General features: G+C 31.0%; 55 protein-coding genes and 1 tRNA gene (1 of these 56 running past the window's edge). 27 read left to right on the top strand and 29 right to left on the bottom strand.

Going from position 1 to position 57,671, the window contains the following annotated elements; translation table 11 throughout:
* Together ABWP78_RS02540 and tsaD are read right to left on the bottom strand one after the other, a co-directional pair.
* On the bottom strand, positions 1–413 hold the 5' portion of the coding sequence (locus ABWP78_RS02540) for a 16S rRNA (uracil(1498)-N(3))-methyltransferase (protein ID WP_353168687.1). Its footprint begins 292 nt before the window's first position; the window shows 413 of its 705 coding nt (coding positions 1–413); it begins with the start codon at positions 411–413; its stop codon lies beyond the left edge, outside the window.
* Between the two features lie 4 nt (positions 414–417).
* On the bottom strand, positions 418–1,452 hold the full coding sequence (gene tsaD / locus ABWP78_RS02535) for a tRNA (adenosine(37)-N6)-threonylcarbamoyltransferase complex transferase subunit TsaD (RefSeq protein WP_353168684.1): 1,035 nt from the start codon (positions 1,450–1,452) through the stop codon (positions 418–420).
* A 74-nt stretch (positions 1,453–1,526) separates the two neighbouring features.
* On the opposite strand from tsaD, the gene ABWP78_RS02530 reads away from it, so the two are divergent.
* From ABWP78_RS02530 to nhaA, 5 genes are all read left to right on the top strand, one after another.
* A complete protein-coding gene (locus ABWP78_RS02530) occupies positions 1,527–6,068 on the top strand; it encodes a translocation/assembly module TamB domain-containing protein (protein WP_502905451.1) in 4,542 nt (1,513 codons plus the stop codon).
* 135 nt (positions 6,069–6,203) lie between these two features.
* Complete coding sequence (pfkA, locus tag ABWP78_RS02525; RefSeq protein ID WP_353168681.1) at positions 6,204–7,190, top strand: 6-phosphofructokinase; 987 nt, start codon at positions 6,204–6,206, stop codon at positions 7,188–7,190.
* Between the two features lie 90 nt (positions 7,191–7,280).
* Complete coding sequence (gap, locus tag ABWP78_RS02520; protein ID WP_353168679.1) at positions 7,281–8,291, top strand: type I glyceraldehyde-3-phosphate dehydrogenase; 1,011 nt, start codon at positions 7,281–7,283, stop codon at positions 8,289–8,291.
* A gap of 79 nt (positions 8,292–8,370) precedes the next feature.
* The gene (locus ABWP78_RS02515) at positions 8,371–9,222 is read left to right on the top strand and encodes an N-acetylglucosamine kinase (protein ID WP_353168676.1); all 852 of its coding nucleotides are present in this window, start codon (positions 8,371–8,373) and stop codon (positions 9,220–9,222) included.
* Positions 9,223–9,364: 142 nt separating this feature from the next.
* Positions 9,365–10,513: a Na+/H+ antiporter NhaA gene (gene nhaA, locus ABWP78_RS02510; RefSeq protein ID WP_353168674.1), complete on the top strand. Its 1,149-nt coding sequence runs from the start codon at positions 9,365–9,367 to the stop codon at positions 10,511–10,513.
* Between the two features lie 6 nt (positions 10,514–10,519).
* Here the strand turns inward: nhaA and ABWP78_RS02505 are convergent, their stop codons facing one another.
* From ABWP78_RS02505 to ABWP78_RS02490, 4 genes are read right to left on the bottom strand one after another with little or no spacing between them, the layout of a single operon-like run.
* Positions 10,520–11,098 carry a hypothetical protein gene (locus ABWP78_RS02505; RefSeq protein WP_353168671.1) on the bottom strand — a complete coding sequence of 193 codons (579 nt, stop codon included), beginning with the start codon at positions 11,096–11,098 and terminating at the stop codon, positions 10,520–10,522.
* Positions 11,099–11,100: 2 nt separating this feature from the next.
* Entirely contained in the window at positions 11,101–12,276 is a 1,176-nt protein-coding gene (locus tag ABWP78_RS02500; RefSeq protein WP_353168668.1) for a THUMP-like domain-containing protein, read from the bottom strand.
* Positions 12,276–13,364: an AI-2E family transporter gene (locus tag ABWP78_RS02495; protein WP_353168666.1), complete on the bottom strand. Its 1,089-nt coding sequence runs from the start codon at positions 13,362–13,364 to the stop codon at positions 12,276–12,278. Before ABWP78_RS02495 ends, ABWP78_RS02500 begins: the two co-directional genes overlap by 1 nt.
* 19 nt (positions 13,365–13,383) lie before the next feature.
* Positions 13,384–14,580: an alanine dehydrogenase gene (locus tag ABWP78_RS02490; protein ID WP_353168663.1), complete on the bottom strand. Its 1,197-nt coding sequence runs from the start codon at positions 14,578–14,580 to the stop codon at positions 13,384–13,386.
* A 104-nt stretch (positions 14,581–14,684) separates the two neighbouring features.
* Here ABWP78_RS02490 and ABWP78_RS02485 point away from each other — a divergent pair, with 104 nt between their 5' ends.
* Positions 14,685–14,879, top strand: coding sequence for a hypothetical protein (locus ABWP78_RS02485; RefSeq protein WP_353168661.1), 195 nt, complete (start codon positions 14,685–14,687; stop codon positions 14,877–14,879).
* Here the strand turns inward: ABWP78_RS02485 and ABWP78_RS02480 are convergent.
* From ABWP78_RS02480 to porX, 3 genes are all read right to left on the bottom strand, one after another.
* The gene (locus ABWP78_RS02480; protein WP_353168659.1) at positions 14,867–15,571 is read right to left on the bottom strand and encodes a hypothetical protein; all 705 of its coding nucleotides are present in this window, start codon (positions 15,569–15,571) and stop codon (positions 14,867–14,869) included. The genes ABWP78_RS02485 and ABWP78_RS02480 overlap by 13 nt on opposite strands.
* Before the next feature lie 159 nt (positions 15,572–15,730).
* Positions 15,731–16,147, bottom strand: a complete 417-nt coding sequence (gene tsaE / locus ABWP78_RS02475; protein WP_353168656.1) for a tRNA (adenosine(37)-N6)-threonylcarbamoyltransferase complex ATPase subunit type 1 TsaE — start codon at positions 16,145–16,147, stop codon at positions 15,731–15,733.
* Positions 16,148–16,217: 70 nt separating this feature from the next.
* Positions 16,218–17,771, bottom strand: coding sequence for a T9SS response regulator signal transducer PorX (gene porX, locus ABWP78_RS02470; protein ID WP_353168654.1), 1,554 nt, complete (start codon positions 17,769–17,771; stop codon positions 16,218–16,220).
* A gap of 240 nt (positions 17,772–18,011) precedes the next feature.
* On the opposite strand from porX, the gene ABWP78_RS02465 reads away from it, so the two are divergent.
* The 8 genes from ABWP78_RS02465 to ABWP78_RS02430 all read left to right on the top strand — a co-directional run bounded on the left by ABWP78_RS02465 (position 18,012) and on the right by ABWP78_RS02430 (position 25,653).
* Positions 18,012–19,241 carry an HD domain-containing protein gene (locus ABWP78_RS02465; protein ID WP_353168652.1) on the top strand — a complete coding sequence of 410 codons (1,230 nt, stop codon included), beginning with the start codon at positions 18,012–18,014 and terminating at the stop codon, positions 19,239–19,241.
* Positions 19,242–19,266: 25 nt separating this feature from the next.
* Complete coding sequence (gene lpxD / locus ABWP78_RS02460) at positions 19,267–20,286, top strand: UDP-3-O-(3-hydroxymyristoyl)glucosamine N-acyltransferase (RefSeq protein WP_353168648.1); 1,020 nt, start codon at positions 19,267–19,269, stop codon at positions 20,284–20,286.
* A 4-nt stretch (positions 20,287–20,290) separates the two neighbouring features.
* Positions 20,291–21,685, top strand: coding sequence for a bifunctional UDP-3-O-[3-hydroxymyristoyl] N-acetylglucosamine deacetylase/3-hydroxyacyl-ACP dehydratase (locus ABWP78_RS02455; protein ID WP_353168646.1), 1,395 nt, complete (start codon positions 20,291–20,293; stop codon positions 21,683–21,685).
* Between the two features lie 69 nt (positions 21,686–21,754).
* Entirely contained in the window at positions 21,755–22,540 is a 786-nt protein-coding gene (gene lpxA, locus ABWP78_RS02450) for an acyl-ACP--UDP-N-acetylglucosamine O-acyltransferase (protein ID WP_353168644.1), read from the top strand.
* 32 nt (positions 22,541–22,572) lie between these two features.
* Positions 22,573–23,139 (top strand): elongation factor P, encoded by a 567-nt coding sequence (gene efp / locus ABWP78_RS02445; protein WP_353168642.1) that lies wholly within the window; start codon positions 22,573–22,575, stop codon positions 23,137–23,139.
* 9 nt (positions 23,140–23,148) lie between these two features.
* Positions 23,149–24,084, top strand: a complete 936-nt coding sequence (locus ABWP78_RS02440) for a UDP-3-O-(3-hydroxymyristoyl)glucosamine N-acyltransferase (RefSeq protein ID WP_353168640.1) — start codon at positions 23,149–23,151, stop codon at positions 24,082–24,084.
* Positions 24,085–24,223: 139 nt separating this feature from the next.
* Positions 24,224–25,096: a succinate--CoA ligase subunit alpha gene (gene sucD, locus ABWP78_RS02435; protein WP_353168638.1), complete on the top strand. Its 873-nt coding sequence runs from the start codon at positions 24,224–24,226 to the stop codon at positions 25,094–25,096.
* Between the two features lie 128 nt (positions 25,097–25,224).
* Complete coding sequence (locus ABWP78_RS02430) at positions 25,225–25,653, top strand: hypothetical protein (protein ID WP_353076495.1); 429 nt, start codon at positions 25,225–25,227, stop codon at positions 25,651–25,653.
* 61 nt (positions 25,654–25,714) lie between these two features.
* Here the strand turns inward: ABWP78_RS02430 and ABWP78_RS02425 are convergent, their stop codons facing one another.
* The 4 genes from ABWP78_RS02425 to ABWP78_RS02410 form a co-directional block, all read right to left on the bottom strand.
* Positions 25,715–26,905, bottom strand: coding sequence for a cytochrome-c peroxidase (locus ABWP78_RS02425; protein WP_353168635.1), 1,191 nt, complete (start codon positions 26,903–26,905; stop codon positions 25,715–25,717).
* Between the two features lie 86 nt (positions 26,906–26,991).
* Positions 26,992–28,323 carry a YHYH protein gene (locus ABWP78_RS02420; RefSeq protein WP_353168632.1) on the bottom strand — a complete coding sequence of 444 codons (1,332 nt, stop codon included), beginning with the start codon at positions 28,321–28,323 and terminating at the stop codon, positions 26,992–26,994.
* A gap of 28 nt (positions 28,324–28,351) precedes the next feature.
* Positions 28,352–29,383: a cytochrome-c peroxidase gene (locus ABWP78_RS02415; protein ID WP_353168630.1), complete on the bottom strand. Its 1,032-nt coding sequence runs from the start codon at positions 29,381–29,383 to the stop codon at positions 28,352–28,354.
* Entirely contained in the window at positions 29,380–30,072 is a 693-nt protein-coding gene (locus ABWP78_RS02410; protein WP_353168628.1) for an MbnP family protein, read from the bottom strand. The genes ABWP78_RS02415 and ABWP78_RS02410 overlap by 4 nt, the downstream gene beginning before the upstream one ends.
* A gap of 167 nt (positions 30,073–30,239) precedes the next feature.
* On the opposite strand from ABWP78_RS02410, the gene fabG reads away from it, so the two are divergent.
* The 3 genes from fabG to ABWP78_RS02395 all read left to right on the top strand — a co-directional run bounded on the left by fabG (position 30,240) and on the right by ABWP78_RS02395 (position 34,218).
* The gene (gene fabG / locus ABWP78_RS02405; RefSeq protein WP_353168626.1) at positions 30,240–30,986 is read left to right on the top strand and encodes a 3-oxoacyl-[acyl-carrier-protein] reductase; all 747 of its coding nucleotides are present in this window, start codon (positions 30,240–30,242) and stop codon (positions 30,984–30,986) included.
* 86 nt (positions 30,987–31,072) lie between these two features.
* On the top strand, positions 31,073–33,100 hold the full coding sequence (locus ABWP78_RS02400) for a hypothetical protein (protein WP_353168623.1): 2,028 nt from the start codon (positions 31,073–31,075) through the stop codon (positions 33,098–33,100).
* A 17-nt stretch (positions 33,101–33,117) separates the two neighbouring features.
* Positions 33,118–34,218, top strand: coding sequence for a VIT1/CCC1 transporter family protein (locus tag ABWP78_RS02395; RefSeq protein ID WP_353168620.1), 1,101 nt, complete (start codon positions 33,118–33,120; stop codon positions 34,216–34,218).
* A gap of 18 nt (positions 34,219–34,236) precedes the next feature.
* Here ABWP78_RS02395 and ABWP78_RS02390 read toward each other — a convergent pair whose 3' ends face one another.
* Positions 34,237–36,333: an LTA synthase family protein gene (locus ABWP78_RS02390; RefSeq protein WP_353168617.1), complete on the bottom strand. Its 2,097-nt coding sequence runs from the start codon at positions 36,331–36,333 to the stop codon at positions 34,237–34,239.
* 78 nt (positions 36,334–36,411) lie between these two features.
* On the opposite strand from ABWP78_RS02390, the gene ABWP78_RS02385 reads away from it, so the two are divergent.
* The 4 genes from ABWP78_RS02385 to ABWP78_RS02370 all read left to right on the top strand — a co-directional run bounded on the left by ABWP78_RS02385 (position 36,412) and on the right by ABWP78_RS02370 (position 38,702).
* Positions 36,412–36,891 (top strand): DUF2231 domain-containing protein, encoded by a 480-nt coding sequence (locus ABWP78_RS02385; RefSeq protein WP_353168615.1) that lies wholly within the window; start codon positions 36,412–36,414, stop codon positions 36,889–36,891.
* A 365-nt stretch (positions 36,892–37,256) separates the two neighbouring features.
* Positions 37,257–37,466, top strand: a complete 210-nt coding sequence (locus ABWP78_RS02380; RefSeq protein WP_353168612.1) for a helix-turn-helix domain-containing protein — start codon at positions 37,257–37,259, stop codon at positions 37,464–37,466.
* A 2-nt stretch (positions 37,467–37,468) separates the two neighbouring features.
* Entirely contained in the window at positions 37,469–37,783 is a 315-nt protein-coding gene (locus tag ABWP78_RS02375) for a HipA N-terminal domain-containing protein (RefSeq protein ID WP_353168609.1), read from the top strand.
* The gene (locus ABWP78_RS02370; protein ID WP_353168607.1) at positions 37,776–38,702 is read left to right on the top strand and encodes a HipA domain-containing protein; all 927 of its coding nucleotides are present in this window, start codon (positions 37,776–37,778) and stop codon (positions 38,700–38,702) included. The genes ABWP78_RS02375 and ABWP78_RS02370 overlap by 8 nt, the downstream gene beginning before the upstream one ends.
* 205 nt (positions 38,703–38,907) lie before the next feature.
* On the opposite strand, the gene ABWP78_RS02365 is transcribed toward ABWP78_RS02370, so the two are convergent.
* The 12 genes from ABWP78_RS02365 to ABWP78_RS02310 all read right to left on the bottom strand — a co-directional run bounded on the left by ABWP78_RS02365 (position 38,908) and on the right by ABWP78_RS02310 (position 50,678).
* Positions 38,908–39,351: a hypothetical protein gene (locus ABWP78_RS02365; RefSeq protein WP_353168604.1), complete on the bottom strand. Its 444-nt coding sequence runs from the start codon at positions 39,349–39,351 to the stop codon at positions 38,908–38,910.
* 1 nt (position 39,352) lies between these two features.
* A complete protein-coding gene (locus ABWP78_RS02360) occupies positions 39,353–39,745 on the bottom strand; it encodes a helix-turn-helix domain-containing protein (RefSeq protein WP_353168601.1) in 393 nt (130 codons plus the stop codon).
* Between the two features lie 3 nt (positions 39,746–39,748).
* A complete protein-coding gene (locus ABWP78_RS02355) occupies positions 39,749–40,273 on the bottom strand; it encodes a hypothetical protein (RefSeq protein ID WP_353168598.1) in 525 nt (174 codons plus the stop codon).
* Between the two features lie 107 nt (positions 40,274–40,380).
* Positions 40,381–40,854 carry a hypothetical protein gene (locus ABWP78_RS02350; RefSeq protein WP_353168595.1) on the bottom strand — a complete coding sequence of 158 codons (474 nt, stop codon included), beginning with the start codon at positions 40,852–40,854 and terminating at the stop codon, positions 40,381–40,383.
* A 3-nt stretch (positions 40,855–40,857) separates the two neighbouring features.
* Positions 40,858–41,253, bottom strand: coding sequence for a DUF8810 domain-containing protein (locus ABWP78_RS02345; RefSeq protein ID WP_353168593.1), 396 nt, complete (start codon positions 41,251–41,253; stop codon positions 40,858–40,860).
* 93 nt (positions 41,254–41,346) lie between these two features.
* Complete coding sequence (locus ABWP78_RS02340; RefSeq protein ID WP_502905445.1) at positions 41,347–43,977, bottom strand: Eco57I restriction-modification methylase domain-containing protein; 2,631 nt, start codon at positions 43,975–43,977, stop codon at positions 41,347–41,349.
* 142 nt (positions 43,978–44,119) lie between these two features.
* Complete coding sequence (gene mnmE / locus ABWP78_RS02335; RefSeq protein WP_353168589.1) at positions 44,120–45,520, bottom strand: tRNA uridine-5-carboxymethylaminomethyl(34) synthesis GTPase MnmE; 1,401 nt, start codon at positions 45,518–45,520, stop codon at positions 44,120–44,122.
* Between the two features lie 250 nt (positions 45,521–45,770).
* On the bottom strand, positions 45,771–46,889 hold the full coding sequence (gene dnaN, locus ABWP78_RS02330) for a DNA polymerase III subunit beta (RefSeq protein ID WP_353169017.1): 1,119 nt from the start codon (positions 46,887–46,889) through the stop codon (positions 45,771–45,773).
* 72 nt (positions 46,890–46,961) lie between these two features.
* Positions 46,962–48,647, bottom strand: a complete 1,686-nt coding sequence (gldG, locus tag ABWP78_RS02325) for a gliding motility-associated ABC transporter substrate-binding protein GldG (RefSeq protein ID WP_353168586.1) — start codon at positions 48,645–48,647, stop codon at positions 46,962–46,964.
* Positions 48,647–49,372 (bottom strand): gliding motility-associated ABC transporter permease subunit GldF, encoded by a 726-nt coding sequence (gene gldF / locus ABWP78_RS02320; protein WP_353168584.1) that lies wholly within the window; start codon positions 49,370–49,372, stop codon positions 48,647–48,649. The genes gldG and gldF overlap by 1 nt, the downstream gene beginning before the upstream one ends.
* Positions 49,373–49,421: 49 nt before the next feature.
* Positions 49,422–49,718: a putative quinol monooxygenase gene (locus ABWP78_RS02315; RefSeq protein ID WP_353168582.1), complete on the bottom strand. Its 297-nt coding sequence runs from the start codon at positions 49,716–49,718 to the stop codon at positions 49,422–49,424.
* Between the two features lie 129 nt (positions 49,719–49,847).
* The gene (locus ABWP78_RS02310; protein ID WP_353168579.1) at positions 49,848–50,678 is read right to left on the bottom strand and encodes an SAM hydrolase/SAM-dependent halogenase family protein; all 831 of its coding nucleotides are present in this window, start codon (positions 50,676–50,678) and stop codon (positions 49,848–49,850) included.
* A 108-nt stretch (positions 50,679–50,786) separates the two neighbouring features.
* Between ABWP78_RS02310 and ABWP78_RS02305 the strand changes: the two genes are divergently transcribed.
* Together ABWP78_RS02305 and ABWP78_RS02300 are read left to right on the top strand one after the other, a co-directional pair.
* Positions 50,787–51,737 carry a PhoH family protein gene (locus ABWP78_RS02305; RefSeq protein WP_353168576.1) on the top strand — a complete coding sequence of 317 codons (951 nt, stop codon included), beginning with the start codon at positions 50,787–50,789 and terminating at the stop codon, positions 51,735–51,737.
* 92 nt (positions 51,738–51,829) lie between these two features.
* Complete coding sequence (locus tag ABWP78_RS02300) at positions 51,830–52,777, top strand: phosphoribosylaminoimidazolesuccinocarboxamide synthase (RefSeq protein WP_353168574.1); 948 nt, start codon at positions 51,830–51,832, stop codon at positions 52,775–52,777.
* A gap of 81 nt (positions 52,778–52,858) precedes the next feature.
* Here ABWP78_RS02300 and ABWP78_RS02295 read toward each other — a convergent pair whose 3' ends face one another.
* Together ABWP78_RS02295 and ABWP78_RS02290 are read right to left on the bottom strand one after the other, a co-directional pair.
* Entirely contained in the window at positions 52,859–53,572 is a 714-nt protein-coding gene (locus tag ABWP78_RS02295) for a tRNA threonylcarbamoyladenosine dehydratase (RefSeq protein WP_353168571.1), read from the bottom strand.
* Between the two features lie 3 nt (positions 53,573–53,575).
* Positions 53,576–54,256, bottom strand: a complete 681-nt coding sequence (locus ABWP78_RS02290) for a TatD family hydrolase (protein WP_353169015.1) — start codon at positions 54,254–54,256, stop codon at positions 53,576–53,578.
* A gap of 42 nt (positions 54,257–54,298) precedes the next feature.
* On the opposite strand from ABWP78_RS02290, the gene ABWP78_RS02285 reads away from it, so the two are divergent.
* Positions 54,299–55,528 carry an MDR family MFS transporter gene (locus ABWP78_RS02285; protein WP_353168569.1) on the top strand — a complete coding sequence of 410 codons (1,230 nt, stop codon included), beginning with the start codon at positions 54,299–54,301 and terminating at the stop codon, positions 55,526–55,528.
* A 72-nt stretch (positions 55,529–55,600) separates the two neighbouring features.
* Positions 55,601–56,488, top strand: coding sequence for a hypothetical protein (locus ABWP78_RS02280; RefSeq protein WP_353168567.1), 888 nt, complete (start codon positions 55,601–55,603; stop codon positions 56,486–56,488).
* 100 nt (positions 56,489–56,588) lie between these two features.
* Here the strand turns inward: ABWP78_RS02280 and smpB are convergent, their stop codons facing one another.
* Positions 56,589–57,047: an SsrA-binding protein SmpB gene (gene smpB, locus ABWP78_RS02275; protein WP_353168565.1), complete on the bottom strand. Its 459-nt coding sequence runs from the start codon at positions 57,045–57,047 to the stop codon at positions 56,589–56,591.
* 147 nt (positions 57,048–57,194) lie between these two features.
* Here smpB and ABWP78_RS02270 point away from each other — a divergent pair, with 147 nt between their 5' ends.
* Both ABWP78_RS02270 and ABWP78_RS02265 read left to right on the top strand, forming a co-directional pair.
* Entirely contained in the window at positions 57,195–57,347 is a 153-nt protein-coding gene (locus ABWP78_RS02270) for an SsrA-binding protein (RefSeq protein ID WP_353168563.1), read from the top strand.
* A gap of 47 nt (positions 57,348–57,394) precedes the next feature.
* Positions 57,395–57,468 (top strand) — tRNA-Arg (locus ABWP78_RS02265).
* Positions 57,469–57,671: the final 203 nt, after the last annotated feature.

Below are 57,671 nucleotides of genomic sequence, written 5' to 3'. Positions count from 1 at the left end.
TAATACTGATTGGATTGTTTCGTTGCAGCTTGAATAATTTTTTCAGCTCTATCTATTTTATAGATTTTTCGTTCTGAATGTTCACAAATGATTGGCGTAATTTCATGAATACCAATCTCGGTAGCTTTTTCTAAAAACCATTCCATTCTGTCGAGCATTTTAGTTGGAGCTACAGCAATGTGTGTGTGAAATTTAGTGGGTTTAAAAAAGTGTTCTTCGTTGATTTTTACTTCACATTTTTTTTCTAATCCTAAAATTATTTCAGAAATAAATAAATAGCCTAATCCATTAGTAATATGTATTTTATGACCTTCTTGTTTTCGTAATACTTTGATAATATGTTTGCTTTCTTCTTTGTCAAAAGTAAACGTTTTATCTCCAGATTTTATTTCGGAATTATAGAATAATTGCATAGTTTTAAAATTCAATTCTTGCTTTAGAAACGACGTCAGCTGTACTGAAATTTTCTTCTAAAAAGTTATAATAACCTACAATTCCAATCATTGCAGCGTTATCTGTTGTGTATTCAAATTTTGGAATATATGTTTTCCAACCGTATTTTGATTCCGCTTCTTTTAACGTATTTCTTATACCTGAATTTGCTGAAACCCCACCTCCAATAGTAATTTGTGTAATACCAGTTTCAGACACAGCTAATTTTAACTTATCCATTAAAATTTCAATAATCGTATGTTGTATAGATGCACAAATGTCGTTTAAATTTTCAATAATAAAATGTTCGTTTTCTGCTAATTTTTTCTGAATAAAATATAAAATTTGTGTTTTGAGACCACTAAAACTAAAATTTAAACCTGCCACTTTTGGTTTGGTAAAAGCAAAGGCTTTCGGATTGCCTAATTGCGCGTATTTATCTATCAAAGGTCCGCCAGGATAGGGTAGACCTAATGTTTTAGCGCTTTTATCAAATGCTTCTCCAACGGCATCATCAGTAGTTTCGCCTATAATCTCCATTTCAAAAAAACTGGAAACTTTTACTATTTGTGTATGACCTCCAGATATGGTTAAAGCAATAAAAGGAAAAGCAGGTTTTTCATAGCCTTCTTCATCAATAAAATGCGCTAAAATATGGGCTTTCATGTGGTTAATTGCCACTAATGGAATACTTAAACCTAAACTTAACGATTTAGCAAAACTACCACCCACTAATAGTGAACCCATTAATCCAGGACCCTGAGTAAATGCAATGCAGTTTAAGTTTTCTTTTGTAATTCCAGCTTTTTTAATAGCCATTTCTACAACAGGAACAATATTTTGCTGGTGCGCTCTTGAAGCTAATTCGGGAACTACACCACCATATTCTTCATGTATTTTTTGTCCTGCCACAATATTGGTTAGTACTTTATCATTACATAAAACCGCCGCAGAGGTATCATCGCAAGAACTTTCAATAGCTAAAGTGTAAATGTTTTTCAAATTTGTGATACTAGGCATGAATTTTGGTATAAAAGTATAGTAAATGTCTTACAAAATTGCTTATTTTTGTTGCTATAAGCAAATAATAACAGATTTGTTTTGCAAAATTAAATAAATTAAATATTAAATCTATAAAAAAAATAGCGGTTCGTTCCTTAATTGGAATTTTGCTTTTTGTGCTTTTAGTAGCCATACTATTGGCCTTACCTTTTGTACAAACAAGGCTGGGAAAAATCGCTACTGATCAACTTAAAGAAGATTTTGGTGTAACTATTACTATTGAAAAAGTAGCGATTAATCCGTTTGGAGGGGTGAAATTAAAAGGTGTTTTAGCAAAGGATCATCATAACGACACGTTGTTACATTTTAATCGCATAAACACTTCAATTTTAAGTTATAAAAAATTATACGAAAACGGACATCCCTATTTAGGTGATTTACAAGCGGATGGATTAAATCTAAAAATCATTCAGTACAAGGGAGAAAAAGACACTAATTTAGATAAATTTGTTGCAGCTTTTGAAGACAATCCTCCAAAACCTTCTACTGGAAAATTTAGATTAAAAATAAATTCTATTTCTTTACAAAATAGCCGATTTAGATACATCGATAAAAATCTTACAAAACCTAAAGTTTTAGATTTTTCTAATTTAAATGGGCAATTAGACGATTTTTATGTAAAAGGCGCAAATGTTTTTGCCTATGTGTATAAAATGTCATTTAAAGATCATAGGGGTTTGATAATGAAAAACTTAACTTCAGATTTTACCTACACCAAAAAGAATATTTTATTAAATGAATTAATTTTAGAAACGGAAAACTCTTCGTTTAAAGGAAAAACAGAATTACGTTACGATAGAAAAGATTTTAAAGATTTCAATAATAAAGTAATTTTTGATTTGGATATCAAAGAAGGTAAAATTTCAAGTAACGACTTAAATTTTTTCTATCCTGAATTTGGTAAAAATCAGAAATTTTATATCGATTCTCATATTTTAGGAACACTAAACGACTTAAAATTTAATAACTTAGAGTTTAATGATTTAAATGACAGTGAAGTAGTTGGAAATCTTCAGTTAAAAAATATTTTTGGAAAAGGCAATCAGAAATTTTACTTAAAAGGAAGTTTCGACAGATTATCAGCCAGTCAAGCAAGTGTTAGTAAGCTTTTACCTAATCTGTTAGGGAAAAATTTACCTAAACAATTACAAAAACTGGGTAAAGTTGATTTGAAAGGGAAAGTAGAGCTTACTGAAAAATGGATTATTGCCGATGTGGATTTGTTTTCGAAATTAGGTCATGCACTGGGCGATTTTAAAATGGATAATATTGACACAATTGACCGTGCGACTTATATTGGGAAATTTCAGTTGGATAATTTTGATTTAGGTATATTTTTAGATGAAAAAGACTTAGGTCGTACATCTGTTAATGTTGATGTTGATGGAACCGGATTTTCTAAAAAATATTTGAATACCAAACTAAAAGGAAATGTAGGACAGTTTAAATATAATGGTTACACATATAAAAATATTGATATAAATGGTACGATGAAGATGCCATATTTTAAAGGACATTTTCATAGTAAAGATCCTAATTTATTGCTTACCTTCGATGGTTTAGTAGATTTAAGTAACAGAAAAAAAATATATGATTTTGATATCGATATTGAATACGCTAATCTTAAAAAAATAAATCTGTATACTAAAGATGCTACCTCTATTTTGGCTGGGTCAATAGTAATGCAGGCACAAGGAAATTCGTTAGATGATTTAGCCGGTACAATAAATTTGGAAAACATTTCCTACATCAACCCAATAAATAAGTATTATTTCGATTCGGCTTCAGTTACTTCAACTTTTGATAATCAAAACATTAGAACGGTTTCCTTTCTTTCGGCTGATATTATTGAGGGTCAAGTTGTAGGTAAATATCAAACAAAGCAACTTATAAAAATAGTTGAAAATGCTGTGGGTAGTTTGTATGCAAATTATTCATCACATAAATTATCCAAAAACCAATTTATAGATTTTGATTTTAAATTTTATAATAAAGCTTTAGAAGTATTTTATCCTGAAATTTCTATTGGAGAAAATACACGATTAAAAGGGAAAATAAATGCGGATGAAGGTTTGTTTCAGTTTGACTTTAATTCTCTATTTGTCAATGCTTTTGAAAATAAATTTAATGGTATTAAAATCGATATTGACAACAAAAACCCACTTTATAATACCTATATTGAATTAGATAGTTTAAATACTAAAAACTATAAAATATCCGAATTTAGTTTGATAAATTTGACGTTAAATGACACTTTGTATGCCAGAACCGAATTTAAAGGTGGTGAAAAAGGAGAAGATAAATTTGACTTAAACTTATATCATACCATTGATGAAAATAAACAATCTGTAGTTGGATTTAAAAAATCAGACATTACCTTCAAAAATTTCCAATGGTTTATTAACGAAAAGGAAACAACTGAAAACACTATTGTTTTTGATAAACAGTTTAAAAACTTTAATTTCAATCAATTAACCTTATCTCATAATAATCAATTCATTGATTTTAATGGAGAAATGAAAGGGGATACCTACAAAGATTTTAATTTTACTTTTAACGATGTTGATATTTCCAAAATCACACCCGATATTAAGAATTTAAGTCTTGGTGGTAAGCTAAATGGAAATTTAAAATACAAGCAAGATAACCTAATTTATGAACCGTCAACAAACTTAACGATAGACGGGTTAGTACTTAATGATAGTGAATTAGGCGATTTAAAATTAAAAGTTTTTGGAGATGAAACTTTTAAGATTTTTAATGTCGATGCTTCTATAATTAATGAAGATGAAGTAACATTTTCAACAACAGGAACTGTAGATATTGTTAACAATCAGACCGTTTTAAATTTAGAGGCAGTTTTTGATAACTTTAATATTAAACCAATTGGTGGCTTTTTAACGGGTATTTTGGATAATGTACGAGGAATGGCTAAAGGTAAAATTAATATTGTTGGAACTTTTGATAATCCCGAAGTAGATGGCGTTTTGTATCTAAATGACGCAGGTATACAAGTACCTTATTTAAATGTAGATTATGATTTCGATAAAGATTCAAAAATTGATTTAACCCAAGAAAAATTTATATTTAGAGATATTGATATTATCGATGTAAATGAAAAAACCAAAGGAATTTTAAGCGGAATCATTTCTCACGAAAAATTTGCAAATTGGGAAATGGATTTAAAAATAGCATCTGATAAACTATTGGTATTAGACACCAAAGATTCGGATGATGCTTATTATTTTGGAAAAGCATATTTTGATGGTTTTGCAACAATTGAAGGCCCTGTTGAAGCCTTAGTAATTAATGCAGAAGGAAAAACTGCCAAAGGAACTTCAATTAAAATTCCTGTAAACAGTTCGGAAAGCGTTAGCGAAAATGGCTTGGTACATTTTATTACTAGAGAAGAAAAATTCGGTACAAAAAACAGCATAATCAAACCAACCAAAACGTATAGAAGTATCGATTTGAATTTTAATTTTGCCATTACACCAAATGCAGAAATAGAAGTTATTTTAAATCGTGAAACCGGGCATTCTATGAAAGGAACGGGTAACGGATCGATGTTTATGAATATCAATACTTTAGGTAAATTTCAAATGACCGGCGACTTTATTGTCAACAAAGGAGAATATTTATTTAGATATGGGAGTTTAATTGATAAAAAATTTAGTGTAAAAAACGGCGGAACTATTAGTTGGGAGGGTGATCCTATGGGTGCTAAGTTAAATTTAGAAGCTGTAACTACAAATATTACAGCAAATCCAAATGTTTTGTTAGAAAACACCACTTTTAATAAAAAAATTCCAACAGAAGTAAGTATTTTAATTACTGGCGAACTAAACGCGCCTCAATCCGATTTCAATATCAATTTCCCAAATGTAAGTTCAGTTTTAAAAAGTGATTTGGATTATAAATTACAAGACAAAGATTTCAGACAAAGACAAGCTTTTGCATTATTAGCCACTGGAGGTTTTTTCGCGGATAAGGAAACTAATTATTTTGGTTCTTTATTTGAAAAAGCGAGTAGTATATTTGGAGATGTATTGTCTGATGGTGAAAATAAATTACAATTGGGCGTAAATTATCAATTAGGAAACAGACAACAAGAAATTTCTGATAGAGCGCTTGTTACTTTAACTACCCAAATTAATGATAAAATTAGTATTAACGGAAATGTAGGTGTCCCGTTAGGTGGTATTAATCAATCGTATGTTGTAGGAAATGTAGAAGTTGAAATGCGTTTAAATACAGATGGTACGTTAACCGCACACGTATTTAATAGAGAAAATGATTTAAATTCCAATACGATTGGGCAAAATATAGGTTATACGCAAGGTTTAGGGTTGTCGTATCGTGTAGATTTTGACGATTTTAAAGAGTTGTTACACAAGTTATTCAAATCCCAAAAAGTGAAAGATAATTTAAATAAACCTGCAAGTGAATCTGATGATTCAGAAACCAATCTAGAGTTTATTAACTTTATCGATGAAACCCGAAGACGACAAATTAAAGAAGAGAAAAAACTCGATCCTAAGAATCGAGTTCCAGATAGTAACGATATGAATTAAATCAAGATTTTTTGTTAATTATTTAAAATTTATTAACGAAAACGTTTGAAAATAACATTATGATAAAAAATAAGTCATTTTTTAGTAAAATATGTAATTTCCTTTTTTAATTTTACAAATAATACAGTATTAAATATGTCAACAGCGATTAAAAAAATTGGAGTATTAACTTCAGGCGGAGATTCGCCAGGAATGAATGCAGCTATTAGAGCCGTTGTTCGTGCTTGTGCTTATTATAATATTGAGTGTGTTGGAATTTACCGTGGCTACCAAGGTATGATTGAAGGCGACTTTAAACCTATGGGACCCCGAGATGTAAAAAACATCATCAATAAAGGTGGCACTATTTTAAAAACAGCGCGTTCAAAAGATTTTATGACTATTGAAGGAAGAAAAAAGGCATACAATAATTTAAAAGCCAATGGCGTAGATTCACTAGTTGTAATTGGTGGCGATGGAACGTTTACAGGTGCTGAAAAGTTTAATGAAGAATTTGGTTTTTCTGTAATTGGAATTCCAGGTACAATTGACAATGATATTTTTGGAACCAGTCATACTTTAGGATATGATACCGCATTGAATACAGTTGTGGATTGTATTGATAAAATTCGTGATACAGCCAATTCACACAACCGTTTGTTTTTTGTTGAAGTAATGGGTAGAGATGCCGGACATATTGCGTTAAATGCTGGAATTGGAGCAGGAGCAGAGGAAATATTAATTCCAGAAGAAGCTTTTGGTTTAGACCGATTGGTAGATTCTTTGAAAAAAAGTAAAGAATCAGGAAAAACGTCAAGTATAGTAGTAGTTTCTGAAGGTGATAAAATTGGTAAAAACGTTTTTGAACTTAAAGATTTTGTGGAAGAAAATATGCCAGAATATGACGTACGTGTTTCGGTGCTTGGACATATGCAACGAGGAGGATCACCTTCTTGTTTTGATAGGGTTTTAGCTTCTAGATTAGGAGTAAAAGCTGTGGAAAGTTTATTGGAAGGTAAATCTAATTATATGGTTGGAATACAATACGACAAAATTTGTCTAACACCTTTAGAACAAGCCATTAAAGGACAAAGTGAAATAGATTTAGAACTTGTTAAAGTTTCGGACATTGTTTCATCATAAGTAAAATAGAAAAATATATTCCATAGGAATAAAACATTTATAATCATTAACTAACAACTGGTTCCTACGGAATCAAATATTTAAAAGAATATGTCAACAGTAAAAATAGGAATTAACGGATTTGGTAGAATTGGTAGAATTGTTTTCAGAGAAACATACAACAGAGACAATGTTGAAGTTGTAGCCATTAACGATTTATTAGACGTAGATCATTTGGCGTATTTATTAAAATACGATTCTGTACATGGTCGTTTTTCTGGAAAAGTAGAAGTTAAAGATGGAAAATTATACGTTAATGATAAATACATTCGTGTAACTGCAGAAAGAGATCCAGCTCAAATTAAATGGGATGAAGCTGGAGTAAACGCCGATGTGGTGGCAGAATGTACTGGTTTTTTTACAACTAAAGAAACAGCAAACGCACATATTGTAGGTGGTGCAAAAAAAGTAATTATTTCAGCACCTTCAGCAGACGCACCAATGTTTGTAATGGGAGTAAACCATGAAAAAGCAACTGCTGCAGATACTGTTGTTTCTAATGCATCATGTACTACCAACTGTTTGGCTCCTTTAGCAAAAGTAATTCACGATAATTTCGGAATTGTAGAAGGGTTAATGACAACAGTTCATGCTTCTACTTCAACTCAAATGGTAGCAGACGGTCCTTCCAAAAAAGATTGGCGAGGTGGTCGTGCCGCTTCGGTGAATATAATTCCATCTTCAACAGGAGCTGCAAAAGCAGTAGGACAGGTAATTCCAGATTTAAATGGAAAATTAACAGGAATGTCTATGCGTGTGCCAACTGTTGATGTTTCTGTAGTAGATTTAACAGTAAAATTAGCTAAGGAAACTACGTATGCAGAAATTATGAGTGTATTGAAACATGCTTCTGAAACGTCAATGAAAGGTATTTTAGGATATACAGAAGATTTAGTTGTTTCTCAAGATTTCGTATCAGATACACGTACTTCAATCGTAGATGCTAATGCTGGAATTGGTTTAAATTCAACTTTCTTTAAATTGGTTTCTTGGTACGATAACGAATACGGATATTCTTCTAAATTAATCGATTTAGCAGTACATATCAATGCTATAAAATAAAAATAAAATAAATACTCGAGTATAGAGAATAGAAATCAAAATCTATTCTCTATTTTATATACTCAATATTCTAAAAATCATGAAATTACTTGTAGATAGTGGTTCCACTAAAGCTGATTGGATTGCCATAGACACAAACGGAAAAGTATTATTTACTACACAATCTTTAGGATTAAATCCGGAAGTGTTAACTAAAGAAGAAATAATTTCTCGTTTAGACGATAAATTTGATATTTCACACAACAAAGATAAAGCCGCTCATTTATTCTTTTATGGTGCAGGATGTGGAACGGATAGAATGAAAAACTTTTTAACAGGGGTTTTTCAAGAATATTTTAAAAACGCTGCTGTAGCTGTTTTCGAAGATACCTATGCTGCTGTTTTTGCTACTACACCAAAAAATGAGCAAGCGATTGTTTGTATTTTAGGCACAGGTTCAAATTGTAGTTATTTTGATGGGCACGTTTTACATCAAAAAGTACAATCATTAGGTTATATTGCTATGGATGATTGTAGTGGAAACCGTTTTGGTCGTCATTTATTGCGAGGCTATTATTTTAATAAAATGCCTGCAGATTTGGCAGTTAAATTTGAAAAAGAATTTGATGTAGAGCCCGATGCAGTTAAAGAAAATTTATATAAAAAACCAAATCCTAATGCATATTTGGCAACCTATGCTAAGTTTTTAATTAAGCATAAAAATACTGAATTCTGTCAGAAATATATTAGAGAAGAATTAGTTGCATTTGTTGAAAATTACATTATGCAGTATGAAAATTGTAAAGAAGTTCCTGTTCATTTTGTAGGCTCTATTGCTTTTTATTTAAAAGAGGAATTAGAAGTCGTTTTAAATGAATACGGAATCAAAATAGGGAATGTATTAAGACGTCCAATAGACGGATTAATAGAATTTCATGTCGCTAATAGTTAATAAATATTAGCAAAAGTTAATTTGTTTTAAAAGCCCGAGTATCGAAAGTTACTTGGGCTTTTTGTTTTTTAATAATATGATTTCAATTATCTACTATTCTATACGAGTAAAATTGAGTATTTTTGCAGTATAAATAGCAAGAATGAAACTAACACAATTATTTAAAAATTTTTTTGAAAGCGAAAAAGTGGGTGGTTTGATATTATTGGTTTGCACAATAATCTCGTTGGTACTTGCTAATTCTGCTTTTGGCGAAAGTTACCATCATTTTTGGTTAACCGAGTTTTCAGGGAAATCCATAGAATATTGGATTAACGATGGCTTAATGACCATTTTCTTTTTATTAATTGGATTAGAGTTGGAAAGAGAAATTTATCAAGGCGAATTGTCTAACATTAAAGATGCCTTGTTACCTATATTTGCTGCAATTGGTGGAATGGCAATTCCTGCTGGAATATATTTAGCATTTAATTTTGGTACAGCTACACAATCAGGTGCTGGTATTCCAATGGCTACGGATATTGCTTTTGCTATTGGTATTTTATCGTTGTTAGGAAATCGTGTGCCTTTGTCACTAAAAATATTTTTAACTGCATTAGCTGTCATTGACGATTTAGGTGCCATTTTAATTATCGCCATTTTTTATACGAAAACCATTTTGTGGAGCAATTTAGCCATCGCTTTAGGCATATTTGTGTTGCTTTATGTCTTGGGTAAATATTTTAAAGTTAAAAATCTACTTCCTTATTTAATTGGTGGGGTTTTTATGTGGTATTTTATGTTGCATTCTGGTGTACACGCAACTATTACTGGTGTTTTATTAGCTTTTGCTATTCCGTTTGGAAATGGTGGAACTAAATCTACATCCTACATTTTGCAGCATATTTTACATAAACCCGTCGCATTTATAATCTTACCTATTTTTGCTTTGGCAAATACAGCTATCGTAATGAATGGTAATTTAGCAGAAGTTATTACCGAAAACTATAGTTTGGGCGTAGCCTTGGGCCTAGTTGTAGGAAAACCATTAGGTATTTTTATTCTTACTTTTCTGGTTGTAAAAATTGGTTGGTGTCAACTTCCAAGTGATATGAATTGGAAATCCGTTTTAGGAGTTGGGTTTTTAGGCGGAATTGGCTTTACCATGTCTATTTTTATTACACTTTTAGCTTTTGATAACCTAGTAATTATAAATAATACCAAACTAATAATTGTGCTTTCTTCTTTAATTGCAGGAGTAATTGGATTTTTATTTTTAAAATATACATTAAAACAACAACAAGAAGCTTAATTTTAATTAGATACCCAAGCACTTTAAGTTATTTATAAAATAAGTATCAGGATTAGAAGTGTCTTTATAAATTTCAGAGTTTAGTTCTGGTTTAATTACAAAATTTACATCGCCAGTTGCTGCAGCAATTTTAATTAAATACACTTTTGATGTTTTTAAATCTTCAAAATTTTCAGGTGTGAAATAGAAAAAACCAGACAAAATTCGTAGATTATTTTTTTCTACAGCGTCGTATTGCAATTCGTTACACGTTTCAACATCTGAAGAATTAATAAGCTTAACTTGTTTTCCATTCGCCAATTCTAAAAATATTTTCGTGCTTTTGTCGATGCAAATAGGAGTTAAGAAGTCTTTACTCTTTTGTAAATACTGAAAATTCAAACCTATAAAACCATCCACATTAAAAAGCTTAAAAGTCAAAAAAGAAGTGGTGGTTCCAAATACACTTTCATCAATGATTCTATCTTTTAAAACCCGAGTGCTACTGGTATCTGTAGCGACATCAATTTCATATTCGCAAGGTTTATCTTGTGAAAACGTAAATTGGGTTAAAAAAAGTAAAACAGTTATTTTTAAAGTTTTCATATCTAAATTTTTGTGCAAATTAATACAATTTTTTCGTTATTTATGTTGGTGGTAAAAAAAGCATAAACACCGCCACCGTCTGCAATTTTATATTTTTTTCTAATTTCTTCAACTGTTAAAGGGAAATTACGGGTTGTAATATTCATTTTTTTACCTTCAAGATGTTTTTTTAGATGCTCTTTGTTAAACGGAATCACTTCATTAATTATAAATCTTCTTCCCGGAAAATCTACTAATTCCGAATGGGTAAATAAATGTGAATGCGGATGTATTTTCGATATATGCAGTACATCGCACAAATAATCTACACCTCCAGATTTAAGTAAAGGTGCATTTGGTTCATACAAAAATTCTTGAGGTAAACTAAAGCGAGCTGGCGTATGGTTACCTAAAATAAAAGTATTACAATCTGTTTTTTCCTTTTGAATGTTTACGGCATATAGTTCAATTGCATCATCATATCCATTTTCTAAAAGCCAAAGTATTTCTTTTACTTCGTTTTCAATGGCTACGATATGAATGGCTTTTATGTTTTCCAATTCCATACATCCAGCCGTAATATCTAATATTGGTGCAGTTTTTATTAAAATTGAATTACTTTTAGAAAAATACAAACTCAAATTTTCAGGAACATTTGGCAAGCAATCTTTTAATAAAAACACTTTTCCTTTCACGTCACTTCGTCTGCTTGGATCAATATAAATCCAATCGAAAGAATTTTCAGATTGTTCTAGTACTTCTGTACTATTTTGTGCCAAACAAGTAATGTTATTTACTTTCAATACACCATAATTATGTTGCACCATTTCTGAAAGTGCCACGTTTTTTTCGCAATGAATTACGTGTTTAAATTGTTTCGAAAAATAATAATCATCTACGCCAAAACCACCGGTTAAGTCAATTAATGAGGAGCCAGAAATTAATTCCGATTTGTATTTAGCAGTTGTCTCAGAAGAGGTTTGCTCTATGGAAATGCTGGGCGGATAGTAAATGTTATCCGTGTTAAACCAAGTTGGAACTTTGTGTTGCGATTTGTTTTTAGATACAATTTGATTGATAATTTCTTTCCAATCTACTTCAGGAAAAGGGTTTTTGGATAGCGCTAATTTTGAAATATTAGCTTGTAAAGACGAATTAATAAATTCTTGAATATCAGTAGCGAGAAGAGAAAGCTGCATTATAAACCTTTGGTTACTATTTGAATAAAAGTATTTTTAGGATAAAACTCTTTAAGTACCACTTTTAAAGCCGTGTAAACCGGAATGGCAATAATCATACCTAATATACCCAACAGCGCACCTGAAATTAAAATTACTAAAAAAATTTCTAAAGGATGTGAATTGGTACTTTTAGAAAAAATAATGGGTTGGCTTACATTATTATCAATAAGTTGCACAATAAAATAGCCAATGATAACATATAAAGTGTTTGGTAAAACTACCAATTGAAAATCTTCGTGAATATGCCCTAACATAGTTAAAAAAGCGGTCATTACTAAGGCTATTATAGGACCTATGTAAGGAATAATGTTTAAAATAGCACCTAAAAAAGCAATAATAAACGCATTTTCTACTCCAAAAAATAATAATACAATTAAGTACATTACAAATACCAGTAAAAGCTGTATCAATAAGCCAATGGTATATTTGGATAACATATTTTTTATACGCAAAAGCGAAGCCAAAATTCGCCATCTGCTAGTGGCAGGTAAAATGGCTCGTAAATTTGTTGTAATGAGTTTTTGATCTTTCAATAAGAAGAAACAAATGAAAAATATTGAAAAAATAGCCATTCCAAAATTCCCTATAGAACCAATTATCGAATTCAATATATCGGTAATAAAATTAAAATTGAACGATTGTGTAATCTTCTGAATGTCTATTAATTTTTTATATTGAATGTCATAGGTTTGCAGCCAAACATCGACTTGATTGATGAATAATACAGAATTTTTTTCTAACGCCACCATATCAAGTAACGCTAAATTTTTACTCTGACTAACTATTAAAGGCACAAACAATAACAAGATACCAAATGCTAAACCAATAAAAAGAGTTAAAGAAACAATTATGGCTAAAATAGGAGAAAGGCGTAACTTTTTTTGTAAAAAATTAGAAATGGGTTGTGCCACAAAACTTAATAAAATCCCTACAATAACATAAATTAGTACTGACGAAATTACTCCAATAATATAGCCCAAAAACACAATGCCTGCAAGAATAAACAGCGTGCGAAGTAAAGCATTGGAAATGTTTTTAGATGTCATTTTGTAATTGGTAATTGAATTAAAAAACAATTAAATTGATGTCTCTATGCTCTAAATTAAACCAATCCGCAATAGATTTATTGGTTAAAATTCCGTGGTAAAAATAAATTCCGTTTTTCAATCCTTTGTTGCAACGAATAGCCGTTTCAATACCACCATCTTCAGCAATATTAATTAGCGTTGGTGTGATAATATTACTAATAGAAATACTTGCTGTTTTAGAATAACGTGAAGGAATATTCGGCACGCAATAATGAATAACGTTGTTTTTTATAAAGGTTGGGTGTTCGTGCGTAGTAACTTCTGAGGTTTCAAAACAACCACCGGTATCAATACTTACATCAACAATTACGGCTCCTTTTTTCATATGTTCAACCATTGTCTCTGTAACTACAATGGGTGTTCTGTTTTCCCCTTTTAAGGCGCCAATAGCCACATCACATCTTCGTAACGCTTTTAATAAGGCTTTATCGTGAATGGTAGAAGTAAATATTCTTTGATTTAATGTATTTTGTAATCGTCGTAATTTTGTAATAGAATTATCAAATACTTTTACGTTGGCGCCTAAACTTAATGCGGTTCTTACAGCATATTCAGCAACCGTTCCTGCGCCTAAAATAACAACTTCTGTGGGAGGTACGCCTGTTATGTTTCCAAATAACAACCCTTTACCATCATTATTATTAATCATTAATTCGGCTGCAATTAATACTGACGCTGTTCCTGCAATTTCACTTAACGATTTTACTGCTGGATACGAACCGTCGCTATCTTTAATAAACTCGAAGGCTAATGAGGTGATTTTCTTTTTGGTAAGCGCTTCAAAATAGTCTTTTTTCTGTGTTTTTAATTGAATGGCTGAAATCAGAATGGCTTCTAAGTTCATCATTTCTATTTCTTCTAAAGTAGGCGGTTCTACTTTTAAAAGTATCGGACAAGAAAATACTTTTTTAGTATCTTGTGTGACTTCAGCGCCTGCGTCTGAATATTCTTTATCTGTAAAACTGGCGTTTTTTCCTGCACCGCTTTCAATCATCACACGGTGTCCGTGACTTACCAATGAGCTCACCGCATCGGGTGTTAAACAAATACGACGTTCTTGGTAAGACGTTTCTTTCGGAATACCGATAAATAATTCACTTTTGTGTTTGCCAATTTCTAATTTTTCTTCTTGCGGAAGCAATTGTTTGGCTGAAAACGGAGAATAAATGGACATACTTGTTTTATTTTGTAGCCAAATTAAGTAATTTTCTATAAAGTTACAAGTGAGCGGCTAAATAATACAGAAAACCAATGGTTTGAGATGCTAAAAAATTCATAATGAGAGGTTTAGTATATCGTATTAGATATGTTTTAATTGACGGTTTTGTGGCTTGGCGAAGTGGTGATGAACCAAGACCAAGCCATTACAAATATAGACAAAAATTTAAATTAAAACCTTTCCAATTTCTGATAAATCCCGAGCCTCGCCATTTCTTGAAACAGCTGTTGGTAGAAGTTTTTTATTTTCCGTAGAATATTTTTGTCTTATTTAATTTTGATGCAGATATTTTTTTAATTGGAGTGTATTCGTAATGAGTTGTACTAATTCCTGGTAGATTTTTTGAAATTGTTCCATCGGGATTTTGGTAAGTGAACCTCATATTTTTTGATAATTCTCCAAATATTTCGATTGACTTAATTGAATCTTTATCTGTTTTGATACTTACTGAACCAAGTGGAAAACTTCTAATATTTTTATTTTTTTCGTTATAAACAAATCGAATGTAAATATTTTTATTATTTGTCCAAACAGAATCGAATTTATATCTATTTGTGCCTCCTGAGTTTGATTTATAGTTAATTGTTTTGACAACAAAATCTCCAATATTTTTGTATAAAGTTTTTATAGGTAATGTATCTTTCGGTTGTTTTAATTTTGAACGAAAATCATAAACTAGCAGTGTGTCTTCAGAAATCCATTGTTTAATTGCACCTTCTATTTTTATTCCTTTCCCTTCTTCAAATTTTTTTTCGATTGGAAATAATTCAGTTACGCTTATTCCAGAACTAAATGACATATCTCCATTTCTTGTATATTCATAAATTGCAAATTTTTCGCTTGGAGTAATCTGCTTAATAAATTTAGAATATTCAATTGTTTCTTCTTTGTTATTACAAGAGTAAAAAGAAAAAAAAATTAATATAAAAAAAGTTATTTTGGTCATTATTTTCTGCGTTTTTCTAAAATTTCTGCCAATTCGTTTATATGCGAAACTTTTGACGACTTACATGCCGTATTGGAAAGATTGGCGAAAGTTTTGTTTCGCATTATTAAAATCAAATATAATAAATTATTTTAAAACTTTTACAGTGACAACCCTATTTTAATCATTTTTTAATAACAATTCTCTTTTCCCATTAGGTAACGTTCTAATTACAATTGAGGCGTGGTCTAAAGGCAATAAATGTGGTACTTTTTCAGGCCATTCAATAAAACACCAATTTCCCGAATAAAAATACTCGTCAATTCCCATGTCGTATGCTTCCATTTCAGTATTTAATCTATATAAATCGAAATGATAAATGGTTTCACCAGTTTTAGATTCATACTCGTTAACCAATGAAAAAGTAGGACTACTTGAATTTCCTGTAACGCCTAATTCTTTTACTATTTCCTTAATTAAAGTGGTTTTGCCCACTCCCATAGTAGCGTGAAAAGTAATTACTTTTTTTAAACTCGGTGTTGCAAGTATCTCTTTAGCTACTTTATTTATTTCTTCTAATGTGAATGTTGTAGTCATTTTTTCTTTTAATTAATGTTGACTGAGGCTGTCAATGGAGACTGAGGCACTCGAAGTCACCATTTATTTTCTATTTAGGATTTAAAACTATACAAGGAATAATCATTTCTTCTAATGAAACACCTCCGTGCTGATACGTATTTCTGTAATAGCTAACATAATGATTAAAATTGTTTACATATGCCAAAAAGAAATCGCTTTTTGCAAAAATATAAGAACTGGTCATATTTATGCTTGGTAAACCAATTTTTTTAGGATCTTTTACCGCATATACATCTTTGTTTTCGTAAGTTAAGCTTCTACCGGTTTTGTAACGTAAGTTTAAACTGGTGTTTTTATCACCAATAACTTTCGATGGATTTTTGCAATTAATCGTACCGTGGTCGGTAGTAATAATAAGTTTAAAACCCATTTGTTGTGCCTGCTGAATCATTTCCAACAAAGGCGAATTTTTAAACCAACTTAGCGTTAAAGAACGATACGCTTTGTCGTTAGATGCTAATTCTTTTACCACATCCATTTCGGTTTTAGCGTGCGATAACATATCTACAAAATTGTACACAATAGTAGTCAAATCGTTGTTTTTGCACGATTTAAAATTATCTACCAACTTCTTACCATCACGTAAATTGGTAATTTTATAGTATTCACTCTTGATGTTTAAACCCAAATGTTTTAGTTGTTCGTTTAAAAAATCAGCTTCGTGCATATTTTTCCCACCTTCTTCGGTGTCGTTTTTCCAATATTGTGGGTATTTTTTTTCCATTTCTAACGGCAACAATCCTGCGAAAATAGCATTTCGGGCATATTGAGTAGCGGTTGGTAAAATAGAGTAGTAGTTCACTTCCTTTTCAGTCTTGTAATGATTGAATACAATGTTTTCGAAAATTTTCCATTGGTCCAAACGCAAATTATCAATAACTACAAAAAGAATCGGTTTGTCTTTCTTACGAATTTCAGGCGCTACTAATTCACCAAATAATTTATGAGATAAAATCGGTTTATCTGCTTTTTCGTCGAACCAATCTTCGTAATTGCGTTCAATAAATTTTCCAAATTGCAAATTAGCTTCCGCTTTTTGGCTTTCTAATATTTGAATTAAATTATGGTCTTCAATGGTTTCCAATTCTATTTCCCAATACACTAATTTTCTGTAGAATTCCGCCCATTCATCAAACGAATTTACCATTGCCATTTCCATCGCAATTTTTCTAAACTCTTTCTGATAATCTAACGTAGTTTTCTCAGATATCAAACGCGAATGGTCTAAGTTTTTCTTTAAACTTAATAAAATTTGATTCGGATTTACGGGTTTTATTAAGTAATCGGCAATTTTACTACCAATGGCTTCTTCCATAATATATTCTTCTTCACTTTTTGTAATCATAATTACAGGTGTGGAAGATTTAAACTCTTTCATTTCCGAAAGCGTTTCTAAACCCGAAAGTCCTGGCATATTTTCATCTAAAAACACCACATCAAAAGCGGTTTCTTTGTGTAAGTCAATCGCGTCTTGGCCGTTGTTACAAGTAGTAACGGTATAGTTTTTCTTTTCTAAAAATAAAATATGCGGTTTTAATAAGTCAATTTCATCGTCTACCCAAAGTATTTTTATGTTGTTCATCGTATGTTTGATTTAAAAGTGCAAGTTACTATATGTTAAACGTAAATTTTCTTAAAAATTGTGTAAATTTTCGAAAATTTTTAGTTCGATTTTAAAATTTGATGAATCAAAAGTTAGTAGAAACCTTCCTTTTAAAATAAACTTCCCATCATATTAAGATAATACGACGCAACATCTTAAACTGAAACTTAAAAAACATATTCAATTTTTTCTTACATTTGTTACACAAAAACTTATTCTGTGAGCCAAATCAACAAATTAAAACTACTAAACGATCCTATTTATGGTTTTATAGCCATTCCCAATACGCTAATTTACGATTTAATTCAGCATCCTTATTTTCAGCGATTACGACGTATTTCTCAAATGGGATTGTCTTATTTGGTATATCCAGGGGCACATCATACCCGTTTTCATCACGCTTTAGGCTGTATGCATATTATGCAAAAAGCGGTTCAAACTCTTAAATTTAAAGGTGTAACTATTTCCGATGAGGAAGAAAATGCATTATATGGTGCTATTTTATTACACGATATAGGACACGGACCTTTTAGTCATGCTTTGGAAAATAGCGTATTGGAAGAAGTGCATCACGAAGAGCTGTCGTTATTGTTTATGCAGCAATTAAATACTGAATTTGATGGAAAATTAGCGTTAGCCATTCAGGTTTTTAAAGGCGAATACCATAGAAAATTTATGTTGGAGTTGATTTCTAGTCAGTTAGATATGGACCGAATGGATTACTTGAAACGCGATAGTTTTTATACAGGTGTCAATGAAGGAAACGTAAATAGCGAACGATTAATTCAAATGTTAAACGTACAAGACGATGTTTTGGTAATGGAAGAAAAAGGAATTTATTCTATCGAAAAGTTTCTTATGGCGCGTCGATTGATGTATTGGCAAGCGTATTTACATAAAACCAGCGTAGTAGCTGAGTTAACATTGACAAAGATATTAAAACGAGCAAAAGAGCTTACATCAAGAGGTGAAGTACTTTTTGGAAGTCCGTTTTTATTATTCTTTTTAAATCATAAAATTGAATTACAACAAATAGATAAAACTATCTTGGACACGTTTTCTAATTTAGATGATTACGATGTGTTAGGTGCGATTAAACAATGGCAATTTCACGATGATTTTGTGCTGAGTTCTTTAAGTAAAATGGTCATTAATAGAAATCTATTAAAGATTGAATTAACAGAAGTTAAAGTGAACAAAATCAAGTTATTAGAACTTAAAGAAAAATACATAAAACTATATAATCTTTCCGATAAAGATGTTGACTATTTTGTATTCAAAGGGAAAATAAAAAATGAAGCTTATAGCAAATCTTCTGAGCCAATTAGGATATTAAAAAAGGATAAAACAATTGAAAATGTGGTAGAAGCTTCAGATCAAATGCATTTAAAAGCATTGTCTAAAACCATCGTCAAATATTTTATTTGTTATCCGAAAGCGGTAGATTAAGGTTAATTTTTATATTTTTGCAAAGATGAAATTTACAGCAGCACAAATAGCAGGCATATTGGATGGAGAAGTTTTGGGTAATCCAGAAGCTGAAGTATTTAAATTAGCTAAAATAGAGGAAGGAACAGAAGGTTCACTAACTTTTTTGGCTAATACTAAGTATTCCAATTATTTATATAACACAAACGCCACAATAGTTATTGTAAATAAATCGTATGAGCTTGAAAATGAAGTAAAAGCCACATTAATTAAAGTTGATGATGCGTATAGTTCTTTTTCAAAACTATTAGAATATTATAATCAAATTAAACTAATGAAATCGGGTATAGAGCAACCTTCAGTAATTTCTGAAGGCGTAATTTATGGTGACGATTTATATTTAGGCAGTTTTTGCTACATAGGTAAAAATGTACGTATTGGAAATAATGTAAAAATATATCCAAATAGTTTTATTGGCGACAATGTTACGATTGGCGATAATTGTGTGTTTTTTGCCGGAGTACGAATTTATTCCGAAACAGAAATAGGCAACTATGTGACCATTCACTCCGGAACTATTATTGGTTCAGATGGATTTGGATTTGCACCACAAGAAGATGGTTCGTTTACAAAAATTCCACAAATTGGAAATGTTGTAATTGAAGATGATGTTGAAATTGGTTCTTGTTCAACTGTAGATAGAGCCACATTAGGTACAACGTATATCCGAAAAGGGGCGAAGCTAGACAACCAAATTCAAGTGGCACATAATGTAGAAATTGGTGAAAATACCGTAATTGCTGCTCAAACCGGCATTGCAGGTTCTACTAAAATTGGTAAAAATTGTATGATTGGCGGACAAGTAGGTATTGCTGGTCATATTACGATAGGTGATAAAGTAAAAATTCAAGCGCAATCAGGTATAGGAAAAAGTTTAAACGATGGAGAAGTAGTACAAGGAAGTCCGGCATTTAATTATGGCGATTTTGCGAAGTCTTTTGTACATTTTAGAAACCTACCAAAAATTGTAAATGAAATTGAAGAATTAAAAAAGAATAATAAATAAAATCATGTTAAAACAAACAACTCTTAAAAACGAAATTTCTTTAAAAGGTGTCGGACTTCATACAGGTCAGGAAGTAATAATTACTTTCAAACCCGCACCCATAAATAATGGTTTCACATTTGTACGTGTGGATTTAGAAGGAAGTCCAATAATTGAAGCAGATGCAAATTATGTAGTTAACACACAACGTGGTACTAATTTAGAGAAATTAGGTGTAATGATTCAAACTCCTGAACATGTACTGGCAGCTTTAGTAGGTTGCGATTTAGACAATGTGATAATTGAATTAAATTCATCAGAATTACCAATTATGGATGGTTCTTCAAAATATTTTGTAGAAGCACTAGAAAAAGCCGGTACTTTTGAGCAAGAAGCAGAGCGTAAAGTTTATGTTGTTAAAGATGTTATCTCATATTTAGATGAAGCTACAGGTAGCGAAATTACAATAATACCAAGCGATGGTTATTGTGTAACTGCAATGGTTGATTTTGGTACAAAAGTATTAGGAACACAAAATGCAAACATGAAAAATATTTCTGATTTTAAATCGGAAATAGCAGAATGTAGAACATTTAGTTTCTTACATGAATTAGAAGCGTTATTAAATAACGGATTAATTAAAGGTGGCGATTTAAATAATGCCATAGTTTACGTAGATAAAGAAATTTCTGACGAAACTATGGGTAATTTAAAGAAGGCCTTCAACAAAGATCATATTTCAGTTAAAGAAAACGGAATTTTAGATAACTTAACCTTACATCATCCAAATGAAGCAGCTCGTCATAAACTATTAGATGTAGTTGGCGATTTGTCATTAATTGGAAGAAGAATTCAAGGAAAGGTAATTGCCAATAAACCAGGACATTTTGTAAACACTCAATTTGCCAAAAAAGTTTCAAAAATTATTAAAATGGAAGAGAAAAATCAAATTCCAGTTTACGATTTGCATAAAGATCCGGTACTAGATATCCATGGAATTATGGATTTACTACCTCACAGACCACCGTTTTTATTGGTAGATAAAATTTTAGAATTATCCAAAACACATGTAGTAGGTTTAAAGAATGTAACTATGAATGAACCTTTCTTTACAGGTCATTTTCCTGGTGCACCAGTTATGCCAGGAGTGTTGCAAGTAGAAGCTATGGCACAAACGGGAGGTATTTTAATTTTAAGTACGGTGCCAGATCCAGAAAATTATCTTACGTTTTTTATGAAAATAGATAATGTGAAATTCAAACAAAAAGTATTACCAGGTGACACCTTAATTTTTAAATGTGAATTAATAACACCTATTAGAAGAGGAATTTGCCACATGCAAGCGTATGCGTATGCCAACGGTAAATTGGTTTCGGAAGCCGAATTAATGGCACAAATTGTAAAAGTAAAAAACGATTAAATAAAGAACCCATTGTTTAGATGTGTTACAAATACCTTTAAACAATCGGACATAAAATAAAATAAATATATGAATCAACCATTAGCATATGTTCATCCAGGAGCAAAAATAGCTAGAAATGTAGTTATCGATCCGTTTACTACCATTCATAATAATGTGGAAATTGGAGAAGGAACTTGGATAGGCTCTAACGTAACCATTATGGAAGGCGCAAGAATTGGTAAAAATTGTAATATTTTTCCAGGAGCAGTTATTTCTGCCGTACCACAGGATTTAAAGTTTGGTGGTGAAGATTCTTTAGCAGTAATAGGTGATAATACTACAATTAGAGAATGTGTAACCATAAACAGAGGTACCGTTGCATCAGGAAAAACAGTAATTGGTAAAAATTGTTTAATTATGGCAACGGCTCATATTGCGCACGATTGCATGATTGGCGACAATGCTATTATTGTAAATGGTGTGGCATTAGCAGGCCATGTTACAGTTGGACAATATGCTGTAATTGGTGGTTTGGCTGCAGTACATCAATTTATCTCCATTGGCGACCACGCGATGGTTTCTGGCGGAAGTTTGGTAAGAAAAGATGTGCCTCCTTTTTCAAAAGCAGCAAAAGAACCTTTATCTTATGTTGGAATTAATTCTGTAGGATTAAGAAGAAGAGGGTTTACTACAGATAAAATTAGAGAAATTCAAGATATATACCGAATTTTATATCAGAAAAATTACAATACCTCTCAAGCAATGAGTATTATTGAAGCCGAAATGGAAGCAACTCCAGAAAGAGATGAAATTTTAGATTTCATTAGAAATTCTTCTCGTGGAATCATGAAAGGCTATACAGGAAGCGTTTAAAAAAATAAAAACATAATAAAAAAACAAACAAAATGGCAAGTACTTCAGATATTAGAAATGGTTTATGTATTAAATTTAACCACGATATTTATAAAATTATCGAATTCTTACACGTAAAACCAGGTAAAGGTCCTGCTTTTGTTAGAACTAAATTAAGATCTTTAACTAACGGAAAAGTATTAGACAATACGTTTTCTGCAGGACATAAAATAGATGTAGTCCGTGTTGAGACACAAACGTATCAGTTTTTATATCCAGAAGGAAATGATTTTCACTTTATGAATATCGAATCTTTTGAGCAAATTACTTTAAATAAGAACATTTTAGATGCACCAGATTTATTAAAAGAAGGTACAAATGTAATGGTTCAAATTAATACAGAAACAGACCTGCCTTTATCAGTAGATATGCCTGCATCAATTGTTTTAGAAGTAACTTATACCGAACCAGGTTTAAAAGGAAATACCGCTACAAATGCTACCAAACCAGCGACTGTAGAAACGGGTGCTACCATTAATGTTCCTTTATTTATTAATGAAGGCGATAAAATTAAAATTGATACAACTTCTAGTTCTTATATGGAACGTGTAAAAGAGTAATTGAAATAGATGAAATTTAACAAAACATATACTTTAAAACAAATTTCTGAAATCATCAAGTCTAACTATGTTGGATCTGATGATTTTCCAGTTTATGGTATGAATGAAATTCATGTGGTAACACCTGGAGATATTGTTTTTGTAGACCATCCAAAATATTATGATAAAGCGTTGAAATCTGCAGCTACAATTGTACTTATTAATAAAGAAGTAGCATGCCCAGAAGGAAAAGCATTATTAATTTCGGATGATCCTTTTAGAGATTTTAATGTATTGACAAAATATTTTAGACCTTTTCAATTTTCAAATGTTTCTATTTCTGATTCAGCATCAATAGGTGATGGCACAATAATACAACCCAATTGTTTTATTGGACATCAGGTTCAAATTGGTAAAAATTGTTTGATTCATTCCAATGTTTCCATTTACGATAACACAGTAATTGGAGATAACGTAATTATTCATGCAGGAACTATATTAGGTGCCGATGCTTTTTATTATAAAAAACGTGCAGAAGGTTTTGATCAATTGCTTTCTGGAGGACGAGTTGTTATAGAAAACAATGTAGGAATTGGTGCACTTTGTACTATTGATAAAGGCGTAACAGGAGATACTACTATTGGAGAAGGTACTAAAATTGACAATCAGGTTCATGTAGGACATGACACCATTATTGGTAAAAAATGTTTAATTGCTTCCCAAACAGGAATTGCAGGTTGTGTAATAATTGAAGATGAGGTAACACTTTGGGGACAAGTAGGTACCACCAGCGGTATAACTATTGGCGCGAAAGCTGTAATTATGGGGCAAACTGGAGTTACAAAGTCTGTTGAAGGTGGTAAATCTTATTTTGGAACACCAATTGAGGAATCACGAGAAAAATTAAAACAATTGGCTAACATTAAGCGTATCCCTGAAATAGTAGAGAAACTAAAAGGGATGTAGTTTATTGTATTTTATCCATTACTTTAAAAGTCAAATGGATACCAAATTAGCAAATTAGTATAAAAAAAGTCTCAAAAAATTAATTTATTACTAGCAAAAAAACTACTTTTGCTCAACTTTAAAAAAATCAAATAACATCATGAGTGTTTTAGTAAATAAAAATTCAAAAATTATAGTTCAAGGATTTACAGGGAGTGAAGGAACGTTTCACGCGTCTCAAATGATTGAATACGGTACAAATGTAGTAGGTGGTGTAACGCCAGGTAAAGGTGGTACGTCACATTTAGATAGACCTGTTTTTAATACGGTTAAAGATGCTGTTAAAACTACCGGAGCAGATACTTCAATTATTTTTGTTCCGCCAGCATTTGCTGCAGATGCGATTATGGAAGCTGCTGATGCAGGAATTAAAGTTATTATTTGTATTACAGAAGGAATTCCAGTAGCAGATATGATTAAAGCATACGATTTTATTCAAGGTAAAGACTGTCGTTTAGTTGGTCCTAACTGTCCAGGAGTGATTACTCCAGGTGAAGCTAAAGTTGGTATTATGCCAGGTTTCGTATTCAAAAAAGGAACCGTTGGTATTGTTTCTAAATCAGGAACATTAACGTATGAAGCAGCAGACCAAGTTGTAAAACAAGGTTTAGGAATTACAACTGCAATTGGTATTGGTGGAGATCCAATTATTGGAACGACTACTAAACAAGCTGTTGAATTATTAATGAACGACCCTGAAACGGAATGTATCATTATGATTGGTGAAATCGGAGGTCAATTAGAAGCTGATGCTGCTAAATGGGTAAAAGCTGATGGAAATCGTAAACCAGTTGTTGGTTTTATCGCTGGTGAAACTGCTCCAAAAGGAAGAACAATGGGGCATGCAGGTGCAATTGTTGGTGGTGCAGATGATACGGCTGAAGCTAAAAAACGCATTATGAGAGAATGTGGAATTCACGTTGTAGATTCTCCAGCAGAAATTGGAAAAAAAGTAAAAGAAATTATGGGATAATTACTTTAATTAGAATTAAAGTTTTAATCTTAAAATATTTTAAAACTCCATCAAGATTTTATCAAGATGGAGTTTTTGTTTAATACTACACGAAGCACAATAAAGCTTTCGTGACAAATAAAATAAAAATGGAAAAAGAATTAAAGAAATACAAATCAACAAATAGTTTTTTATTTACAACCGATTTAAATTTAGAAGAAGTATGTAATGCTCCAGATGGTGCAAGCGGTGTTTTCTTGGTATTTGATGCCAGTAATGAAGAAAAACAATTAATTATGGTAGGTTCAACAGGTACGGTTCAGAATGACGGTACGTTGAAAGTAAAAAGCGGCGGTTTATATGATAAAATTGTAAACGGACATCAATTTGCTAAAACTGGGAGAAAATATTCTTGGCCTGCACAAATGAAAAAAGAAGAAATTACAGCTTTAGAAGTAGTTTGGTATGAAACTTTTACAGGAAAAACAAAAAGCATTCCAACATTTGTTGAAGCTACTGTTTTACAAAGTTTTCTAAAAGACAATGGTACACTTCCGAAATGGAATGTAGCTTTCTAAATAATAATTAGCATTAAAAAAAATCCCGCTTCGATAATTACGAAGCGGGATTTTTTTTGTTTTAATTAAATGGGTTAGACCATTTGGTATTGGTATACACATCTGTACCAGATAAGGTTCTTAAAAAGGCAATAACTGCATTTACTTCTGTATTTGTTAAATTTAATTGTTGTCCAACACCATTGGGTCTTAATCTTGGATCTAAGTTAGTATTTCCAGGTGCAATATTTATCGTACCATAATGACCAATAGCCTGTTGAAGTGTAGTTATTACTCCTGTGTGCATCATTTGTCCGTTTGTTGTACCATCTACTTTTACTAAATCTCTTAATGAAGGCGCTCTGGTATTTGTAATGTCAATACCCGTTCCAGTTAAGCTACCAATTATACCATTGTTTCTTGAGTTCGGATCAATGTCAAATTCTGGTGCGGCATGGCAACCCGCACATCCTAAACCACCAGCAGTTCTGACACCTGACGCATTAAATGTTGGAGGTGTTAAAAACAAGTTTTTTCCTTGATTTTCTAGTGTAGTGAAATTCGCAAAATTGGCTCCATCGTTTGGTGCAGCTGCTCTTCCAATATCGTATTTTGAATCGAACGATTGAATACTTCTAATAAATTGCGCTAAAGCAAATTGAATTTTAGTTTCTGTAATTTCTTCTGAGCCATATGCAAATTTAAACAACTCTTTGTAATAATTTATAGTACTTAATTTTGTAATTAAAGCGTTAAAATTTAAATCGCCATTAGTACCACTAAATCCCATTTCTCCGTGGTCTTTAATCGGCATAGTAGTTTGAATTTCTAAAGATGCAGCACGTTCATCCCAAAAGAATTTAGATTCTGTGGCAAAACGTGTATTTATTAATCGCATAGAATGACGTCCAGTGGTTCCGTTAACTCCGGTACTTGCTACGTTATCATCTCCAAAAGCTACTGCTTGTTTGTGACAACTTGAACAAGAAATAGTATTATTTGAGGATAATTTTTTATCGTAAAACAAAACTCTTCCTAAAGTAGCGCCTTTATTTGAGATAGGGTTTAAGGTACTATTGTCTTTAGTAATGTAGGTTGGAACGGTTTGGTTTGCATAATTGGCTAAATTATTTAAATCAACTGAATTTCCAAATTCTGCTTGAACAGCAGGATAAGTTTCGGTAATAGCAGTGTAACTTTCTTCATTATTGTCGCTACAAGACATAACTGAAAAAGCAATTGCTAAAAGGGGTAGGATTTTGAAGGGCTTCATAGGCTTTTTGTTTGGGTTTATATTTTTTAGACTTTTAAAATTAAAAAAGGTTTAATTGAAAATCTAATTTAATTTGTTTTTTTTAATTATTTAGCAATAATAACTTTAAAACTTTTACTCTGATTTCCATTTGAAATTCTAATAAAATAAATGCCATTATATACCGAATCCGTATCAATTATTGCTAATGTGCTACCTTGTAAAATTTTATTTACTTTTACAATTTGACCTAATTCGTTAATTAATTCCACTTTTAAATCATTTTCCGTCATTTGAGTTTGAATGGCAATGAATTCTGACGCAGGATTTGGCGCTATAGTTATTTTAAAATCAAAATTTTCAAATGTATTTGAAGTTAGTGTAGTTGTTCCTCCAGGTACTGAAGGTACTGTTGTAACTACTTTATTTCCGTAAAATGTAGGCCCAACCACGTAGGGATAAGCAGAATTATGATTGGCATCAACTGTAGTGAAATAGCAATAAATTCCATTTGGATATTCTGGAGTTATACAAAAACGACCATTGTGTATATCCAAATAATCTTGGCCTGAATTTGCAATAAATTGATAATCTTCACGATAAAGTCCTAATGGAAAAGTAGTACTTACAGCGGGTCCATCAGTGACATCTACACCTGTATATAAATATGTTCTAGTAGTAATATTTCGTAAACTAAAACTAGATTTCATTCGAGTTATGCCTCCAGTTCCATTCGTATTGGCATAACCATATGCACCATAAATTGGAAAACCATCATAAGCAAACCCTAATAACGGTGTATGTTGAGATGGGTTTATAACATATAGCCCATCAGCAGGATAAGTATTGCAAACTGAGGATAGTACAGTTAAATCTAAATTAAAAGCACTAGGATTTTGATGATGGTGATAATTTCCATTTGCAGGATGGGCTTTTGCGCAATCAAATCCTCCGCGTTCTGCTAAAACAGCATCTCTATTCCAAACACCATCACCCATGCCACCCAATGGACCTCCGGCATTTGCACCTGTTGATAATTTGTACGAAACACCATCCCTATAATCAAATAAAGCCACACCATTTATAAACACACCAATATTACCACCAGTTGTAGCGGTAGGTGTTCCTGTGTTTTGCGTTGGTGTTAATGGAAATTTAAAAATTTTATTTTGTGCGGTCGCTATTGTTGGATTTCCATCTAAAAAAGGTCCCGTTATGTAAGCTGGAATTCCTGTTGCAGAAACATAAACATCTGTTGTGTTATATTGAACCGTTTGTACGTTTGCAGCAACGGCATCAACTATAGGTGTTGAATTTCCAGAAACATAATGGCGACCCGTAATTCCTGTAAAATTTCTCATCCAACTTGTGATTGTTGGATTTGTTTGTGCAAAAGTTGAAAAACTTGCAAAAAATAGTAAGATAACTTGTTTTTTCATTTTTGATTGATTTAGTTAATTTGAGATTTTAAAAATTATTTTCTTTGGGATAAGCATATTTTGAATTAAATAGAAAGGTTTTATCGGTCAAGGTTTTTAAAAAAGCAACCAATTCTGTTCTTTCATTGTCAGATAAATTCATTGGTTGTTGTAGCTCTTTGGATAACGTTTTACTCTTGTGAATGCCAGAATTATAATGTTTAATTACTTCAGTTAGCGTTTTAAATCTGCCATCATGCATATAAGGAAATGTAAATTCAATATTTCGTAATGTTGGAACTTTAAAAAGTAACGAATCTTTACTGTTTTGTGTGATTTTCATTCGTCCTAAATCCTTTAAATCTGGATCCATTGATAACCCATTATTTTTAAATTCATTATTAGTTAACAGCGGCTCTTTATGGCAAGAAGCACATTTTTCTTGAAATACAGTATATCCTTTTTGTTCCATTTCGGTAAATTTTTCTTCATTTCTTTTAACTTTATCATATTTCGAGTTTGTTGTTGTTAAAGAAACAATAAATTGGGATATTGCTTTTAAAGTTAATTGACCTGTAATTTTTTTAGTTCCAAAAGCTTTTTCAAATTGACCAACATATTTTTCTGAATTTTGAAGCTTCTTAACAACATTTTCTAAGGTTTCATTCATTTCAACCTCACTAGTAATAGGAGCTAAAGCTTGTACATCTAAATGATTAACACCGCCATCCCACATAAAATGTTTGTTCCAAGCTAAATTTTGTAATGTTAATGAATTTCGTGTACCAATTTTTCCTTCAATTCCATGACTCAACTCGTGGTCAACATGAGTAAATCCAGTTGCTTGTAGATGACAGCTTGCACACGAAATTGTATTGTCTTTTGATAAAATAGGATCATAAAATAATTGCCTTCCTAATTGAAAACCTTCTTCAGTTAATGGATTTTTCTTAAAATCATAAACAGGTTTTGGCCAATTTTCAGGAATTTCAATATAAATAGGAGTAAAGTAACTTTTGGAAAAAGATATTAATCCAAAAGTTAAAAAACCAAACACCACTATTAAAACTATTTTTCTCATTCTATATAAAACATTTTCGAACTTAAATTGGCTAATTCCATGGCGTCATTTCCTGGAATCATTACAGAATTTATTTCTTTTAAATTTATTTCACTAAAAAATTGCTCCAAATCTAATGTCAAATTTATTTGATTTTGAATTTTATTTACAGGAATTTCAATTTTTTGCATCGCATTATAAGGTTTTAAATAACCCCCAATATGAAAATTAAAACTATTTTTTCGGGTTTTACAACTTGAACTATTCCCTTCAATTTTCATATTAATATAACCGCTTTGCCATGCCCAATACATTCCATTAGATGGGTCTAAATCTCCTGAAAGCGCTCCTGATACAGACGCTAAACTATCAATTCCAATGCAGAAGTTTATACTTTTGATATTCTTTTTATAGTTTTTAGCAATATTTAAAAAAGAAGTATTTGTTTTCTCAAAATCAATTAAATGTGAATTTTTATCTGATAAAATCGTGTTATCATTATATTTAACTTGAAAATCAGATATGTAAAATTTTAATTGTGTAATCTTTATCGTATCCTTTTGTTTTGAAATGTATGAAGAATTCAAATTCAAAATTTTTCCACTCCATTTGGTAGTTATTTTCAAAGACAAAGAATCTCTTTCGTTTTGTCCAAATAGAGAAAATGATGATAAAAATAAAAATAAAATTATGTAAACTATTTTATTCATTTTAAGAGCTTCTATTTCTAGAAAATAATTTATTAAAGTCTAATGATTGTTAATTTTTTTTAGACTTTAAATAAACAAAAAGGTTTAATGTAAAAGAAATTTTTATTGCTTTAAATTATTATTATATTTGACTTTTATAAGAACGTATATCATTTAATTAGAAAAGTATGAAATTATTAGAAGGAAAAGTAGCCATTATTACTGGTGCAAGTAGAGGAATTGGAAGTGGAATTGCAAAAGTATTTGCTCTAAACGGAGCAAATGTTGCCTTCACATATAGTTCATCTGCAGAATCTGCCTTGGCATTGGAAAATGAATTAAATGCTTTAGGTATAAAATCTAAAGGATATAAATCAAATGCGGCAGATTTTAACGAAGCGCAAAAATTAGTAGATGATGTAATGGCTGATTTTGGAAATATCGACATTTTAATAAATAACGCCGGGATTACAAAAGATAATTTGTTAATGCGTATGTCTGAAGAAGATTTTGATGCGGTAATGAATATCAACTTAAAATCGGTATTTAATATGACTAAAGCGGTACAAAAAGTAATGCTAAAAAACCGTGCTGGCTCTATTGTTAATATGAGTAGTGTAGTAGGAGTGAAAGGAAATGCAGGTCAAGCAAATTACGCCGCATCTAAAGCAGGTATGATTGGTTTTACAAAATCTATCGCTTTAGAATTAGGTTCAAGAAATATCAGATGTAATGCTATCGCTCCGGGTTTCATTGAAACTGAAATGACAGCCAAACTTAACGAAGATGTTGTAAAAGGTTGGAGAGAATCTATTCCATTAAAACGTGGCGGAACACCTGAAGACGTTGCAAATGTATGCGTTTTCTTAAGTTCGGAAATGAGTGCTTATGTTACAGGACAAGTTATTAATGTAGATGGGGGAATGTTGACTTAAAAGTAACCAGTGATAAGTAAATAGCAATTAGCCTATTTCTCGTTCACTATTTACTAATTACTTATCACTAATCACTTAAACTCAAAATGACATCAAGCACCATTCTCTTAATACTACTTTCGGTTATTATTTCTGGAGTTGTTGCGTTTTATCAATATGTATTTAAAGCCAATATCCAAAAGAAAACAAATTGGATATTGGCTTTTTTGCGTTTTATTTCGGTTTTCGCGTTATTATTATTGCTAATTAATCCAATAATAGCCAGAAAATCAATAGAAACAAATAAAATTCCTTTAGCTATTGTAGCAGATAATTCTCGTTCAATAAAAGAATTAAAAGCTGTTTATGTTGAAAAAGAATGGGTTGAAAAATTGACTTCAAATACAGCTTTAAAGGAAAAATTCGACATTCAAACGTATACTTTTGATGCTGCTTTTTTCGCTGAAAAACCATTGGATTTTAAGGGAAATCAATCGAACATTGATGATGTAGCTATTAATTTGAAGCAATTACATAAAAACACGTTTTATCCTGTTGTTTTATTAACCGATGGAAATCAAACTATTGGAAATGATTATGTGTATAGTTTTCAAGAATCAACTACAGTTTTTCCTGTTGTTTTAGGTGATACGACTACCACATTGGATTTAAAAATTAATCAGCTTAACGCGAACAAATACGCCTTTTTAAAGAATAAATTTCCAGTTGAAGTACTCTTGCAATACAATGGTAATAAGTCTGTTTCTGCTGCCTTTTCAATTGAAAAAAATGGAAAAAAAGTTACCAGTCAAACTGTAAATTTCGATGCAAAAAATAAAGTGCAATCGGTTCAAATTTTATTAGAAGCGGATAGAGTAGGACTGCAAAAATACAAAGCTGTACTTTCATCATCTGTAAAAGAGAAAACCAGTTATAACAATACTAAAAACTTCGCAGTAGAAGTATTAGATCAGAAAAAAGAAATTGCAATTGTATCCGATATTTCTCATCCAGATATAGGCGCAATAAAACGTGCCATTGAATCTAACGCACAGCGTAAAGTAACTATTGTTAAACCAAATGAAATTTCTGATTTAAAAAAATATAATGTATTGGTTTTGTATCAGCCAACCGCTTCTTTTAAGAAACTATTTGAAGCCAACAAAAACGTAAACATTAATACTTTTATTGTTACAGGAATGGCGACGGATTTTAATTTTTTAAATCAAACGCAAACCGATTTAGTGTTTAAATTAACCAATAAAAAAGAAGATTTTACAGCTTCATTTGTGTCCGATTTTAATCTTTTTGCACAATCTGATATTCAATTTTCGCAATTACCGCCGTTAGAAAATCCTTTTGGTAAAATTACAGAGAAAGGAAATGTAAATACCTTATTGAAAGCAAAAGTAAATGGTATTGAAGTTGGAAACCCTATTTTAACTTTTTCTGAAAAAGGCAGTAATAGAAATGCATATTTATTAGGTGAAAACTCTTGGAAATGGCGAATGGAGAGTTTTGTTTTAAATCAATCTTACGAAAAATACGACCTATTTATGGATAAGATTATTCAGTATTTATCCACGAACTCAGCAAAAAAATCACTTTTAGTGGAACACGAAAGTTTTTATAATTCTGGAGAAACCATTGAAATTTTTGCCCAATATTTTAATAAAAGTTATGAATTGGAAGAAAACGCCAATCTTTCTATCACTTTAACGAATAAGAACACTAAATCAACAAAAAACTATAATTTCTCAAAAGCAAATAATGGTTATCAAGCTATTTTTGATGGTTTAACTCCAGGAAATTATGCGTTTCAAGTAAAAGAGACAACCAGTAACGCCAGTTATAACGGAACTTTTGAAGTTTTAGATTTTGATGTGGAAAAACAATTTGTAAATCCAGATGTTGCCAAATTACAACAATTGGCTAACCAGAATAATGGTGAAATTATTTATCCTAATCAAATAGAAAAGTTACTTCAGAAATTACTCCAAAAAGATACCTATTTGCCTGTAGAAAAAACTATAATTAAAAATTCACCTTTAATTGATTTCTTGTGGTTACTAATTATTATTGTTGTATCTTTAAGTACCGAATGGTTCATTAGAAAGTACAACGGATTATTATAAACTTAAAACTTCAAAAGATGATTAGTTTAAAAAGTATACAAACCGAAATAGACGCCAGTTATTTATACCGTATACTTGCTGAAAACGAAGAAGATGAAGCGGTTGCAGAAGTTTTTAAACAAATGAGTGAAATTGAGCACAGTCACGCTGTAGCTTTTATTCAGAAAAATAATTTAACGGAAACCGATTTGCCTTTGCCTTCTTTTAGAGCCAAAACACTTCATAAAATAGGGAAAGTTTTTGGTTACGATTATGTTTTAGGTGTTTTATTAGATACAGAAAAAAGCATTTCAAATTCGGTTATAGGTGCAAGAAAAAAATACAGTTCAGCACAATCTATCTCCGATACGGCTCACGTTACGATATTAAAAAACATATTAAATACGAATACTAAAGTTTCTGGTTCCAATTTAGCCCGTTTTGAAAAAAGACATCGTTCTGTTGGAGGTAATGCATTAAGAGCTGCTGTTTTAGGTGGAAATGACGGTTTGGTTTCTAATTTTAGTTTAGTAATGGGAATTGCAGGTGCTACAAGCGGACAAAGTGAAGTATTACTTGCAGGAATGGCTGGTTTGTTAGCAGGCGCATTATCTATGGCATTAGGCGAATGGATTTCGGTTAAAAGTTCTCAAGAATTGTATGAAAACCAAATGCAATTAGAAATGGACGAATTAGAAGCAAACCCTGAAGGCGAACGAAAAGAAATAGCCTTAATTTATATATCTAAAGGCATACCGCAAGACCAAGCCAATCAAATGGCAACTGATATTATTTCAAATAAAGAATTGGCACATCAATTTTTAATTAAAGAAGAATTAGGCATAAATGCAGAAGATTTAAAAGGCTCGGCTATGGAAGCAGCTATAACTTCGTTTGTGCTTTTTGGCATTGGCGCGATAATTCCGGTAATTCCATTTTTCTTTTACGGAGGAATGAAAGCGGTAATTATTAGTACTGCTTTAAGTGCTGTTGGTTTATTTTTAATAGGTGCTATTATTACCTTGTTTACAGGTAAAAGCGTGTGGTATTCGGGTTTTAGACAAGTGCTTTTTGGCTTGTTAGCTGCTGCTATTACTTTCGGTATAGGAAAACTAATTGGTGTATCGGTAATTGGGTAAATTATATTTGATTTTCACCTATTTAATTTTCTCATATTTTTTTGTTTTTAATATATGCGAAGCGGTTTGATAGATGGCAATGGTTTCTTTTTTCAATTTCAAATCTATTTTTGTTTTCGGTTTTTCTTCGTAAATAATACTGTATTCAGTGGTTAATGCTTCGTTTTTTTGTTGAATTAAATCGAACTGTTTTGTTTTTTTAATAGGTGAAATTATCGTTAAAACATCATCTTTTATATATCCTAAATCTTGATAGGTTGCAATGAAAGCTCTTGGTATGTAATTTGTTTTTAAAACATCTTTTCCAAAAAATTTAGATTGGTATTTAAAATTCAAAATACCTAAAACGGTTGGCATTACATCAATTTGCGAAACCAATTTATCAATCTTTTGCGGTTGAATAAATCCAGGAGCATAAATAAAGGCAGGAATTCTATATTTATCCATTGGTAATTCTGTTTTCCCAGAACTTGAGGCACAATGATCGGCAACAACTACAAAAACAGTATTTTTAAACCAGGCTTGTTTTTTTGCCATTTCAAAAAATTGTTTCAACGCATAATCGGTGTACATTACACCACCTTCTCTTGATTTTGCAGTACCTGAAATGCTAATTTTTCCTTCTGGATAAGTAAAAGGTCGGTGATTACTTACTGTCATCCAATGATTAAAGAACGGTTTCCCTGTTTTAGCTTCTTCATTCATAACATGAATGGCTTTTTTAGCCATATCTTCATCACAAACGCCCCAAATATTAGAGAATGAAATTTCGTTTGGTTTTAAGCTGGATTTGTCTACAATATCATATCCGTTTCCTCCAAAAAAGTCTTGCATATTATCAAAATACGCCTCGCCACCATATAAATATTTTGTAGTATATCCTTTTGATTGAAATACACTTCCTATTGTAAATTTGTTTTTGTTATCTTTTCTTTTGACTACACTTTCACCTGGAGTCGGAGGTAAGCACAATGTAACCGCTTCTAATCCTCTAACGGTTCTATTTCCAGTGGCATATAGATTGGTAAAAAACAGACTTTCTTCAGCTAATTGATCTAAGAAAGGAGTAATGTTGTTCTGATTTCCGTAGTGTTTCATGAATTCTTCACTTAAGCTTTCTACGGTTATTAATACAACATTTTTCTTTATTTCCGTTCCTTCAGAAGTAATGTTATTCGTGTTATTTTTATAATTTACATTGACTATAGAGTCAAACTGAGCCAATTCTTCTTCGGGTAGCGTTTCGTAAAATTCAAAATAATCTAATTCGCTATTAGTAAATGCTTTATAGAATTTTTGAAGACCATTACTTTGTAGTTCATTTGTAAATACATTCGAGCTATTTTGTTGAGAAGTAATAATAGGAAGAATAAGGAAAGCACTAACAAGCAATACTAATTGCACTCCAATAATTTTTAGTTTATTTGGAAAATTAGGTAAATCCTCTAAAAACGATTTTGATTTTATTATTATTATGTAAGTAGCTGCAAACGATAAAATTCCTACTGATGCAAAAAGCGGCACAACTGGATAAGATTCCATAATGTTTCCGATAACCGCATTGGTATACACTAAATAATCTACGGCTATAAAATTATATCTTACACCAAATTCATTCCAAAAGAAAAATTCGCTAACTGCATTTTGTATAATTAATAAAACAAATAAGAAAATGGTTAGAGAAAATAAAGCCAAACGAATTTGTTTTCTATATTGTTCAGTCAACAATAAGGCAGCAAAAAATATCGTTTTTAAACTTACAAATGCAATTCCTATTTCTGGTAAAACGCCTCCATATTCGCTTAAAATACTTTTTCCGGAAATAATATAAGCTAATAGTGCTATAAATACACCTAAAATAATATATCCGTAAGGTTTATTAAATTTAGAATTGGATAAAAATAGCAAATACAACCATAAAATAGCACCTACAAATACGAAAATAAACAAATCGGAGATTAAGCCCAGACCAAATATTTTACTAATTTCAAGAACGGAAAATTTACTTTGTGTGATAGGATGAAATAGTAAAACTAATCTAGTTAAAAAGCTTACAATCAAATAAAAAATTGCTATATTTGTGTATACTAAATGATGTTTTAATAAGGTTTTCATAACTAAAAAAATTGAAGTCAAATATACTACAATAAGTTTAAATTAATTTTAGAAACACAATAAATTAAACAGAATATTATGAACGATGCGCATTTACACATGGTAGTAAACCACTTTCCAATTATTGGAACCATTTTTGGATTAGGAATTTTAATTACAGGAATTGTAATGAAAAACAGCGTTGTAAAAAATGTAGCCTATATACTTTTTTGTATTTCGGCTATTTTTGGCTTTGCGAGTATGTTTACTGGTGAAGGCGCAGAAGAAATTGCTGAAAATTTACCTTCTGTAACGGATCAAATTATTCATGAACATGAGGAAATGGCTGAAAAATTAGCTTTAGTTTTGTATGTTTTAGCTGGAATTTCTTTAGTTGGTTTATTTTTGAATTTTAAAAATCATGCTAAATCAAACTTAGTAGCTTATTTTGCTTTTGTTGTAGCTTTAGTAGCTGTTTTTTTAGGAAAACAAACGGGTACAACCGGAGGAGAAGTTCGTCATACAGAAATTAGAACTAATGCAGAAACAAATACAGCTTCAGAAGTTGATGAGGAATGAGGTGTAAGTTCACTTTTTTATTTCCCAATGCAATATCTAATTTCTCTTTATCCATAGGGTTTTGAAAGGGTAGAGGTGTACTTGGGGTGTAAGAAATTTAGTTATTAATGGAAAAAAATATTTTTTACAAATTTACGATTTTTTAGGCTTTCCAAAGAAAAAATATACAATCTCCGCATAATTTTATTAAAATACTATTTTTTACCGTCATAGCAGTAATTAGGTCTTTGATATGATTTTTTTATCAAAAGACATAGCTTTTATTGTTTTTTTTACCGCTATAGCAGTAAAAAATTTACATTTTCTCTTCTTTTTATACTTTCGTAATATTAAATTGCTTATTTTTACCGCTTAAACAGTAAAAAATGGATGATTTTGATTTAGGTACTTTAGTAAAAGACCATCGTAAAAAAGCAGGGCTTACACAGCTAGAGTTAGCCAACCTGGCAGGAGTAGGGAAGACCACTGTTTTTGATATTGAAAAAAACAAAGAAACTGTTCGTTGGAATAATCTAATGTCGGTACTCCAGGTTTTAAATATTAAAGTTGAATTCAAAAGTCCGCTAACTAAATAATTATGAGAAGAGCAATTGTAATGGTTCATGGAAATAGAGCAGGAGTGCTGATTGAAGTTTCTCCAGCTGAATATTATTTTGAATATGATGAAAAATATGATGGTGAAGCGGTTTCTTTGACAATGCCTTTAAATAATAAAAAATATGGTTATAAATCTTTTCCGCCATTTTTTGAAGGATTATTGCCTGAAGGCGTAATGTTAGAAGGTTTATTAAAGATTGCTAAAATTGACAAAAAAGATTATTTCTCACAACTAATTGCAACTGGCAACGATTTGGTGGGTTCAGTAACGGTTAAATCGATGGAAGATGAATAGATGTCCAATTACATACGAGTTATGTGGTAACGATAAATACAGTGAAAAAGGACTTCGAATGATAGCTCCTAAATTGACTCAATTAAATGATTTACCTTACACTGCTGCAGAACTTCGACAAGAAGCAGCAAATAGAGCAAAAAAGCTATCAATTCAAGGTGTTCAACCCAAGTTGAGTGCTAGTATTTCTGTAGTAGAACAAGAATTTAAAATTGTGGACCAATTTGGAACATATATTATTAAACCTCAAAATGATTTATTTCCTGAATTACCACAAAATGAAGATGTAACTATGCGAATGGCTAAAGCATTTGGTTTAGATGTTCCATTACACGGAATGTTGTATGCTAAAGATGGAAGTTTGTCTTATTTCATTAAACGTTTTGACCGTTATGGAAAAGGGAAAAAAATCGCTACCGAAGATTTCGCTCAATTAACAGGCAATACAAGAGATACAAAATATCGTTTTACTATGGAGAAACTTGTTCCAGTAATTGATGAATTTTGTTCGTTTCCGGCTATTGAGAAAGCGGATTTTTTTAAAAGAATACTTTTCTGTTATGTTACTGGTAATGAAGATATGCATTTAAAAAACTTTTCATTGATTACCAAAAATGGTAAAACAACGCTTACGCCAATCTATGATTTTTTAAATTCAAGTATAGCTATAAAAAATCCTGAAGAAGAAATTGCATTAACCTTAAATGGGAAGAAAAATAATTTAAAAGCTTCTGATTTTATGGATTATTATGCAAAGGAGAGATTACAACTTAATGAAAAAATAATTGCGACTATCCTAGAACAAATGCACAATGCAATTCCTAAATGGAAAGAACTACTTGAAATTTCCTTTCTTTCAGATGATATGAAAGAGAAGTATTTGGGTTTGTTGGAAGTAAAGACGCAAATGTTTAAATAAAAAATGAGAAGATATTATATTTTCACCCAACTTTTCAAGAAGTACTACTTTTTTGGTGGTTTTACGAAAGTTTCTTTTTGTGATTGTTCCATAAATTATTTAAATATTTACTACAACTATTTTTAATGCCGAACGCGAAAGCATTAACTACGTTGAATTACATTTCGCGCACAAGTGAGGGTTTTAGTGGAATGGTTTTGTGTTTTTATTTCTTACTTTTAAGCAAGTCAGGCACATTTATAATAGGTAAAATTAAAGAATTTAAGTGTGTATCTTTCCAATAGTTACACATCATTCCTCTCAGTGTTGAATAAGATATTCCTAATAAAGTACAAACAAATGTTCCTCCAAATAATGGCTTTTCATTATTTATCTGATAATGATCTTTTAAATCTTCAATTCTGAAAAAAAAATCCACTTCATAATTTCCACCTTGATTAAAAGTTTTTCCTTTTACATCAGCGCTAACGTCTAAAAACAACCTAATTTTTATTAGCTCTTTATCCAAGTTATGCATCATACTATGTGAAACTTGTATATGGTATGTAGGGATTGAATCCAATAATCCATTATACAAAACCGTATTTTCATTTACGAATTTGATATTAGTCAAATGAATTTTAGATGGAATTATTTGAGTACTATCCATATTAAGATACTTTTCTTTCTAAACCGCCTTCAGTAGTAAATACTTCAGAATTTTCAAATGAAGTTTCTTCTGGTTCTTCTTCTTGGTTAACATATACTTTAAAATAAACAATTTCTTTTTGTGCTTCAATATGAATAATATCTTCACCTAAAATTGTCTCAATTTTAGTAATGGTTTTAGTTGTAAATGTGTGCGTACCTGTTAACCATTTGCTTATTTCGGAAGGTTGTTTGTTTAGCATTCGAGCTAAATCAGCTGCTTTTAACCCACGTTCTTCTAACATTTCGTGAATTTTATTAGCAATAGCCATATTTTTCTCTACAAGTTTGGTAATTTCAGGCTTACCGTTTTCTTGTAACCAGTCATTGATGATGTTGTTTTTTGGGAATTCCATTTTTTAAAAATATAATTTAAAATCTGATGAATAGTTGATTAAAGTAAAATCGTCATTCCAAACGATGTCTTTTTCTACAAAAGCTAAATCAATTGCCTTTGTTAACTTGTTTGCTACTATAAAGTGTTCTTTAACATTCGGACAGTCTTGTGCATAATGTTTGGTTTTTATGTCGCCATTAAATAAAAAAACTACATTTTCATTTGCTCTAAGGCAATATAACCTAATGTTATTGGCTTTGGTTTTACCCAATTCAGTATAACTTGGTTCTCTGTCTTTGCCTTTTGGTGGCAATGCCGAAGCATCTGCAATAGCTGCCTCTGGTCTAAATAAGTGATGTTTTGCACCATATTTATCTCCAATAATTTTTATCCATTCTAACACGTGATTTAACTTCTTTCTATTATGCTGGCTATGATAATTAATAAAATCTTCAAATGAAGAAGTTGTATTTTCATCAATACATACGGAATAATAGGCTACTTTATTGTAACGTGCTATAGGTTTTATGTAGGCAAATGTATTCACTTATAAGTTAATTTCCAAATTATTATTCACTTTTAAGTAAATTTTTAGTTTTTTAAAGATTCTATTTGTTTTATTTGTTACAGGATTCGCGCACGAGCGAGTGTCATTTAAGAACCAACAAAAGTTAGATTCCAAAAATTTAAATGATATCTTTTCTTTATTTTATCACCAAATAAAATCTGAGAATAATTATTGTTGTATTTATCTGTGAAGGAAATCTTAATTTGTTGAAAATTAAAATTTGTAAACTCTATTTTCTCACCTGCTTTCAATTCTGATATTTTAAAATTAAACTTATTATCAGATAAAAAATATAAAACAGTTTCTGATTTGTCAGGATAACATAGTTTCACTCTTGAATTAACTGGGAGATTTGATTTAATTTTAAATGAAATGTCATAAATGTCAGATTTAATAATTTTTACCCAAACATCATTACTTACATTTTTTTTGTTTATTTCTACATAAACAAACTTTCCAAATTCTTTTTTCCTTAAAGTAGCAATTAGTGCAAAAACACTAATCAATAAAGCAAGAAAATCAATTATACTAATGTTATTGATTATGAATAAATTTTCCATAAATTAACTATTTTCTACTATACTAATCTCCTCCTCATTCAACCCATACAACTCATAAACCATTGCATCAATAGCTTTGTCAGTAGCATCAATTTGAGCTTTTAAATCTTGTGCTTTTTTGCTTTCGGTTTCAAAATAATCTTCCCATTCTGCTTCTTCAGATAGGGAAAGTTTTACTTTCTTTTTGGTGAGTTCTTTTATGAAATCTGCATAAGATAACAAATACCAATCTTGGAGTTTTTTTGGCAAATCTTCTAAATTAAATTTACGTTGAATGGTGCGCTGGAATTTTTGAGATTGTTCTTGTAGTTTATTAGTGTCTATTGTTATCAATTCAGCACAGTTCAAATACATTAATTTTATTTCTTGTGATACTTCTTTTATAGGTAAGTTAATCATTTTGTTAGCATCTAATCTTACTCTACCTCCATTTTCACTATCGCCAAATGCCGGGAAAAGAAACTTCTTTACAAAATTGAATAGTTTAGAATTTTAAATACATTGTAAATACCTATCTGCATTAGATATAAAATAACAGTTAGCACTAATATAATAGCCCTCTGTATCGAAATAAAAACTATGTTTTACTGCTGTATGATAATAAATTAATTTAGGTTGTTCTAATTTATCATAATAATCACAGGCTCTTAAATTACAATAATTTAATCCCTTGTCTTGTCTTTTTATTAATTTGTCTTTAAAATTATTTAAGTATTCAAAAACTCCTGGGTAATCATTTTCTATATCTAAATTATATTGAGTAGCTACTATATATCTTCCAGAATGATTTAAACTCCAGCTTTTAAAATCATCACCTTCAACCATTTTTTTTAATATTAAGTCAGACTTTAAATCCTTTTCAATAATTTGATTTTTCAAAGTTTGATTAATGATAAAAGCTTCATTAAGACCTGTTTTTATTCCATAATAAACACCACCATTTGTATATTGATTAAGTGTAGTTTTAGTGTCGCTGAATTTTTTTAGAATATTATTAACGCTTGAATCTGTGAATTTCCATATCGATTTACTAAGATTTTCTTTCTTATAAAATTTTAAATCATAAAAATAATTTTGAGCATCATACATTGATTTAATCATTGCATATTTAATCTGTGATGTAGGATTAATTTCATTTTTTAAAATTGTAATTTCAGGCTCTGTAGATGCGTCGTCAAAAATTCTTAATTCACCATAATTAATAATTTGTAAAATATTAAACTCCTTCAAATACTCTCTTAATTCTAAACCATACTTTCTTTCCATCCATTTGTTAGGAGTTATGAAACCCAATAAACCGTCTTTTTTTAGAACAGTAATTGAAATGTTATAGAAGTACACATATAAATCTGCACTATTATTGAATGATTCAATATATTTTTTTGAAAAATATTCTTTTTGAATATTACCAAGTAATTCTTGTCTCACATAAGGCGGATTCCCAATAATTACATCAAAACCACCTTTTTCAAATACTACTGGAAATTGTTCTTTCCAATTAAACGCTTTGTCGCCAGCAATTTCTGGGTCGTCAATTAAAGAGTTACCACATTTAATATTGCTGTTTAGGTCGTTTAGTTTTCGGTTGGGCTGTGCGGTTCGTAACCATAAAGAAAGTTTGGCAATTTCTACACTTTCCTCGTTTAAGTCCACCCCAAATAAGTTGTTTTCTAAAATGCTGTTTTCCATATCGCTTAACACCAAGCCATCGCCAAACAATTTGGCTTGCAATTCGTCAATATATTGGTGTTCCGTAATTAAGAAATCCAAGGCTTGGTTTAAGAAAGCTCCAGAGCCACAAGCAGGGTCGCAAATGGTCAATTGCAACAACCATTTTCTGTACTCTTCCAGTTTTTCAACTAAAGTTTGCACGGTTTTCTTTTGGCGTTTTTTGTCGGCGGTGTAGTCTTCGTCCGCAATGCCTAACTCAGCTTTCTTTTCGGTACACAATTTGCCAACCGTATTTTCTACTATGTACTTGGTAATGTATTTTGGGGTGTAAAAAACACCGTCTTTCTTGCGCTTGGTTTTGGTTTTGTCAATTTCGGCACCTTCTAATTGGGCTTTTATTTCGTCTAACTCGTTCAAGGAGTTTTCAAAAATATGTCCCAAAATATTCACATCCACCTCACTCGCAAAATCGTATTCAGACAATTTTAACGTGTGAGCATACAATAGGTTATCATCAATTTTTATAGTGTCTAATATTGCATCCGGTTTAAAAAGTCCGCCATTGTAAGCAAAAACATCGTGTTGGGTGCCTTTGTACCCTGTGTTGAGATAGCCAAAATATTTTTTAAAACGGTCATACAACGGGCTGTATTCGTCTAAATCTTTTAATTGATTCCATTGGTTTAAAATCAGTCGCACCGAGTTAGGCGGCAACAAATGACGGTCTTCCCCAAAAAACAAAAACAAAAAACGGTCGAGTAATTTTTGCGACTTTTTAAATAATTCTAAAGGTTCAAATTCAGGATTTAGTAGTACTAAATTTTGATGTAACTCCCTTTTAAATAAGGAATAATCTTTGTATAGTTTTTTGGTAATTACATCTTCTACACTGACTGATTCGTCTTTTATTTTTTTAGCAATATTTTGCGATAAATTATCATAACTAAGACACATATACAACTGTTGAAATTCTTTTTCAGAAAGTGTAAACAAATTAAATTCGATGTGCTCTATAGCATTATCAATATAAAAGCGAAGTTTTTCAAAATTAGACGTAATGACATACACACATTCGGGTTGGTTGTTTTTATAGCCAAAGGCTTGTGCTTCAATTTTGCCTAAATCAGTGGTGTTGGTACCTTTAAGTTCAATAACGGCGCTTACTTTATCATTAACTAAAATCGCACCATCGGCTTTTTTGCTGTCTTTTACGTTTTTGTATTCGGTAGTAAGGTTGAAATTAGGAGTAGGGTTAAGGGTGTAGCCCAAAATGGTTACAAACAATTCTCTTAAAAACCCTTCCTGAAATTGTTCTTCTTTGCTGTTGCGAATATTTTCTTGAATGGTGCTATTATGAAAATAGGCAGCATATTCAGCATAAGCTGTTGTAATTTTAGGAATATCTTGTTGGCTCAAATATTTTTTGAGCACTGAATTTTGAAATAGAGGCATTAAAAATTTTAATTTTAGATTTTGGGGAAAATAAAATATAAAAATCGGTTAGGATCTTGATATGTATCAAATCTATAAAAGTAATTGCTAATTTAAAAGTAAATTGTTAATTTATTTATTTAATAATAAAGGAAGCGCTACGTTATTTGCCGATACAAAAGTTAGCAAAAATATTGCCAAGTAACTCATCGTTAGTTACTTCGCCCGTAATTTCACCAAAGAAATATAAAGCACTTCTGATGTCAATTGCCATTAAATCAGATGAAATTCCAGCATCTAAGCCCCATTTTACTTTCTGAATTTCTTCTAACGCTTTTAATAACGAATCGTAATGACGTGAGTTGGTTACAATGGTTTCATTATTTCGTAAAGCACCAGTATTTACAAATGAAAGCAAGGTGTTTTTAAGTTCATCAATACCTATTTTTTGTTTGGCGGAAATAAATATAGTCGAAAGTTGAAAGTCGAAAGTCGAAACAAGAGTCGAAATTTCTTTTATTTTATTTTCCGAAAGTAAATCCACTTTGTTAAATATAACAATAATCGGCTTTTCAGGATGTTCTTGTTTTATTTTATTAATATGCGGCGCTATACTTTCGACATTCGACATTTGACTTTCGACTAAATATAAAACAACTTGCGCTTGTTCAATTTTTTCAAATGTTTTTTGAATTCCGATACTTTCAACCACATCTTTCGTTTCTCGGATTCCAGCGGTATCAATAAATCGAAAACCAATTCCGTCAATTACCAATTCATCTTCAATGGTGTCTCGGGTGGTTCCAGCGATATCTGAAACTATGGCGCGTTCTTCGTTTAATAAAGCATTCAATAAGGTTGATTTACCTACATTGGGTTCGCCTACAATGGCTACCGGAATTCCATTTTTAATTACGTTTCCTACTGCAAAACTGTCAATTAAACGTTTTAAAACAAATTCTATACGTGCTAATAATTCGTTAAAAGCGGTTCGGTCTGCAAAAGCTACATCTTCCTCAGCAAAGTCTAATTCCAATTCAATTAATGAGGCGAAGTTTAAAAGTTCTTCACGAAGTTTCGCAATTTCATTACTAAATCCACCACGCATTTGTTGCATCGCGATTTGGTGACTCGCTTCGTTATCTGAAGCGATTAAATCGGCAACTGCTTCTGCTTGCGATAAATCTAATTTTCCGTTTAAAAAGGCACGTAGAGTAAATTCTCCAGCTTGTGCCATTTTTGCTCCTTTACGAAGCAGTAACTGAATGATTTGTTGTTGAATAAAAACAGAACCGTGACAAGAAATTTCTACTACATTTTCGCCTGTATAAGAATTTGGACCTTTAAAAATGGAAAGTAATACTTGATCATACGTTTTTGCACCATCCATAATATGTCCTAAATGAATGGTATGCGTTTTTTGCACCGCAATATTTTTACCAGAAACCGATTGAAATACCTCGGCAGCAATACTAATAGCATCTTTCCCAGATAATCGAATAATAGCAATTGCTCCCGCACCTGATGGCGTAGCTAAAGCAACTATGGTTTCTTGTAGAATCATATGATACATTTTGTTTCTTGGCAAAGATAAAATTTTAGTACTTAGTAATTAGTAATTAACGAATAGTTTTTTTTTGGATTTGCTAATTTGTTACTGGTGGCTGTGGCACTCGAAGCCACCATTGAAATTTCCGGTGGCTTCGATAGCCTCAGCCACCGGAAGATTTGAATATCTTAGCCACTAATAAAAAAACCACAAAGGCTAAAAGCAATTGTGGTTTTAAGTAGTAGTTAGGTTGGTTGTAAATTTTTTAGTTATTAAGCATTACTGGCATTACTAACATAGTAACGGTTTCACCTTCATCTAATCCGTCAATTGGAGTAAGAATTCCCGCTCGGTTTGGTAATGACATTTCTAATTGAATTTCGTCACTTGTTAGGTTGTTTAACATTTCGGTTAAAAAACGAGAGTTGAAACCAATTTGTAAATCGTCTCCGTGATAATCACACGTTAAACGTTCGTCTGCTTTGTTTGAATAATCGATATCTTCTGCTGAAATATTTAATTCTGTTCCTGCAATTTTTAAACGAATTTGGTGCGTAGTTTTGTTAGCAAAAATGGCTACACGACGCACTGAATTTAAAAAAGTAACACGACTTAATATTAATTTATTTGGATTTTCTTTTGGAATTACCGCTTCGTAATTTGGATATTTTCCATCAATTAAACGACACGTTAATATGTAGTTTTCAAATGAATAGGTTGCGTTTGAATCGTTATATTCTACTTTTACTTCTGCATCTGAAGTAGCTAAAATTCCTTTTAAAATATTTAAAGGTTTTTTAGGCATAATAAATTCCGCACTTTGAGATGCCTTTACATCTGCACGAGCATATTTTACTAATTTATGTGCATCTGTAGCTACGAAAATTAATCCTTCTGTAGAAAATTGGAAAAATACACCACTCATTACTGGACGTAAATCGTCGTTTCCTGTTGCAAAAATGGTTTTCCCAATTGCTGTAGCCAATACTTCTGAAGGAATTATTGTAGTCGAAGGATCTTCTAAAGCTACTGCTTTTGGAAATTCTTCCCCAGCAGCATAAGCAATCGCATATTTACCAGAATTTGAACTAATTTCAACGGTATTGTTTTCTTCAACTGTAAACGTTAAAGGTTGCTCTGGAAATGTTTTTAAAATATCTAATAATAATTTTGCTGGTATGGCAACACTTCCTTTACTATTTGATTCAATTTCTAAACTTGCCGACATAGTAGTTTCTAAATCGGAAGCTGAAACGTGTAATTGATTATTATCTAACTCAAATAAAAAATTATCAAGAATAGGTAAGGTGTTGTTACTATTAATAACACTTCCTAAAACTTGTAATTGTTTTAATAAATACGAACTGGATACTATAAAATTCATCATTTTTTATTTTTTTTTGCTTTTACAAATATAATGGGTTACAATTAAATCTAAAAATATACTTATTAACAACTAGTAATTATATTTTTTCTTTCTTAGATACGTAAATATAAATCCGAATATTGCCAATAAAACAATAGGTAACGCTACTGTTAGCATTTGTGTTTGACTGTAGTTGTCTTGTACGCTCTGTTTATCTAATAAAGGAAGGGTGACATCTTTACTTCTAATGTTAATAAGTCCGTTATCGTCTAATAAATAATTTACGCTATTTAATAAAAACTCTTTGTTTCCGAAATATTGACTGGTGTATTTATCATATCCTAATTCAATAGGTGCGCCTTTGTCAATTTGATTTTTAATCACATCACCATCAGAAATTACTATCATTTTTGTTGGAGCACTTTTTGATAGAAATTTACCATCTTTAAAAGGCAACACACGATTGTTATACATTGATGTGAATGAGCCGTCTAATAAAACGGCTACTGGAATTAGTCCACCATTTGGATAATCTTTAGGTGTTGTTTCTTCTGAAATCATATCCAAAGACACCACAGTTGGTATTCCAATGGTTTTAGAATAAGGAGAACTTTCCAATAAAATGGTTATTGAATGCGATGATTTTAAAAGTTCAATTGGCGAACAAAAGTCGAATTTTACGCCATCCGTATTTTTTACAATCGGGTGTTTTTTTGAAGCAGGATAAATAAATGGTGCCATTTTCCAATTGTAGGTTTCCATTTGAGTTTCACTTCCTTCATTACCAGAAGCTAATTTTATAGGAGTACCATATTCGTCTTTAATTAATTGCGGACTAATCCTAAATCCGTATTTAAAGAACATATCGGTTAAGTTTAAATCGTTTATTCCGGCTAAAGTTGTACCAGTTTCATTGTACAAATTTTCCATTTCAGCTGTTGTACCATCTACTAACCAAAGTGTTTTTCCACCTTTCATTATGAATTGATCTAACACTTGTTTTTCGGCTTCAGTAAATTTTTCTCTTGGTTTCGCAACAATAGCCAAGTCGTATACATTTAAAGCTTTTAATGTTTCTTTAGGTTGTGAGGCCACCGAATCTAAAGTTATAGGTCCGATATAATAATTATCACGAATGGTTTTTAAAAAATCGGCAATTTGAATGTCTTCTAACTCGCCATTTCCTTTAATAACTGCAATTTTACGTTGTTTTTCTTTTGATATTTTATGAATGGCTTCTGCAAATGCATATTCTAAATGTTGAACGGAACTTTCTACTTTTTTCTCCGTTGAAGCGCCCATTAAATTTTTTAACAATTGCACTTTTGCACCTTTATCACCATAATTGGCAACTGCCCAAGGGAAAACTACTTCTTGTGTTTGTTTTCCTTTTTCTTCAACGGTAACATTAATTGGTGTTAAACCTTTATCGAAGAATTTTTTCATTATTTCTACACGTTCTTCTTCTTTTTCAATAGGATTTACAAATTGAAACGTAATATTTGAATTATAGGCTGAAAATTCTTCTAATAATTGTCGCGTTTCCGTTTGAAGTTTCTTAAAATCGGCAGGAAAATTGCCTTCTAAAAACACATCAATAAGTAAAGGTGAATCTACACCATCAATAATTTTTTTAGTGGTTTCAGAAAGTGTATATCTTTTGTCTTGCGTGACATCGAAACGTTTGTAAATATAATAACTCGCAAAGTTTAAAATAAATAAACCAATCGCTAAAAACCCTAATTTCTTTAAACTATTTTTTTGAACGTCTTTCATTACCATTTAAGCGATTTAAGTTGAGAAACAGTTCCTGCTAAAAATAAAATGATGATACTAATAAAATAAATGATATCACGAGTATCTATCACACCACGACTCAAACTTTTAAAGTGAAAATCCATTCCTAACGTTTTAATAATTCCACTGAAATTACCAAATAAATTAGCTAATCCGTCAAAGCCAAAATAAAAGAAAAAGCATAAAAAAACGGCAATAATAAAAGCTACTATTTGATTGTCTGAAAGGGTAGAAGTGAAAATACCAATAGAAGTGTAAGCACCAATTAAGAATAACAATCCGAAATACGAACCAATGGCACTTCCATAATCGAAAGTACTTTGAGCTGCTGTAAAACTTGAAACTATAAACACATAAAAAAGTGTAGGTGCTAGGGCAATTAAAATTAAAATAAACGCCCCAAGAAATTTACCATTAACAATTTCCCATAAACTTAAAGGTTTGGTAAAAAGTATTTCTAATGTGCCTTGCTTTTTTTCATCAGAGAAACTTTTCATAGTTACTGCTGGAATCAGGAAAATTAGTATCCAAGGCGCTAGTTTAAAAAACGGACTCATATCCGCATATCCAGAATTTAAAATATTAAAATCTCCTTCAAAAACCCAAAGAAATAATCCGTTTAATAACAGAAAAATGGCTATCACTAAGTAACCAATTGGCGAACCAAAAAAAGATTTTATTTCACGTAGCAATACTGCTTTCATATATTATGCTTGTTTTATATTAACAAAAGTAATTTATAAACTTGAAACTTTATAATAAAGTATCTAATTTATCCACACTCCACGCTTCTGGTTTGTCGGCAAAAAGTGTTTTAGTGTAACTCCAAACCTCATTAAATAAAGCTGATTTTCTGTATTTTTCTAAAGCTTCTTCGTCTTTCCAATAACTGTAAGTAAAGAAAATGCGAATATCTTGTTTGTCTTGATACAATTCTAAAAATTCATTGCCTTCAAAACTTTTTATTTGATGTTTAACTTCGTTAAAATTGTTTAAAAAAGCGGCTATTTTATCTTCTTGAAAGGTAAGTTTTACAATTCGTACCAACATATATTTTTATTTTAATTCTAATATTTAAATTTCAAAACCCAAAACCCAAAACCCAAATTCCAAATTCCAAATTCCAAATTCCAAAACCCTAAACCCTAAACCCTAAACCCTAAACCCTAAACCTAACACCTAAGATTCAAATTCTACAATTACGGTATCTTGCATCTTCAAACCTAATAAAGTGTATGCCGAACCTGAACGATTAGGGTTGCTTTTGTAAACCGCAATTTCTAAAAATCCATCTTGATTAAAAAGTGCAATTTCATTTCCTGCCATCGCATTTAAATCTGCTGATTTGTTGTTTTTAAAATCGGCATAATCGCTTTTTACTCTTTTAATAGTGTAAACAGAAAAACGAACGCTATATTGTCTTCCTCTGGCTACTTCTTCAATATATTTTTTCGAAATATTAGTTATACAATTTCCAAAATCGTCAATGTAAATGATATGTCCGCGAATAGAATTTAAATTTTGATCCAAAATCGGTACCAGCATATTCATTTTCTTAATATCAGTCAGTGGTGTGCCAATTACAGTCATTTCGCCACTTTTTGCTAGATGAGTTGCTACTGTAGCAAAAACATCTAAATCGCTAGAACCGTCTAGTAATCTATCGTGAATAGTAATCTGCACTATTTTATCTGGATTTTTTTTATTTGCTAAACCGCCAAAAATGCCATTATCGGCACCAATAAAATAATGTCCATCATACAACATAGCTATATGAATAGTATCTGCATTTCTTGTGGCGTCAACAGCAACAATATGTACTGTCCCTTTTGGAAAATGTGAATAGGAAGTAGAAAGTAAATAAATGGCTTCTAAAATATTAAATTTATCTATAGAATGAGAAATATCAATAATAGTAGTCTCAGGAAATAATGAATATATCTTACCCTTAAAAATTCCCGCAAAATGGTCTTTTAAACCAAAATCTGTAGTAAGCGTAATTATTGACATTTTATTGTTTATAACTTATTTGAAATGGAAAGGTTGTTTTTATTATATTTGAATGTTACAAAATTACTCTTTTTTTTACAGATTTAAAACAATTTAAAATTAAAGCCTTTGAACGAAAAAATTATTGAATTGGAAAACATTGCACCTAAAGATTTTTGGGGCGCACACGACACTCATCTAGAAACAATAAAAAAGTATTATCCGAAATTAAAAATTGTTGCGAGAGGTACCATTTTAAAGGCTTTTGGAGAAGCTGAAGTTTTAGAAGAATTCGAAAAACGCTTTCGTCGTTTAATGACACATTTTACACGTTTTAATACCATTGACGACAATGTAATTATGCGTGTTATTGAAGGTGATGCTCAACAAACAGGAGAAATGCCTAAAGGTGATCAAATTTTAGTTCACGGGTTAGGAGGGAAGTTAATTAAAGCCATAACACCCAATCAGCAAAAATTAGTTGATTTTGTAGCTAAAAACGATATGGTTTTTGCAGTAGGTCCAGCCGGAACTGGAAAAACTTATACGGGAGTGGCACTTGCTGTTAAAGCACTTAAAGAAAAACAAGTTAAACGTATCATTTTAACACGTCCAGCTGTGGAAGCAGGGGAAAATTTAGGATTTCTTCCTGGTGATATGAAAGAAAAATTAGACCCATATATGCAACCTTTGTATGATGCTTTACGCGATATGTTGCCTCCACAAACTCTTGAAGATTATATATTAAAAGGAATTATACAAATTGCACCATTGGCATTTATGCGTGGAAGAACTTTAGATAATGCCTTTGTGATATTAGATGAAGCGCAAAACACCACACATTCTCAAATGAAAATGTTCTTAACAAGGATGGGGAAAAACGCAAAATTTATCATAACTGGAGATCCAGGACAAGTAGATTTACCAAGAAGAACCATTTCTGGATTAAAAGAAGCTATTTTGGTTCTAAAAGATGTGGATGGAATTGGAATTTTATATCTTGATGATAAGGATATTGTTCGACACCGATTGGTAAAAGCAGTAATTAATGCTTATAAAAGTATAGAGAATACGGATTAATTTCAAAAGAGGCGTTAAAATAAACGCCTCTTTTTTTGTTAAAAAATGATTTTAAAACTACTTTTGCAAAATAAAAACAACCACACAATAAAATGAACACAATAACCACTACAAATTTTAATTTTACAGGTCAAAAATCAGTTTACAGAGGAAAAGTTAGAGAAGTTTACAACATCAATGACGATTTATTGGTGATGATTGCTACCGATAGGCTTTCTGCTTTTGATGTCGTTTTGCCTGAAGGCATTCCTTACAAAGGACAAATATTAAATCAAATTGCTACAAAATTTATGCAATTAACAGAAGATATTGTACCAAATTGGTTAATTGCTACTCCAGATCCAAATGTTGCTGTAGGGCATTTATGCGAACCCTTTAAAGTTGAAATGGTAATTCGTGGCTATTTATCTGGACACGCTGCTCGAGAATATGCTTTAGGAAAAAGAACGATTTGTGGTGTTACGATGCCAGAAGGTTTGAAAGAAAATGATAAATTTCCAACACCAATTATTACGCCAACAACGAAAGCAGATAACGGTTCACACGATGAAGATATTTCGCGTGAAGCTATTTTAGCTAACGGAATTGTAGCTGAAGAAGATTACTTAGTGTTAGAAAAATATACAAGAGATTTATACCAAAGAGGGACTGAAATTGCCGCTTCAAAAGGTTTAATTTTAGTAGATACAAAATACGAATTTGGAAAAACAAAAGAAGGAAAAATTGTTTTAATTGACGAAATTCATACACCAGATTCTTCTCGTTATTTTTATGCGGAAGGATATCAAGAAAGACAAAACAATAATGAAGAACAAAAGCAATTGTCTAAAGAATTTGTACGTCGTTGGTTAATTGAAAATGGTTTTCAAGGTAAAGACGGTCAACAAATTCCGGAAATGACTACAGAATATATAGCAACTGTTTCAGATAGATATATTGAATTATTTGAAAATATTTTAGGAGAAAAATTCGTAAAAGAAGATATTTCAAATATTGAGGAACGCATTTTTAATAACGTTCAAGCGTATTTAACAAAATAAAAACCAATATTTGTCAATCTGAACTTGTTTCAGATTCTAATAAACCTGACAGGTTTCAAAAACCTGTCAGGTTTAATTATTTTATTCCATAATCAAATTTTTCACAACGGTTTCAGCAGCATATAATCCAAAAAGTCCGGGCATCCAACTATTTGTGCCGTAAAACGATCTTTTATAATTTGAGCCGTCTGTCATCTTCAAGCTACTTTCATCCTGAATTTCAGATGAAAAAACCACTTTTAATTTATCTATTTTTACTTCCTTCAAGCGTTTTCTAATGGTTTTTGCTAAAAAACAATTTACTGTTTTTGTGATATCTGTAACTTTAACTTTTGAAACATCCATTTTTCCTCCAGCGCCCATTGATGAAATAATTTTGACCCGTTTGCGTTTGGCAGCAATAATTAAATTCAATTTTGGGGTGATGCTATCAATACAATCTATAACATAATCGAATTCTGGTGTTACAATCTCTAAAGCTCTTTCCGGTGATAAAAATTCTTCCAAGCAAGTTAACTCTAATTCTGGATTGATATCCATTAATCTATTCGCAACAACCGTAACTTTAGGTTGGCCAATGGTGCTGTGCAAAGCAGGTAATTGTCTGTTAATATTAGTGATATCAACAGTATCGCCATCCACAATTGTCAATTTCCCCACTCCAGCACGAACTAAAAATTCGGCTGCAAATGAACCCACACCTCCTAAGCCAACAACTAATACGTTTGAATTTTTTAATTTATTTAAGCCTTCTTCTTTAAATAATAAAGCGGCTCTTTCTTGCCATTTTGCCATAATTTATTGCTTTTTTGTAAAAACAGATTGGTAATTGTTCCAAACTATTCCTTTCATTTCTTCCACAGAAATATTTTTATATTTTGCTGCAAAAGTATAAACTTCTTCCAAACTTTCCGATATTGTATCGGTTTCTAAGAAAATTTTATCGTTTGGTACATATTTAAAAACCGATTCCATTTCTGGATTTTGAAGTAAATATTTTCCAAATGACAAATAAAAATCCTGATTTAAAAGTTGTTTTGCCAATGGAATATTTTTTGAAAATCCATGAATGATAAATGGCGATTGAAAATTACTATTTTTTTTACAAGAAATGATTTCATCAAATGCCGCAACACAATGTAAAATTACAGGTTTCGAAATTTCATTCAAAAGGGATAATTGCGATTCGAAAACATCAATTTGTACTTCAATTTTCTTTTCGATTCTTTTATCTATACCACATTCACCTAGAGCAATACATTCGTTTGATTGAAGTTTAGTTTTAATAGTATTTAAATCTTCAGTTACATGTTCATCAACAATATACCAAGGATGAATCCCGATAGAATAGTGCGGAATAGCATCTATAAATTCATTTGGATATTGATTTACTATTTCCAATATCGAATCGGAATTAGTATAAAAATGAGTATGTAAATTTACAAATTTCATTAAATTGTTTTCACAAAAATAACATATTTTAACAAGTTATTTATCTAAATTTGTATCTGATTTTTTATTATGATTCAAAAAGCGTTTCGCCAATATATTTCAAACTTTCAAGGTTTTTCTCGAGAAATTTGGATTCTTACTCTTGTTACATTTATTAATAGGGCAGGAACTATGGTTTTGCCATTTTTATCTAAATATTTACACGAAGATTTACATTTTTCTTATTCTCAAGTAGGAACCATTATGGTGTTTTTTGGCTTAGGTTCTTTACTAGGTTCTTGGTTAGGAGGAAAATTATCAGATGCAATTGGTTTTTATAAAATAATGATTTTCAGTTTACTAGTAAGCGGATTGATGTTTTTCGGGTTGCAATTTGTTACCTCTTTTTACGGTTTATGTATTAGTATGTTCTTAATTATGTCTGTTTCAGATATGTTCCGTCCCGCTATGTTTGTATCGCTGGGTGCTTATGCAAAACCAGAAAACAGAACAAGAGCTTTAACTTTAGTTAGATTGGCAATTAATTTAGGATTTGCTGCCGGACCTGCGTTAGGCGGATTAATTATAATGAGTATTGGTTACAAGGGCTTGTTTTGGGTGGACGGATTAACCTGTATTATTGCCATTTTAATTTTCTGGATTAAAGTTAAAGAAAAGAAAAAATCAACCTATTTAGATAAAACCCAACCTGGCGATGTCATAGTAAAGTCGGTTTTTAAAGATAAAATTTATTGGTTGTTTTTAACCACATCTTTAATTGTAGGAATTATGTTTTTCCAATTATTTACTACCATTCCTATTTATCATAGAGAACAATTTGGATTAACCGAATTACAAACAGGTTTGTTACTAACTTTAAATGGTGTTTTGGTTTTCTTACTTGAAATGCCAATTGTAAATTATATTGAGAAGCATAAAAAAGACAAATTAAAAGTCATTATATTAGGTTGTTTTTTAATGAGTATCAGCTTATTTTTAATGTTAGTAAATACTTGGGCTGGTATTTTATTAATTATGATGCTCTTTATGACGTTTTCAGAAATGTTTAATTTTCCGTTCTCGAATGCGTTTGCAATTAGCAGAGCACCAAAACACCAACAAGGTCGTTATATGGCCATTTTTACAATGAGTTATAGTTTAGCACATATTATAAGTGCTAAAGTTGGTATGTTAATTATTGATAATTATGGGTATCAAGCCAATTGGTTATTTATGGGAACGCTTGGTATTATTGGTTCTTTAATAGGTATTTATGTTTTTCGTTTGGTAGAAAAAGAAAAAAATGTTAAAACTCGTTAATTAACAAAATTTTAAAATTTCGTTTTTATAAAAATCCTATTTTTGACTTTTTAAAAATTAAAATCTAAAATTATGAATGTTAAAATGGTATTTCAAAGAATCGTATTGGCTACTGCAATCACTATTTTGCCAATCACAACTTTTGCTCAAAACAATCGTTTCAATCAAATGTCACAATCCAAAAACAAGAGTTTCGAATTTCGAATTGATAACGCTATGACTGATGCGCAATTGAAACAAGATGAAACAGATGCTAAGAAATTCGATTTTGAAGTTTCGTTTTCTGGTGTAAAGCGTAACGATAAAAAGCAAATTACAGCTATTAAAATTGCTTATAAAGACCAAGATGGAAATTCTGGAAATTATAATGTAAGCGGGGAAACGCCGATTAAACCAATATCAATTAAAAAGCAATTTGATGGCACAGGAAAAGGCCTAATTAATATTGAATCTGGCGTTTCACAAAATGATATGTTTGCAAATGGTTTCGATATGAAAGGTTTTAACGGGATGTTTAATAACGATATGTTTATGAATTTAGACAATAACGTTTTTAGAGGTTTAGTAGATGGAAATACCATTGATTTAGATAAATTTAAAGAATTACAAGGTGGATTTCAAATGGATTCTTTAGGAGGGAATTTTAAATCATTTACTTTTAAAGATGGTGAAATGTTAGGTGACAATCCAGATATGCAATTAGAAGAAGAAAAAACCGATGAAAACGGAACCACAACCAAAAAATATTCTGATGGAAAAGGCAACACAATGATTTTCTCGGAAAATTTTGGAAATGGAAACCAAATTGGTAAAATGAAAGTTGAAAAAAACGTTCAATCAAAAGATGATACCACCAAATCAGATTTAGAAAAACTAAAACAAGAATTGGAAAAAACCAAAACCGATTTAGAAAAGCTAAAAACGGATTTGCAAAAGGATAAAGGGAAAAGTAAAAAGTAACAAAGTCACATAGTTGCAAAGTTAAAAGTAAAAAACCAGAATTTTCATTTGAAAATTCTGGTTTTTAATTATCTAATTGTCTAATTGACACATTGCCACATTATCTAAACTCTTTCTTAATTCTAGCAATATCTCGTTTGGTATCATTTTCTTTCATCGTTTCACGCTTGTCGTAATTTTTCTTACCACGGCACAACGCAATTTCAACTTTTGCAAATCCTTTTTCATTCGTATATAATTTTAAAGGCACGATTGTTAACCCTTTATTATCCGAATCTTTATCTAGTTTACGAAGCTCTTTTTTATTTAATAATAGTTTGCGCTCGCTTTTGGCTTTGTGGTTGTAATGTGTCCCAAAAGCATATTCTTCAATTGTGGCGTTAATTAAAAACAATTCGGTTTGTTCGTTAAACTCGCAAAAACTTTCCGCAATTGATGCTTTTCCTAATCGTATCGATTTAATTTCTGTTCCTGTAAGTACAATACCAGCGTCGTATTTGTCTATAATTTCATAGTCAAATCGGGCACGTTTATTTAATATGTTTATGATTTTTTGCATAGTTGCACAAAATTAAGATTTATTTTGAAAGAAAACAGTAAATTTTTATGATTTTGAAAGAATAAAGGTGTTAGATTTGAATTATGATTTTGATTGACAATTGAATTGGCATATTTTTTTACTAGTTTTGCTCAAAAATAAAGAATAATGTTTAAAATTTTAGCCAAAATTAATAAAGCGATTTTGCCAAGTTATTCCAAGCAACGTATTGATTTAGCGAAAGCTACAAAATTACAAAAGGCAATTATAGCTTGGCGCTATTTTGTTACGATTCACGCTTTAGAAAAAAAACAAAAATAATATTTTAAAATATCGAATATAGTTTTATATTTGCACTCACAAAAATAGGCCTTGTGGCGCAACTGAATAGCGCACTTGATTACGGCTCAAGAGGTTTCTGGTTTGAATCCAGACAAGGTCACTACTTACATCCCAAAACTATTGATTTTCAATGTTTTGGGATTTTTTATTATCTTTGTGTGGCCATTTTGTGGCTACATTTATAACTTACTGCAATATAACAAAAGAATTTAATAAAATAAACCGAAAAACAATTTTATTAATCCATACTGGAAAATCCGGTCAAATTGACCACCACTTTCCAGTTTAAATTGACCACCATTT

Source organism: Flavobacterium sp. (assembly GCF_040402955.1).
Taxonomy (GTDB): Bacteria; Bacteroidota; Bacteroidia; order Flavobacteriales; family Flavobacteriaceae; genus Flavobacterium.
The sequence above is the reverse complement of the archived record's forward strand: the minus strand, read 5'-3'. Positions and strand labels throughout refer to the sequence as shown.

Bases quoted from the DNA above. Each gene is read 5' to 3' on its own strand.
- mnmE (WP_353168589.1), bottom strand. From the start codon at position 45,520: ATGATTCTACAAGAAACCATAGTTGCTTTAGCTACGCCATCAGGTGCG.
- ABWP78_RS02480 (WP_353168659.1), bottom strand. From the start codon at position 15,571: ATGACCAAAATAACTTTTTTTATATTAATTTTTTTTTCTTTTTACTCT.
- pfkA (WP_353168681.1), top strand. From the start codon at position 6,204: ATGTCAACAGCGATTAAAAAAATTGGAGTATTAACTTCAGGCGGAGAT.
- ABWP78_RS02340 (WP_502905445.1), bottom strand. From the start codon at position 43,977: ATGCCTCTATTTCAAAATTCAGTGCTCAAAAAATATTTGAGCCAACAA.
- ABWP78_RS02440 (WP_353168640.1), top strand. From the start codon at position 23,149: ATGAAATTTAACAAAACATATACTTTAAAACAAATTTCTGAAATCATC.
- ABWP78_RS02400 (WP_353168623.1), top strand. From the start codon at position 31,073: ATGACATCAAGCACCATTCTCTTAATACTACTTTCGGTTATTATTTCT.
- ABWP78_RS02315 (WP_353168582.1), bottom strand. From the start codon at position 49,718: ATGTTGGTACGAATTGTAAAACTTACCTTTCAAGAAGATAAAATAGCC.
- ABWP78_RS02495 (WP_353168666.1), bottom strand. From the start codon at position 13,364: ATGACATCTAAAAACATTTCCAATGCTTTACTTCGCACGCTGTTTATT.
- ABWP78_RS02415 (WP_353168630.1), bottom strand. From the start codon at position 29,383: ATGAGAAAAATAGTTTTAATAGTGGTGTTTGGTTTTTTAACTTTTGGA.
- ABWP78_RS02420 (WP_353168632.1), bottom strand. From the start codon at position 28,323: ATGAAAAAACAAGTTATCTTACTATTTTTTGCAAGTTTTTCAACTTTT.
- ABWP78_RS02430 (WP_353076495.1), top strand. From the start codon at position 25,225: ATGGAAAAAGAATTAAAGAAATACAAATCAACAAATAGTTTTTTATTT.
- tsaE (WP_353168656.1), bottom strand. From the start codon at position 16,147: ATGACTACAACATTCACATTAGAAGAAATAAATAAAGTAGCTAAAGAG.
- ABWP78_RS02285 (WP_353168569.1), top strand. From the start codon at position 54,299: ATGATTCAAAAAGCGTTTCGCCAATATATTTCAAACTTTCAAGGTTTT.
- gldF (WP_353168584.1), bottom strand. From the start codon at position 49,372: ATGAAAGCAGTATTGCTACGTGAAATAAAATCTTTTTTTGGTTCGCCA.
- ABWP78_RS02490 (WP_353168663.1), bottom strand. From the start codon at position 14,580: ATGTCCATTTATTCTCCGTTTTCAGCCAAACAATTGCTTCCGCAAGAA.
- lpxA (WP_353168644.1), top strand. From the start codon at position 21,755: ATGAATCAACCATTAGCATATGTTCATCCAGGAGCAAAAATAGCTAGA.
- ABWP78_RS02365 (WP_353168604.1), bottom strand. From the start codon at position 39,351: ATGGATAGTACTCAAATAATTCCATCTAAAATTCATTTGACTAATATC.
- ABWP78_RS02485 (WP_353168661.1), top strand. From the start codon at position 14,685: ATGAGAGGTTTAGTATATCGTATTAGATATGTTTTAATTGACGGTTTT.
- nhaA (WP_353168674.1), top strand. From the start codon at position 9,365: ATGAAACTAACACAATTATTTAAAAATTTTTTTGAAAGCGAAAAAGTG.
- ABWP78_RS02395 (WP_353168620.1), top strand. From the start codon at position 33,118: ATGATTAGTTTAAAAAGTATACAAACCGAAATAGACGCCAGTTATTTA.
- ABWP78_RS02370 (WP_353168607.1), top strand. From the start codon at position 37,776: ATGAATAGATGTCCAATTACATACGAGTTATGTGGTAACGATAAATAC.
- ABWP78_RS02515 (WP_353168676.1), top strand. From the start codon at position 8,371: ATGAAATTACTTGTAGATAGTGGTTCCACTAAAGCTGATTGGATTGCC.
- ABWP78_RS02270 (WP_353168563.1), top strand. From the start codon at position 57,195: ATGTTTAAAATTTTAGCCAAAATTAATAAAGCGATTTTGCCAAGTTAT.
- ABWP78_RS02300 (WP_353168574.1), top strand. From the start codon at position 51,830: ATGAACACAATAACCACTACAAATTTTAATTTTACAGGTCAAAAATCA.
- ABWP78_RS02385 (WP_353168615.1), top strand. From the start codon at position 36,412: ATGAACGATGCGCATTTACACATGGTAGTAAACCACTTTCCAATTATT.
- efp (WP_353168642.1), top strand. From the start codon at position 22,573: ATGGCAAGTACTTCAGATATTAGAAATGGTTTATGTATTAAATTTAAC.
- ABWP78_RS02455 (WP_353168646.1), top strand. From the start codon at position 20,291: ATGTTAAAACAAACAACTCTTAAAAACGAAATTTCTTTAAAAGGTGTC.
- ABWP78_RS02410 (WP_353168628.1), bottom strand. From the start codon at position 30,072: ATGAATAAAATAGTTTACATAATTTTATTTTTATTTTTATCATCATTT.
- ABWP78_RS02505 (WP_353168671.1), bottom strand. From the start codon at position 11,098: ATGAAAACTTTAAAAATAACTGTTTTACTTTTTTTAACCCAATTTACG.
- ABWP78_RS02295 (WP_353168571.1), bottom strand. From the start codon at position 53,572: ATGGCAAAATGGCAAGAAAGAGCCGCTTTATTATTTAAAGAAGAAGGC.
- ABWP78_RS02310 (WP_353168579.1), bottom strand. From the start codon at position 50,678: ATGTCAATAATTACGCTTACTACAGATTTTGGTTTAAAAGACCATTTT.
- ABWP78_RS02345 (WP_353168593.1), bottom strand. From the start codon at position 41,253: ATGATTAACTTACCTATAAAAGAAGTATCACAAGAAATAAAATTAATG.
- gap (WP_353168679.1), top strand. From the start codon at position 7,281: ATGTCAACAGTAAAAATAGGAATTAACGGATTTGGTAGAATTGGTAGA.
- tsaD (WP_353168684.1), bottom strand. From the start codon at position 1,452: ATGCCTAGTATCACAAATTTGAAAAACATTTACACTTTAGCTATTGAA.
- ABWP78_RS02375 (WP_353168609.1), top strand. From the start codon at position 37,469: ATGAGAAGAGCAATTGTAATGGTTCATGGAAATAGAGCAGGAGTGCTG.
- sucD (WP_353168638.1), top strand. From the start codon at position 24,224: ATGAGTGTTTTAGTAAATAAAAATTCAAAAATTATAGTTCAAGGATTT.
- ABWP78_RS02280 (WP_353168567.1), top strand. From the start codon at position 55,601: ATGAATGTTAAAATGGTATTTCAAAGAATCGTATTGGCTACTGCAATC.
- ABWP78_RS02500 (WP_353168668.1), bottom strand. From the start codon at position 12,276: ATGCAGCTTTCTCTTCTCGCTACTGATATTCAAGAATTTATTAATTCG.
- ABWP78_RS02380 (WP_353168612.1), top strand. From the start codon at position 37,257: ATGGATGATTTTGATTTAGGTACTTTAGTAAAAGACCATCGTAAAAAA.
- smpB (WP_353168565.1), bottom strand. From the start codon at position 57,047: ATGCAAAAAATCATAAACATATTAAATAAACGTGCCCGATTTGACTAT.
- gldG (WP_353168586.1), bottom strand. From the start codon at position 48,647: ATGAAAGACGTTCAAAAAAATAGTTTAAAGAAATTAGGGTTTTTAGCG.
- ABWP78_RS02390 (WP_353168617.1), bottom strand. From the start codon at position 36,333: ATGAAAACCTTATTAAAACATCATTTAGTATACACAAATATAGCAATT.
- ABWP78_RS02425 (WP_353168635.1), bottom strand. From the start codon at position 26,905: ATGAAGCCCTTCAAAATCCTACCCCTTTTAGCAATTGCTTTTTCAGTT.
- ABWP78_RS02360 (WP_353168601.1), bottom strand. From the start codon at position 39,745: ATGGAATTCCCAAAAAACAACATCATCAATGACTGGTTACAAGAAAAC.
- dnaN (WP_353169017.1), bottom strand. From the start codon at position 46,889: ATGAATTTTATAGTATCCAGTTCGTATTTATTAAAACAATTACAAGTT.
- ABWP78_RS02350 (WP_353168595.1), bottom strand. From the start codon at position 40,854: ATGGAAAATTTATTCATAATCAATAACATTAGTATAATTGATTTTCTT.
- porX (WP_353168654.1), bottom strand. From the start codon at position 17,771: ATGAACAACATAAAAATACTTTGGGTAGACGATGAAATTGACTTATTA.
- lpxD (WP_353168648.1), top strand. From the start codon at position 19,267: ATGAAATTTACAGCAGCACAAATAGCAGGCATATTGGATGGAGAAGTT.
- fabG (WP_353168626.1), top strand. From the start codon at position 30,240: ATGAAATTATTAGAAGGAAAAGTAGCCATTATTACTGGTGCAAGTAGA.